The organism is Paenibacillus oryzisoli, assembly GCF_001653565.1.
Taxonomy (GTDB): domain Bacteria; phylum Bacillota; class Bacilli; order Paenibacillales; family NBRC-103111; genus Paenibacillus_E; species Paenibacillus_E oryzisoli.
The window spans coordinates 173,015-221,740 of the sequence record NZ_LYPB01000089.1 but is presented as its reverse complement, the minus strand read 5'-3'; the positions used below and the strand labels follow the sequence as shown (position 1 = coordinate 221,740).

At 46.9% G+C, this 48,726-nt stretch carries 47 protein-coding genes, 2 tRNA genes, 1 rRNA gene and 2 riboswitches (1 of these 52 running past the window's edge); of the genes, 40 read left to right on the top strand and 10 right to left on the bottom strand.

The annotated features are described in order from the left end of the window. From rrf to A8708_RS35675, 12 genes are all read left to right on the top strand, one after another. Positions 1 to 77: ribosomal RNA gene (gene rrf / locus A8708_RS37210) — 5S ribosomal RNA — on the top strand; the annotation flags it as partial. A 143-nt stretch (positions 78 to 220) separates the two neighbouring features. Further along, complete coding sequence (locus tag A8708_RS29340; protein WP_239696889.1) at positions 221 to 1,426, top strand: putative glycoside hydrolase; 1,206 nt, start codon at positions 221 to 223, stop codon at positions 1,424 to 1,426. Between the two features lie 162 nt (positions 1,427 to 1,588). Then, positions 1,589 to 3,046: an IMP dehydrogenase gene (gene guaB, locus A8708_RS29335; protein WP_068669669.1), complete on the top strand. Its 1,458-nt coding sequence runs from the start codon at positions 1,589 to 1,591 to the stop codon at positions 3,044 to 3,046. A gap of 201 nt (positions 3,047 to 3,247) precedes the next feature. Further along, on the top strand, positions 3,248 to 4,618 hold the full coding sequence (locus tag A8708_RS29330; RefSeq protein ID WP_068669668.1) for a D-alanyl-D-alanine carboxypeptidase family protein: 1,371 nt from the start codon (positions 3,248 to 3,250) through the stop codon (positions 4,616 to 4,618). A 119-nt stretch (positions 4,619 to 4,737) separates the two neighbouring features. Continuing rightward, positions 4,738 to 5,619 carry a pyridoxal 5'-phosphate synthase lyase subunit PdxS gene (gene pdxS, locus A8708_RS29325; protein ID WP_057314892.1) on the top strand — a complete coding sequence of 294 codons (882 nt, stop codon included), beginning with the start codon at positions 4,738 to 4,740 and terminating at the stop codon, positions 5,617 to 5,619. After that, positions 5,619 to 6,197, top strand: a complete 579-nt coding sequence (gene pdxT, locus A8708_RS29320; RefSeq protein ID WP_068669666.1) for a pyridoxal 5'-phosphate synthase glutaminase subunit PdxT — start codon at positions 5,619 to 5,621, stop codon at positions 6,195 to 6,197. The genes pdxS and pdxT overlap by 1 nt, the downstream gene beginning before the upstream one ends. 91 nt (positions 6,198 to 6,288) lie before the next feature. After that, positions 6,289 to 7,569: a serine--tRNA ligase gene (serS, locus tag A8708_RS29315; RefSeq protein ID WP_068669664.1), complete on the top strand. Its 1,281-nt coding sequence runs from the start codon at positions 6,289 to 6,291 to the stop codon at positions 7,567 to 7,569. 83 nt (positions 7,570 to 7,652) lie between these two features. Beyond that, a tRNA-Ser gene (locus A8708_RS29310) sits at positions 7,653 to 7,739 on the top strand. A gap of 154 nt (positions 7,740 to 7,893) precedes the next feature. After that, positions 7,894 to 12,060, top strand: coding sequence for a choice-of-anchor I family protein (locus A8708_RS29305; protein WP_068669662.1), 4,167 nt, complete (start codon positions 7,894 to 7,896; stop codon positions 12,058 to 12,060). A 119-nt stretch (positions 12,061 to 12,179) separates the two neighbouring features. After that, the gene (locus A8708_RS29300; protein ID WP_068669661.1) at positions 12,180 to 12,527 is read left to right on the top strand and encodes a hypothetical protein; all 348 of its coding nucleotides are present in this window, start codon (positions 12,180 to 12,182) and stop codon (positions 12,525 to 12,527) included. 20 nt (positions 12,528 to 12,547) lie between these two features. Next, positions 12,548 to 12,703, top strand: coding sequence for a hypothetical protein (locus A8708_RS35940; protein ID WP_204787667.1), 156 nt, complete (start codon positions 12,548 to 12,550; stop codon positions 12,701 to 12,703). 18 nt (positions 12,704 to 12,721) lie between these two features. Next, entirely contained in the window at positions 12,722 to 12,892 is a 171-nt protein-coding gene (locus tag A8708_RS35675; RefSeq protein ID WP_157265107.1) for a small acid-soluble spore protein P, read from the top strand. A gap of 294 nt (positions 12,893 to 13,186) precedes the next feature. Here A8708_RS35675 and A8708_RS29295 read toward each other — a convergent pair whose 3' ends face one another. The 4 genes from A8708_RS29295 to A8708_RS29280 are packed head-to-tail and all read right to left on the bottom strand — an operon-like array spanning position 13,187 to position 16,705. Beyond that, positions 13,187 to 14,371 carry a hypothetical protein gene (locus A8708_RS29295; protein WP_068669659.1) on the bottom strand — a complete coding sequence of 395 codons (1,185 nt, stop codon included), beginning with the start codon at positions 14,369 to 14,371 and terminating at the stop codon, positions 13,187 to 13,189. Next, positions 14,371 to 14,847, bottom strand: a complete 477-nt coding sequence (locus A8708_RS29290) for a hypothetical protein (protein ID WP_068669657.1) — start codon at positions 14,845 to 14,847, stop codon at positions 14,371 to 14,373. The genes A8708_RS29295 and A8708_RS29290 overlap by 1 nt, the downstream gene beginning before the upstream one ends. After that, positions 14,844 to 15,491, bottom strand: coding sequence for an RNA polymerase sigma factor (locus A8708_RS29285; RefSeq protein WP_239696888.1), 648 nt, complete (start codon positions 15,489 to 15,491; stop codon positions 14,844 to 14,846). Before A8708_RS29285 ends, A8708_RS29290 begins: the two co-directional genes overlap by 4 nt. A gap of 8 nt (positions 15,492 to 15,499) precedes the next feature. Then, on the bottom strand, positions 15,500 to 16,705 hold the full coding sequence (locus A8708_RS29280) for an MFS transporter (protein WP_068669655.1): 1,206 nt from the start codon (positions 16,703 to 16,705) through the stop codon (positions 15,500 to 15,502). A gap of 149 nt (positions 16,706 to 16,854) precedes the next feature. Here A8708_RS29280 and A8708_RS29275 point away from each other — a divergent pair, with 149 nt between their 5' ends. The 3 genes from A8708_RS29275 (at position 16,855) to A8708_RS29265 (ending at position 18,819) form a co-directional block, all read left to right on the top strand. Then, positions 16,855 to 17,187: a hypothetical protein gene (locus tag A8708_RS29275; RefSeq protein ID WP_157265105.1), complete on the top strand. Its 333-nt coding sequence runs from the start codon at positions 16,855 to 16,857 to the stop codon at positions 17,185 to 17,187. Between the two features lie 283 nt (positions 17,188 to 17,470). Then, the gene (locus A8708_RS29270; protein ID WP_068669690.1) at positions 17,471 to 18,040 is read left to right on the top strand and encodes a DUF4352 domain-containing protein; all 570 of its coding nucleotides are present in this window, start codon (positions 17,471 to 17,473) and stop codon (positions 18,038 to 18,040) included. A gap of 437 nt (positions 18,041 to 18,477) precedes the next feature. Continuing rightward, positions 18,478 to 18,819 carry a hypothetical protein gene (locus A8708_RS29265; RefSeq protein ID WP_068669654.1) on the top strand — a complete coding sequence of 114 codons (342 nt, stop codon included), beginning with the start codon at positions 18,478 to 18,480 and terminating at the stop codon, positions 18,817 to 18,819. 169 nt (positions 18,820 to 18,988) lie between these two features. On the opposite strand, the gene A8708_RS29260 is transcribed toward A8708_RS29265, so the two are convergent. The 5 genes from A8708_RS29260 to A8708_RS29235 form a co-directional block, all read right to left on the bottom strand. After that, positions 18,989 to 19,420 carry a type II toxin-antitoxin system HicB family antitoxin gene (locus A8708_RS29260; RefSeq protein WP_068669653.1) on the bottom strand — a complete coding sequence of 144 codons (432 nt, stop codon included), beginning with the start codon at positions 19,418 to 19,420 and terminating at the stop codon, positions 18,989 to 18,991. A gap of 67 nt (positions 19,421 to 19,487) precedes the next feature. Continuing rightward, positions 19,488 to 19,673: a type II toxin-antitoxin system HicA family toxin gene (locus A8708_RS29255; protein WP_068669651.1), complete on the bottom strand. Its 186-nt coding sequence runs from the start codon at positions 19,671 to 19,673 to the stop codon at positions 19,488 to 19,490. A 160-nt stretch (positions 19,674 to 19,833) separates the two neighbouring features. Beyond that, complete coding sequence (locus A8708_RS35670) at positions 19,834 to 20,394, bottom strand: hypothetical protein (protein WP_157265103.1); 561 nt, start codon at positions 20,392 to 20,394, stop codon at positions 19,834 to 19,836. Between the two features lie 876 nt (positions 20,395 to 21,270). Then, complete coding sequence (locus A8708_RS29245; protein WP_204787666.1) at positions 21,271 to 21,546, bottom strand: hypothetical protein; 276 nt, start codon at positions 21,544 to 21,546, stop codon at positions 21,271 to 21,273. Positions 21,547 to 21,987: 441 nt separating this feature from the next. After that, positions 21,988 to 22,061 (bottom strand) — tRNA-Arg (locus A8708_RS29235). A 161-nt stretch (positions 22,062 to 22,222) separates the two neighbouring features. On the opposite strand from A8708_RS29235, the gene A8708_RS29230 reads away from it, so the two are divergent. Further along, a complete protein-coding gene (locus A8708_RS29230; RefSeq protein WP_068669641.1) occupies positions 22,223 to 22,720 on the top strand; it encodes a DUF1648 domain-containing protein in 498 nt (165 codons plus the stop codon). Between the two features lie 16 nt (positions 22,721 to 22,736). Next, positions 22,737 to 23,288: a DUF1697 domain-containing protein gene (locus A8708_RS29225; RefSeq protein WP_068669640.1), complete on the top strand. Its 552-nt coding sequence runs from the start codon at positions 22,737 to 22,739 to the stop codon at positions 23,286 to 23,288. A 19-nt stretch (positions 23,289 to 23,307) separates the two neighbouring features. Here the strand turns inward: A8708_RS29225 and tadA are convergent, their stop codons facing one another. After that, positions 23,308 to 23,766 (bottom strand): tRNA adenosine(34) deaminase TadA, encoded by a 459-nt coding sequence (gene tadA, locus A8708_RS29220; protein ID WP_338044249.1) that lies wholly within the window; start codon positions 23,764 to 23,766, stop codon positions 23,308 to 23,310. A 301-nt stretch (positions 23,767 to 24,067) separates the two neighbouring features. Continuing rightward, positions 24,068 to 24,154, top strand: a riboswitch (cyclic di-GMP riboswitch). A 106-nt stretch (positions 24,155 to 24,260) separates the two neighbouring features. Here tadA and A8708_RS29215 point away from each other — a divergent pair. From A8708_RS29215 to atpB, 23 genes are all read left to right on the top strand, one after another. Beyond that, positions 24,261 to 24,995, top strand: coding sequence for a PilZ domain-containing protein (locus A8708_RS29215; protein ID WP_082927879.1), 735 nt, complete (start codon positions 24,261 to 24,263; stop codon positions 24,993 to 24,995). Positions 24,996 to 25,073: 78 nt separating this feature from the next. Next, positions 25,074 to 26,174 carry a redox-regulated ATPase YchF gene (ychF, locus tag A8708_RS29210; protein WP_068669636.1) on the top strand — a complete coding sequence of 367 codons (1,101 nt, stop codon included), beginning with the start codon at positions 25,074 to 25,076 and terminating at the stop codon, positions 26,172 to 26,174. A gap of 33 nt (positions 26,175 to 26,207) precedes the next feature. Beyond that, positions 26,208 to 27,272, top strand: coding sequence for a peptide chain release factor 1 (gene prfA / locus A8708_RS29205; RefSeq protein WP_068669634.1), 1,065 nt, complete (start codon positions 26,208 to 26,210; stop codon positions 27,270 to 27,272). A 14-nt stretch (positions 27,273 to 27,286) separates the two neighbouring features. Further along, entirely contained in the window at positions 27,287 to 28,162 is an 876-nt protein-coding gene (gene prmC / locus A8708_RS29200; RefSeq protein ID WP_239696887.1) for a peptide chain release factor N(5)-glutamine methyltransferase, read from the top strand. Positions 28,163 to 28,311: 149 nt separating this feature from the next. After that, positions 28,312 to 29,112, top strand: coding sequence for a stage II sporulation protein R (spoIIR, locus tag A8708_RS29195; RefSeq protein ID WP_068669630.1), 801 nt, complete (start codon positions 28,312 to 28,314; stop codon positions 29,110 to 29,112). 41 nt (positions 29,113 to 29,153) lie between these two features. Continuing rightward, positions 29,154 to 30,233, top strand: coding sequence for an L-threonylcarbamoyladenylate synthase (locus A8708_RS29190; protein ID WP_068669628.1), 1,080 nt, complete (start codon positions 29,154 to 29,156; stop codon positions 30,231 to 30,233). A gap of 65 nt (positions 30,234 to 30,298) precedes the next feature. Continuing rightward, positions 30,299 to 30,862 carry a manganese efflux pump MntP gene (locus A8708_RS29185; RefSeq protein ID WP_068669626.1) on the top strand — a complete coding sequence of 188 codons (564 nt, stop codon included), beginning with the start codon at positions 30,299 to 30,301 and terminating at the stop codon, positions 30,860 to 30,862. A 54-nt stretch (positions 30,863 to 30,916) separates the two neighbouring features. Continuing rightward, positions 30,917 to 31,489, top strand: a complete 573-nt coding sequence (locus tag A8708_RS29180; RefSeq protein WP_068669624.1) for a low molecular weight protein arginine phosphatase — start codon at positions 30,917 to 30,919, stop codon at positions 31,487 to 31,489. Between the two features lie 97 nt (positions 31,490 to 31,586). Beyond that, positions 31,587 to 31,667, top strand: a riboswitch (ZMP/ZTP riboswitch). A 104-nt stretch (positions 31,668 to 31,771) separates the two neighbouring features. Continuing rightward, positions 31,772 to 32,230, top strand: a complete 459-nt coding sequence (rpiB, locus tag A8708_RS29175; RefSeq protein ID WP_028556915.1) for a ribose 5-phosphate isomerase B — start codon at positions 31,772 to 31,774, stop codon at positions 32,228 to 32,230. A 15-nt stretch (positions 32,231 to 32,245) separates the two neighbouring features. After that, complete coding sequence (locus A8708_RS29170) at positions 32,246 to 32,851, top strand: TIGR01440 family protein (protein ID WP_068669622.1); 606 nt, start codon at positions 32,246 to 32,248, stop codon at positions 32,849 to 32,851. A 36-nt stretch (positions 32,852 to 32,887) separates the two neighbouring features. Next, complete coding sequence (locus tag A8708_RS29165; protein ID WP_068669620.1) at positions 32,888 to 34,138, top strand: serine hydroxymethyltransferase; 1,251 nt, start codon at positions 32,888 to 32,890, stop codon at positions 34,136 to 34,138. 260 nt (positions 34,139 to 34,398) lie between these two features. Further along, positions 34,399 to 35,409: a glycoside hydrolase family protein gene (locus A8708_RS29160; RefSeq protein WP_204787665.1), complete on the top strand. Its 1,011-nt coding sequence runs from the start codon at positions 34,399 to 34,401 to the stop codon at positions 35,407 to 35,409. A 143-nt stretch (positions 35,410 to 35,552) separates the two neighbouring features. Beyond that, positions 35,553 to 36,455: an ABC transporter permease gene (locus A8708_RS29155; protein ID WP_068669616.1), complete on the top strand. Its 903-nt coding sequence runs from the start codon at positions 35,553 to 35,555 to the stop codon at positions 36,453 to 36,455. A gap of 15 nt (positions 36,456 to 36,470) precedes the next feature. Then, positions 36,471 to 37,343, top strand: coding sequence for a carbohydrate ABC transporter permease (locus tag A8708_RS29150; RefSeq protein WP_082927878.1), 873 nt, complete (start codon positions 36,471 to 36,473; stop codon positions 37,341 to 37,343). A 79-nt stretch (positions 37,344 to 37,422) separates the two neighbouring features. Then, positions 37,423 to 39,036: a type 2 periplasmic-binding domain-containing protein gene (locus A8708_RS29145; RefSeq protein ID WP_068669613.1), complete on the top strand. Its 1,614-nt coding sequence runs from the start codon at positions 37,423 to 37,425 to the stop codon at positions 39,034 to 39,036. 74 nt (positions 39,037 to 39,110) lie between these two features. After that, complete coding sequence (locus A8708_RS29140; RefSeq protein ID WP_068669611.1) at positions 39,111 to 40,895, top strand: cache domain-containing sensor histidine kinase; 1,785 nt, start codon at positions 39,111 to 39,113, stop codon at positions 40,893 to 40,895. Then, entirely contained in the window at positions 40,892 to 42,490 is a 1,599-nt protein-coding gene (locus A8708_RS29135) for a response regulator transcription factor (protein ID WP_068669609.1), read from the top strand. Before A8708_RS29140 ends, A8708_RS29135 begins: the two co-directional genes overlap by 4 nt. Before the next feature lie 16 nt (positions 42,491 to 42,506). Next, a complete protein-coding gene (locus A8708_RS29130) occupies positions 42,507 to 45,692 on the top strand; it encodes a glycosyl hydrolase (protein WP_068669607.1) in 3,186 nt (1,061 codons plus the stop codon). 231 nt (positions 45,693 to 45,923) lie between these two features. Then, positions 45,924 to 46,553, top strand: coding sequence for a uracil phosphoribosyltransferase (gene upp / locus A8708_RS29125; protein ID WP_068669605.1), 630 nt, complete (start codon positions 45,924 to 45,926; stop codon positions 46,551 to 46,553). A gap of 110 nt (positions 46,554 to 46,663) precedes the next feature. Beyond that, the gene (gene wecB, locus A8708_RS29120; RefSeq protein WP_068669603.1) at positions 46,664 to 47,800 is read left to right on the top strand and encodes a non-hydrolyzing UDP-N-acetylglucosamine 2-epimerase; all 1,137 of its coding nucleotides are present in this window, start codon (positions 46,664 to 46,666) and stop codon (positions 47,798 to 47,800) included. A gap of 223 nt (positions 47,801 to 48,023) precedes the next feature. After that, a complete protein-coding gene (locus A8708_RS29115; RefSeq protein WP_056611689.1) occupies positions 48,024 to 48,245 on the top strand; it encodes an AtpZ/AtpI family protein in 222 nt (73 codons plus the stop codon). Continuing rightward, positions 48,245 to 48,625: an ATP synthase subunit I gene (locus A8708_RS29110; RefSeq protein ID WP_068669601.1), complete on the top strand. Its 381-nt coding sequence runs from the start codon at positions 48,245 to 48,247 to the stop codon at positions 48,623 to 48,625. The genes A8708_RS29115 and A8708_RS29110 overlap by 1 nt, the downstream gene beginning before the upstream one ends. A 37-nt stretch (positions 48,626 to 48,662) precedes the next feature. Then, positions 48,663 to 48,726 carry the 5' portion of a F0F1 ATP synthase subunit A gene (gene atpB / locus A8708_RS29105; protein WP_310501116.1) on the top strand. It continues 644 nt past the right edge of the window, so only the first 64 of its 708 coding nucleotides appear in the window; the start codon lies at positions 48,663 to 48,665; its stop codon lies off the right edge, out of view.

The window sequence follows — 48,726 nt, the reverse complement described above, 5'->3', positions numbered from 1 at the left end:
CGAACACGACCGTTAAGCCTTCCAGCGTCGATGGTACTTGAACCGCAGGGTTCTGGGAGAGTAGAACGTTGCCAAGCAAATTAGAATAGAGATCTTTTGGCGCAGCCAAGAGTCTCACATCTCTGTAAGAGTGTTTCTGGATTTTTTCCAGAAACACTCTTTTTTTTCATCTGTAAATATTGTTTTTTTAACCATACTAATCCTACGAGGAGGGATGACGATGAGAAAAACAAGCAGCATAAGATGGATGAGCAGGGTGTGTCTTTGTTCAATAGTAACGCTGATGATGAATGGTTGCTCAACCAAGATCGACGAAGTGAAGGAAGAGACCAACCCACTTCACTCTTTAAGTCATGTAGGAAGCATGGGGCTCGCGCCTAATCAAGAACCGAAGAAGATGCCGCAGTTTGTGGCTGTAAATCCTTCTTTTTCCATGTCTGCAAAACCAGTCGTGAAAGGTATTTATGTATCGGCCTGGTCCTCCGTAGGCAGCAAATTTGAGCAATTGATTGAGCTGGTGGAGCAGACAGATTTAAACGCGATGGTGATCGATGTGAAGAACGATTCGGGCCAAGTAACCTATCCCTCAACGGTTCCATTGGTCAATGAAATTGGGGCGAACAGCCACGTCATTATACAAGATATGAAAGCGAAGCTGCAGCGATTGAAGCAGAAGCATATTTATACGATAGCTAGGCTTGTTGTGTTTAAGGATCCTTATTTAAGTAAGAAGAAGAGTATGTATGCCATGAAAAACAGAGACGGAAGTGTTTGGAAGGATGCTAAGGGCGTTGCATGGGTAGACCCTTACAAGACAGACGTGTGGGATTATAACATTCAAATCGCTAATGAAGTGGCTAGCCTGGGTTTTGATGAGATTCAGTTTGATTATGTGAGATTTCCGGAGAATGGGCAGAAGGTGGACCGAGAAGTGCTATTCGATAACCCGAAGAAGCTCAGTAAGGCGGAGGATATTGCAAGCTTTTTGCATAGGGCGAAGGAACAGATCGGCAATAAGGCTTATATTTCAGCAGATGTGTTCGGATTGACAACATCTTTACCGAATGATATGGGTATTGGCCAAGATTGGGCGATGATTAGTAAGGAGGTCCACTTCATTTCGCCAATGCTGTACCCATCACACTATACGAGCGGCATCTATGGCATCAAAAGCCCGGATTTGCAGCCGTATGCGGTCATTCACCAAGCGGTTAACGACGCCAAATGGAAAAATCATCAGCTAGCGAGATCGACTAGCCAGGTTGCACAGATCAGGCCGTGGTATCAGGACTTTACGGCAACTTGGGTTAAACCTCATAAGAAGTACGGTGTGATTGATGTAAAGGAGCAGATTAAGGCAGCGAAGGAGCAAGGGATCGAGCAGTTCCTTCTCTGGAATCCAAGCAGTACGTACTCCTATCGTTAACGGAATTGACTTATTCGAGGTGAGGGGGAGCTGCAGGCTCGTCCTTTTCCTTGACACCAAAAATAGCTCTTTGTTAAGATTGCAATCATACGAAAGAATGAGCTGAAGCTTATGAATCAAGCTTTCTTCAGTTAGAGGGCTTTAAGGAGGATATGGTACGCTGTGAGAGAAGATAAGTTTGGCAAGGAAGGTTTAACGTTTGATGATGTGCTTTTAGTGCCGAGGAAGTCGGAAGTTTTCGGTAAGGAGATCGACGTTTCGACGCAACTGGCTCCTGGTGTGAAATTAAATATCCCTTTCATTAGCTCGGCTATGGATACGGTGACGGAGTCTGCGCTAGCGATTGCTATGGCCCGTGAAGGTGGCATCGGAATTATTCATAAGAATATGCCGATTGAGCTGCAGGCTGAGCATGTTGATCGTGTTAAAAGGTCAGAAAGTGGCGTTATCACAAACCCATTCTCCCTGACGCCTGAACATCATGTGTATGATGCAGAGGAGCTAATGGCGAAATACCGTATTTCGGGGGTACCTATTGTTAATGAGGACAACCGTTTGGTTGGTATTTTGACGAATCGCGACTTGCGCTTTGTACATGATTATTCTATTAAAATTAAAGAAGTGATGACGCAGGAGGGTCTTGTAACAGCACCAGTTGGTACAACCCTTGGGCAAGCAGAAGGCATCCTTCAGAAGCATAAAATTGAGAAACTGCCTTTGGTCGACGAGAATTTCGGTCTAAAAGGGTTAATTACGATTAAAGATATCGAGAAAGCCATTCAATTCCCTAACTCAGCTAAGGATGCTCAAGGGCGTTTACTCGTTGGTGCCGCAGTTGGCGTGTCCAAAGACGTTCTAGAAAGAGCGGCAGCGCTTGTTACAGCGGGAATTGACGTCATCGTCGTAGATTCTGCACATGGACATCATATTAACATCGCAGAGACTGTGAAGAAGTTGAGATCTCAGTATCCAGAACTACCAATTATCGCAGGTAATGTTGCGACAGGTGATGGTACACGTGATTTGATTAAAGCAGGAGCTTCCATGGTGAAAGTCGGAATTGGTCCTGGATCGATCTGTACAACTCGCATTATTGCAGGGATCGGTGTCCCACAAATTACAGCGATTTATGATTGTGCTCAAGCAGCTGCTGAATTTGGTGTACCGATTATCGCCGATGGTGGGATTAAGTACTCTGGTGATGTGGTCAAAGCCATTGCTGCGGGAGCTAGCGCGGTTATGATTGGCAGTCTTTTTGCAGGGACAGAAGAGAGTCCTGGTGAGTCTGAGATTTTCCAAGGTCGCAGATACAAGGTTTACCGTGGAATGGGCTCCTTAGGTGCGATGAAGGAAGGCAGCAAGGATCGGTACTTCCAAGAGAACGAGAGCAAGCTTGTTCCAGAGGGCATTGAGGGTCGTGTGGCTTACAAAGGGCCAATGGCGGATACGGTGTATCAACTGGTAGGCGGACTTCGCTCAGGCATGGGGTATTGTGGCGCGCGAAACATTCAAGAACTTATTCATGATACGCAATTTGTTCGTATTACGGGAGCAGGGTTGAAAGAAAGCCATCCGCATGATATTCAAATTACCAAAGAAGCCCCAAACTACTCGATGTAAGTTATCACAAATAGGATGAAATTGGAGGCGTGGGTGTCGAACCCACGTTTTCTTTTTTTTGATATCGATGATGAATATTATTTCTCGGGAAATGATCGTATTCTAGATGAACGGCGCAAACGTTTATTTCGTCTAATGGGGTGTGATACAATATTACGTGTCATATGTGTTAGTCAAACATTATTTAGGGAGAGTGAAGTTGTGAGATTTTTACGTTGGACAAAGAAAAAGGTTGCTTTGGTGTTAGGTATTAGCTTAATTGCTCAATCCTTACTTTTACATATACAGCCAACCTATGCGGCAGATGAGAAAAAGCCAGCGGCTTCCCCATCACCAGCAGCGGCGACAACGCCTGCTCCAAACGCAGGGACTACACCAGCTCCTGCTCTGAATGAACCTCAAGTAGCAGCCAAATCTGCGATTATTATGGAAGCTAGCACAGGAGCAGTTCTGTATCAAATGAATGCAGACGAAGCCTTTCCGCCGGCAAGTATGGCGAAAATGATGACTGAGTATTTGGCGATGGAGAGTATTAAAGAAGGTAAATTCAAATGGGACTCTCCCGTAACAGCTAGTAAGAATGCGGCTGATGTTATTGGATCTGGACAGTTGATTGCCGAGAATGAAACGCTGACGTTCAAAGATATGTTCAATGCGATGTCCATTTATTCCGCGAACGATGCATCTGTGGCTTTTGCTGAATTGCTTGGCGGAACGGAAGAAAACTTTGCCAAAATGATGAATGACAAAGCGAAACAGTTGGGCATGTCGGATAAGGCTCATTTTATTAGTGCGACAGGACTTTCACGTGCCGATCTAAAGAATCCACCCCCTTCTATTGAAGGTGAGACGAAGATGACAGCGCGCGATGCGGCGATTCTTGCTTATAATATTTTGAAGGACCATAAAGAAATTCTTGAGTTTACGAAAATCCCTTCCTTGAAGCTGAGAGCAACCGATAAAACAGCGATGATCAACTGGAACTGGATGCTTGAAGGGAATTCAACGAATACGAACTTTAAGAAGTATGCGTATGCAGGGTTGGACGGTTTGAAAACGGGCTCTACCGATGATGCTGGCTATTGCTTCACAGGAACAGCAGAACGCAATGGTATGCGTATGATTACAGTTGTTATGGGGACGAAGACGGAACCAGAACGTTTCAACGAAACACGTAAGCTGATGGACTATGCATTTAATAATTTTGAGATAAAACCATTCTTAAATGCGAAACAGACGATAGATTCTTTGAAAAGTGTGAACATTAAGAAGGGTGTACAGTTAGAAGTACCTCTTGTTACGAAAACGGGTTTAACGTTCGTTGCTAGAAAAGGCGCGAAAGATACAGATTTCACAGTAACTGCTGAGTCTGTTGAAGAAGCTAAGCTAGTAGCTCCAATCGCAAAAGGGGATGCGCTTGGCAAAGTTAAAGTGAGCTACAATGGCCAAGAAAAAACAGTAGATCTAATTGCAGACGGCGATGTTGAAAAAGGCAGCTGGATCCGATTGCTGTTCCGCTCCATTAAAAACTTCTTCAGCGATATGTTCAATGGGATTAAAGGCGGTTCTTAGGCCAGAAAATGGGTTGTATATTAACCCTCCTTCATGTAAAATTGTTGTTTAGAAGTTTATATCGAATCGTGTAGGGAACTACACCGAAATTGCATAGAAGCTATAGGAGGAAATCAAGAATGGAAACAGGAACTTCCCGCGTTAAAACAGGTATGGCCGAAATGCAAAAAGGCGGCGTGATCATGGATGTTATGAACGCTGAGCAAGCTAAAATCGCAGAAGCAGCTGGCGCGTCCGCTGTTATGGCACTTGAGCGCGTACCCGCTGATATTCGTGCAGCAGGTGGCGTATCCCGCATGGCAGATCCAACAATTGTTGAAGATGTTATGAAAGTTGTATCCATTCCAGTCATGGCGAAAGCAAGAATCGGACACTTCGTTGAAGCGAAAATTCTTGAATCCCTAGGCGTTGACTATATCGATGAGAGTGAAGTACTTACTCCTGCGGATGAAGTATTCCATATCAATAAGCGTGATTTCACAGTGCCTTTCGTATGTGGTTGCCGCGATCTTGGCGAAGCTTTGCGTCGTATCGGTGAAGGTGCATCCATGCTTCGTACGAAAGGTGAGCCAGGAACAGGTAACATTGTTGAAGCGGTTCGTCACATGCGTCAAATTCAAGGTCAAATCCGTAAAGTTCAAAGCATGTCTTTGGACGAATTGATGTTCGAAGCGAAAACACTAGGAGCTCCTTACGAGTTGATGCTTCAAGTTCACCAAACAGGTAAGTTGCCTGTTGTTAACTTCGCAGCTGGCGGTGTGTCTACGCCTGCTGATGCAGCGCTTATGATGCACCTTGGTTCTGACGGTGTATTCGTTGGTTCAGGGATTTTCAAATCCGATAACCCAGAGAAGTTCGCGAAAGCGATTGTAGAAGCTGTGACGCATTATACAGACTTCAAATTGATTGCTGAAATTTCCAAAAACCTAGGTGCCCCTATGAAGGGAATCGAAATTTCCAAGCTTCAAGCTTCTGAGCGTATGCAGGAGCGCGGCTGGTAATGACGAAGATTGGGGTTCTCGCGCTGCAAGGTGCGGTAGCAGAGCATATACGTGGTATTGAAAAAGCGGGCGCAGAAGGTGTCGTTGTTAAACGTACTGAGCAACTCGCTGAGCTAGATGGCATTATTCTCCCTGGCGGAGAGAGCACGACAATTGGTAAGCTTATGCGCACATATGGCTTCATCGATGCGCTGCGTGAGTTCTCCGCGGCAGGCAAGCCGGTTTTCGGCACCTGCGCGGGGTTGATTGTCATCGCGAAAGAGATCACCGGACAGCCGGAAGCTCACCTTGAACTGATGGATATTACGGTGGCTCGCAATGCGTTCGGTCGTCAACGCGAAAGCTTTGAGACGGACTTGCCGATCAAAGGCATTGACGAGAACGTTCGCGCGGTGTTCATTCGTGCCCCACTCATTGAGAAAGTGGGACCGGATGTGGACGTATTGGCCACGTATGACGGCCAGATCGTCGCTGCGCGGCAAGGCCATCTTCTTGCGGCATCGTTTCACCCAGAGCTGACGGATGATTTCCGTCTGCATAGTTATTTCTTAGACATGGTAAAGCAAAGCCAAGCATAACCAATGGTTCAAGCACCCCGAGTTAACCGGATTGCCGGTATGGGTGCTTGCTTCCATATACAAACCATTTTGCGCTAACGGAGGAATCTCCTTGTTTGATGTAAAGTTACTTCGAAGTGATTTAGCGGCTGTACAAGCTGCCATGCAAAACCGCGGCAAGCAGATCGAGGAGCTTAATGGTTTCACAGAGCTAGATGTGAAGCGCAGAGAGCTGCTGCAAGAAACGGAACAGCTCAAGAACCGTCGTAATACCGTTTCCCAAGAGGTAGCGGGGCGCAAGAGATCCGGTGAAAACGCGGATGAGCTGATTCAAGAAATGAAAGTAGTCGGAGATCGTATTAAAGAGCTTGATGATGAGATCCGCATCTTGGACGAGTCGTTACAACAAGTTCTGCTCTCCATCCCGAATATGCCGCATGCGAGCGTTCCTGTAGGCCGTACGGAGGAAGAGAACGTGGAATTGCGCCGTATTGGCGAAATTCCATCTTTCGATTTCGAAGTGAAGCCGCACTGGGAAGTAGCACAAGAATTAGGCATTCTGGATTTTGAAGCTGCTGCGAAGGTGACAGGCTCGCGTTTCGTGTTCTACAAAGGGCTTGGCGCACGCTTAGAGCGCGCATTGATCAACTTCATGATGGACCTGCACAGCGATGAGCATGGTTATGAAGAAATGCTGCCTCCTTATATCGTTAACCGTGATAGCTTAACGGGTACAGGCCAACTTCCGAAGTTTGAGGAAGATGTGTTCAAGGTTGAGAATTCGGAATATTTCTTGATTCCGACAGCAGAAGTACCGGTTACGAATTATCACCGTGAGGATATCCTTACAACAGAACAGCTCCCGGTTAATTTCGTGGCATTCAGCGCTTGTTTCCGTTCAGAAGCGGGATCCGCTGGTCGTGATACACGTGGTCTAATCAGACAGCACCAATTCAACAAAATTGAGCTTGTTAAGCTTGTGAAGCCCGAAGACTCCTACGAGGAGTTAGAGAAGCTTACAGGGCATGCTGAGCGCGTCCTACAGCTATTGAAGCTGCCTTACCGTGTGCTGTCACTCTGCACAGGTGATATTGGCTTCACGTCGGCGAAGACGTATGATCTGGAAGTATGGCTGCCGAACAGCGGTGCATACCGCGAGATTTCCAGCTGCTCGAATTTCGAAGACTTCCAAGCGCGCAGAGCGAACATTCGCTTCCGCCGCGATGCGAAGGCGAAGCCGGAGTTCGTGCATACGCTGAATGGATCAGGCTTAGCGCTTGGCCGAACAGTGGCTGCGATTCTTGAGAATTATCAGCAAGCGGATGGCTCGATTATCGTTCCAGACGTGCTTGTTCCTTACATGAACAACGTTAAAGTCATCACGAAAAAATAGCACTTGCATCGAGTAACAGTTATGTGCTACAATGCTTTTTGTCACTGCACAAGGTCGTCTCCCTAATCGGAGACGCCTATCGTGGAGAGGTGGTCGAGTGGTTTAAGGCAGCGGTCTTGAAAACCGCCGAGGTCGCAAGGTCTCCGTGGGTTCGAATCCCACCCTCTCCGTAGCCTGGTAATACCCAACCAAAAAGTCATGCGATTGTTAAAATCGTGTGGCTTTTTTTGTTTTTTATTTTCAAAGTAGTGAGCGATACCTTTACAAAATCTACATCATATTTTAACGAAAAGTGGGTATTTAGTAGCTGGAGCTTTTCTTATAATGGACGAGATCATCCAATATGAGGAGAGTGAAATCCCTGTGAAGAAGGTTGGAACCAAGGTAGTCTCGGTACTTTTATCCGTGGCCGTCACGATAAGTTCTTTGGCAGTAGCCACTCCAGCAAGTGCTGCAGCAATTACACTAGGAACGCCGTATCAATCCAATGGTGCTTACGATGTGACGGTACCGCATGTATTCATCAATCAGGTGTATGGCGGCGGTCTGGCAATAGATACGAAAAATACAGCGTCTTCCCATGGATTTATAGAGTTGTACAACCCAACTAGTAGCGATATCAGCTTAACGGGCTGGTCTTTGCAATATGCGGATCGTGGATCATCTGAGCTAATGGGGCCAACTGGCGATTGGGATAAACTTGATCTTGCTGGCACGATTAAAGCCAAGTCCTCGTTCCTCATTATTGGGAAAGCGACAGGGGCAACCGCACCGAAGCTAAATCTGACAACGACGTATGATCAATTATGGAGCGAGCGCTTTTTTAACAATAAAGGGATGAAGGTTGTGTTGATGAGCAACCAAACGAAGTTGGATGAGGCTAATAAAAATCCATTTGCCAATGATCCTAAACCGACCGGCTATGTCGATATGTTAGGCACAGGAAGCAATGATGGAGATAATATCGACATTAAAACGGACATTGATGGTTACGAGTTCGATTATCCAAAAGGTTCATCAGAAGGTACTTCTAAGAAAATATCCGTGCGTCGGAAAGCATTAACAGATACGGATAATAACAAACAGGATTTCGGACAATTCGCGCTTGCCGATTCAACTACGCAAGAATTAGCAGTTAAGGGACCTAAATCCGGTGCATTCGGCCAGTGGGACAATAATGTGTCTGTACTTGGCTACTCGAATGAAAAGTTGCCTACAGCCTATGAGCAAGAAGACTACTCGGTATTGATGAATGTGTATGGAGGGAGAGCGCCATATACCTTCTCAGCAACAGGGTTACCTGCTGGATTAACAATTAATTCTGTCACAGGTGAAGTCAACGGTAAGCCAACAGAAGTAGTTACATCCAACGTATACATTAAAGTAACGGATAGTTTGTTAGCGCAATATGGCCGTAATTTGACGATAAACGTTGAACCCGCTTCTAACTTATTCAAAGATACGTTGAGTATCACGAAGTTAACTGATTTTAAAGTGGGAATTACGAATAAAGACGGCGGTGTCGCCGAGATTGTTAAATACAACAAAGATAATAATAAGTTCTACCTGGTCAATGGCTCGGGGAATCCGCCTAGTCTAGATATCGTTCGGTTAGATCTTGTCCAAGGTCCAGTTAAAGAGAAAACGATTAAAGTTAAAGATTTGGTTGAAAATAACGGCTTCCTCTACGGCGATCTGACGAGTGTGGATGTGAATACGACCACGAAGAAAGTATCCGTATCCGTGCAAGAGGCAGATTCCAAAAAAGCTGGTAAAATCGTCGTTCTCGACTATGATGGCAACGTCGTGAAAATGTATGACACGGGTGTTCAACCCGATATGATTAAATCCACAACAGACGGCAGATACATTTTAACTGCGAATGAAGGTGAGCCTCGTACGGCTGGTATCGATCCTGAAGGAAGTATAACCATCGTTGATACTACTATGGATAGTGTGACGCAGCTACGATTTGCCGATCCTTCCATCATCGATAATAAGGTTCATATTCGTGGGGCTTCTACACCAGTAACGGGTCAAATTACGGGTGAAGGTACGAAGCAAGATGCGGTTTTTGATTTGGAGCCTGAATATATCGCACTTTCGGAAGATAACAGTAAGGCCTATGTATCTTTCCAAGAGAATAACGCGATTGGAACGATTGATTTAGCAATGAAAAAGGTCCTTTCGATTAATGGGTTAGGATTGAAGGACTTGAGTCTTCCACGTAATGCACTGGATCTAGTAAAAGATAGTGCGATCAAGTTTGAAAATGTCCCGTTCTATGGGATGTACATGCCAGATGGCATTGCTAGCCAAACGATTAATGGTATCCCTTATGTATTTAGTGCGAATGAGGGAGATGTTACCGAATGGCCGGGTGTGAGAGGCAATGGCAGCACGATTGGCGCGATGAAGGGCAGTTTAACGCCTAACTCACCTGCAGCTCAATTCCTAGCTGGTAAGACCACTTATGATGGCGTAGAGGTAGCTAGTGATATGGGGTCGGATAGCATTTACATGTATGGGGGTCGTTCTTTCTCGATCTGGCAAGCGAATACGATGATGCAAGTCTATGACAGCGGCAATGAATTTGAGAAAGTTACTGCACAGCGCGTACCGAACAATTTCAATGCGAGTAACAGTAAAACTGCTTTAGACGATCGCAGCTCGAAGAAAGGTCCAGAGCCTGAAGATGTGAAAGTAGGGAAAGTGGGCAGTAAAACGCTTGCTTTCGTAGGACTTGAGCGTGTTGGCGGTATTATGACCTATGATGTATCAGATCCCGTGAATGCCAAGTTCGTGAACTATACCAATTCACGTGTGTTTACGCCGAAGGACAATTTGAATACAGATACGGGGCCAGAGGGAATCGATTTCATACCTGCCGCGATGAGCCCAAATGGGAATCCACTGCTTTTAGTTGCTAATGAGGTAGGAGGAACGGTTGCTGTCTATCAGCTTAATGTCCAACGGATCAGCGTGGATAGATCCACACTTTCTGTTACCAAGGGAGACGCTGCAAGCAAGCTCACAGCAACGGTGACGACGGCTGCTGGAGACGCTGTTGGCTCAGGCACGGCTACTTGGAAATCTTCAAATGCAGCAGTTGCTACGGTGAGTACAGAAGGTCTAGTATCAGCCGTGGATACGGGTACCGCGGTAATTACAGCTATTAGCCCTGACGGGTATGCGGCAGCGGATGTAACCGTAACAGTTTCGTCTGCCGGCAGCTCGTCTTCCGCTGGTCCAGTAACGGGAACGCAACCTAGCGCACCAACGACGAATGGAGAAATGACCACAATTACGGCACCAGCTGTCAAAGACAGCAAAGGTACTTCAACGGCTAACCTTACGGTTGCGCAAGTAACAGATGCTTTAAAACAAATGACTGAATCAGCAGGGAAATCATCTATTCTTGAAATTAAGGCAACGGTTGATGCGACTTCGAAGGAAGCGGTTGTCAAATTGCCTGCGGAATCACTCGTTAAGGTTGCCGCGAGCTCCACGGCAGCAGTAAAGCTAGATTTAGGTATTGGTTCCGTGAATTTGGATAAAAATGCGTTGGCTGCTATCGCTTCTGCCGTGACGACGGGTGAAGTATCCCTGTCTATCGCTAAAGCAGATTTAACTGCGGTTACCCAACATATGACTACAAAAGATAGCGATGCAGTTAAAGCGGCTGTTGGCGACCGCCCTGTCTTCGATTTCACCATTACTGCAGGGGGCAAAACGGTTTCCACCTTCAACGGAGGTTCCGTGGAGGTTCAAGTTCCTTACAAACCGACAGCTAATGAAGATACGAATGCTATTGTCGCCTATTACATTGCGGATAATGGTGAGCTCGTTAAAGTCACGAATAGCTACTATGACGCGGTTACAGGTACGCTGGTGTTCAAAGTAAGCCACTTCTCGCAGTATGCGGTGGGTTATTCCCCAATTACGTTTAGTGATACATCGGCAAGCTTCGCTAAGAGCTATATTACGTACCTAGCGGCACGTAACATTATTAATGGAACAGCAGAGGGGCAGTTCTCCCCGAATGCTCAAATTAGTCGTGCTGATTTCACCTTGATGCTGGCTCGTATGGCTGGTGTGAACCTTAGCAGCTACAAATCGTCTATTTTCCGCGATGTAAAGGCAGACAGCTATTATGCCCAGTCTGTCCAATGGGCAGCTGAGAACGGCCTTACAAGCGGTGTGAGCGAGGGTGTATTCGCACCTGCAGCCAACATCTCGCGCGAGCAAATCGTTACGATGATCGCAAGGTTCGCTGCGCATCAGAAGTTTAGCTTGCCACAAGCAGTGGCCGCAGCACCTTTTGCAGACGGTGCAGAGATTCCTGCCTTCGCTGTAGACGCAGCGAAAGCGATGCAGCAAGCGGGCATTATTTCCGGGAAAACGGGAAATACTTTCGCACCGAAGGACTTGGCTTCGCGTGAAGAAGCCGCGAAGATGCTGGGTATGCTCCTGCAGCAAATCGTCAAATAAACCTGTAGTGGATAGCACCTACTCCCTAACACGAATCGATTCGTGCCGGGAGTAGGTGTTTTTTTACATGGATAAAACTCGGGTGGCTTCCGCATTTTAATCATGTGGAGGTGTTACCTATGAGCAAATCAGATAAGCCTAGCGTGGATCAAGTTGAAATTGTGAGTGAATGGATGCGTGTTATGCCAACTATTCTGCAACCTGCCGATCAAACAAGGGTATGGGCAGATGAGGGCGATGCGGATGCAATCCGCGTGCACATCATGACGGCGGGACATACCGGCTATTCATTTGATTTTAAAGTGACGTATGTGGATGCCAGAGAAGTGAAAGTTGAACTGACCGACGTGCAGCAAGGTACAACGCATATTGACGAACGCAGCGATGTTGTGCAGACGTTGATCGATGATTATGTGCGGCATATTCATGAATGTGCGCAGGCTTTGCAGAAGGTCACCAACGCTTAAGTGAGAAGGAGGACACCATGATGACGAAGCAAAAGAGTCCCGACAAGAATTTGCAGAATGTGGCCAAAGATTTGGATAACAATCCAGTTAACGCCCATCATGCGCAGCAGGTTCAGCAGAAGGTCAACGACCATCGCCATCAAGATGCTCTAAATCACGAAGGAACAAACTCGTAACAGAGAGGATGAGGAGAAATGTCTAAACCTAAGAATTATTCCGCAGGCGACAATCTTGTCAATAATGGCAATGTAAAGAATCGCAATAATCAGGGCGGAAACCAAGAGCCATTGTCTGGATCTAAGAAAGTGAAGAATCAGAATCATCACGGCGGACACGCTGCTGAAGGCCATGGGCACGGCGGATAACAGGCAATGAAATTTTTTTATAAAACATGATTAAAAAAACATAACCCGGACATACTATATTTGTCGGCAAGCAGAGAGGTGTGGTTCCGTTGGAGCAATTAGCGAAAGGGAAACAACCGTTGCAAAGAGGACTTTTCTACCTGTTATAATCAGGCTGGAGGGCGATGTGCTAAAGACACTTACCGTGTTTTATACGCAGATTTAACTTAAGTTTTATGTGTAACAAGGTTCAAAGAAATATCATCAATGCCGACAGAAAAAAGAACCCTTAGGGGTTCTTTTTTTGTATGTCTATCAAATTTCTCGGTTTTCAGTATCCTTTTCAGAAAATGGTGATGGTAACTTCTGCTTTCGATTCATGAGTAAACGAATGCCGCCTCCAATGAGGAGAAGGGCTACGATCAGCGTCTGACTGAAGTTGTTAAGCAGATACATGTAATTCCGCGAAGCGGGTAGAGCTTGATAGATGAATTGGACAAAGAACTCACTGAAGATATAGTAGCCGCCTAAAACGATTAAAACGACGCCAATTAGGCGTTGATAGGCTGTCCAATTTTCGACAAGTGGCTTGTCAATCAGTGTGCCATTTTCATACTTCGAAATGCTCTGCAGGGCATCAAAAAAGCTAAAGAACCAAAGAATGGGGATCAAAAAAAAGAAAAGGGACAACCGCAGCACATCCAGCACGTAAATGGAGAAAAGGAACACAGCCATCAGTTGGATCCCGCGTTTGGTCATTGATAAGTACAGGTGCGCTGCACCAGGGAAAATGGCGATAATCGTGGCAAGTGTCCGATTTTTGCGGCCATGCTCATCACGCTGGAAATCTTCAAACATACTACGATCCACGAGTTCATATCCGGCTTGTTTGCGATCTAACTGCTTCAGCGCATCGAACATCGTATAAAACCAGAGCACAGGTAACGTCAGTAGGAACACGATAAAACCTTCGTTATGCGTCAGAATGGTGATGAAGAATACGAGAATGGCAATGCCGAAGAAGGAGATCATCGCGGTAAGGCCTCTCTGCATTAACCCAAGCCAGAAATGGCCAACGCCTGGAACGAAGGAGAGCATGAGTACTTTAGATCTTTCATGTCTTCCTGCCAGGTGAGCATAGTACGCGTCGGCATTCCAAGACGGCACCTCTTGTTCAGGCGGATAAGGGCCATAATGGGGCTGTTGCATCGGGTGATGATACATTGATGGGTTTGGCAACGGCATTGGCATTGGAACTGGTGTGTTCAATAAATAGATAAGCATATCGATCATATTAATGATCCACGTGAGCACGATAGGAATAAGCAGAAAGGCGAGTTCATCAGCATCATGGGACACAATGCCTAAGAAAAGGATGAAAGAAAGTCCGAAGAATAAGAAACCGTATAATAAACCGCGGATTGTGCGATTGATATACAGATGACCGACTCCGGGTATGAAAGATAACAGGAATGCAACAAGATTACTTTTCGTAGGCATTAAGGCGTTAAGCCTCCTTTTTTATGTTCATTTTGTAAAGTGTCCAACCATGTTAGTGTGCGATTAACGAGATGATCAGATATTGAAATGGGTGTCTCAAGAGAGGCAGGGGCTTCTAGAGGAGGAGCGGGCTTGAAGGCACCATACGTTCCTATCTCCTGAGATATGCCATGGAAAAAGCCAGTGGCTACAAGCACCAGCGTCGCGGCAGCCGCGATCCCATAGTGGAACAACGTGGAGCGATACCAAGCAGGCCTCTTTCCAACTGTCCTGATTAGAATGCGATTCATATAGGCTGATTGATCTTCGACCTCTAGGATCTGCTGTAGGGCTAGTTGATCTATACCTATCATGTAGCTCGCTAAGCAGGCCTCGCAACGGTAGAGATGATCCTCCATTTCGTCCCTTACTTCTGACGGTAGATGATCCTCTATATACTGCATCCATTCCTGTTGGCTATAATGGGTAACCTTCATCGAAACTCCTCCTCCTTCCAATGATTTCGCAGCCACGTCTTGGCTCTGTATAGCTTTGATTCGACGGTTTTGATCGTAATGCCTTGGGCATCCGCGATATCTTGATACGATTGTTGATGAATATAATAGGCCAATAACACGTCTTGGTAGTTTGTTGGGATCTGGTCGAGCTTGTGACGAACGAATTCCGTCGTTTCTCTGATCATAATCTCTTGTTCCACACTCTGCTCTGGAGGCGCTGGCCCAGCTGAAGACAGGGCTTCCTCCAATTCGGCAACGCTGTCTTCCTTACGCCGACTAGTAGCGCGCTTGAAATCAATAGCCCGATTCACTGCGATGCGCGTCATCCAGGTTTTCAGGCCTTTCCTTTCATACCGAGGGAGGGAGAAGTAAATGCGGGTCCAAACCTCTTGGGACAAGTCTTCGGTATCCTTCTGATGACGAACAATCGCAAAGATCGTCTGCAAAATATACGAACGATACCTTGCGATCAATTCACGGAATGCCGCTTCATCCCCTTGTAGAATACGATCAATTAGTACGTGCTCCTCAATATGCTTCTCCTCCTCTCCGCATGTATAGACGAGGCCTACTGGACTTACCCCTGCACTTTGATGAAAAAAAGAGCGAATCGTGAGATTCACTCTTCCAATTATTGTGCCATCGTAGATTTGTTGGTTCCCAGTGGTTGTTTCTTAGCGGAACTTTGAACGAACAGATAGGCGAGTAATGCACTGCCGGCACCGAGGACGCCAAGTACAATAAAGCCCTCATTCAGAGAGAAATAGTCGCCAATGATGCCCATGAGGACAGGTCCTACGAACATGCCAAGACCATATATCGCTTGGAAAAAGCCCATTGCCGTCGCCCGCTTATCCGCAGGCATATGCTTAATGCTCATCCCCATGAGCAAGGTAAACGAAAGTCCGCGGCCAAACCCAGCGATGGCCTGAGTAATCATGAGCAGCCAGAGATGATGAGTGAACGGCACCGTAAAGGTGAAGATCCCCATGAGCAGGAAACCAGCTACAACCATGCGCTTCTCCCCATATTTCATCGCCCAACGTCTTCCGCCGAATAGAGAGGCCAGCGCAACAGGTACGTTAGCGAATAAGGACAGCAAGGAGAGCGAGAATTTGTCTGCGCCAAGCTGCATCGCATAAACCGGCGTGAAGCCGAACACCGTAGCGAAGATCAGCACCTGCGATAAGATAGCGAGCAGGGAAACAAAGAGGAGCGTGCGATCTGTCGCTACGTTTCCGATTCCGCGCATGGTGATTTTGGGCGCGTCTTTCTCTACTTTTTCGATGAGGAAGAAAGAACCGATCATCCCTAGTAGGCCAAGCGCCGCGCCGAGAATGAAGACAGATTCCCAACCTAGCTTGTCTGCTGCCCAGCCAGCACTAAGTATGCCCAGCACCTGACCGAGTGAGTTGAAAAAGGAGATCGTCCCGATCGCTTTCGTAGACTCTTCATGTTTGTAATAGCTTGTGAATAGCACCGTAAAATCAACCCAAGTAGCTGCGGCTGCCCCTGCCAGTGCTCGAAGGATCAAGATCCATGTAAAATCATGCGTGAACCACAGCCCGAGTCCCGTAATGGCAGTGAAGAGGAGACCGAAGGTGATGAATAGCCTTCTTTTATGAAAACGATCCGACATAATGCCAACGGGTATGCGGAGGAGCATCTGCGAAATGCCGTACATACCGACAATCCAGCCAGCCAATTGGTGGCTTCCCCCGAGGAATTCCACGTAAGGCGCCATGATTGGAACGCTGGTGTACATTGACATCCAGAAGAGCATCGTGACCGCACAGAAGAGCGGGATGCGATAAGACGTAATAGGGCGAGTTGTCATCGGAGTGAGGACTCCTTTCTAATCAGTGATACCTCTATTATCCTTCTTTTGCTAACTGGGCGTCAAAAGGATTATGCAAAATTAAATAAGCAGTAACCATTTTTCAGTGGGCGAATATCCTATGGATAGTTAAAGAAGGAGGGATAGGCGTGTCCGCAATGAATCCTATTCAAGCTGGTCAAATAAGTGGTGACGTAAAGGCACATTGTAACAAATATATGAATTACCATGTTATTGCACATATGAAAGATGGGTCACAAATCGAGGGAATTATTGATGGTATGGATAATGAAGGCGTCACGATGTTAGTTCCAGAAGATGTCGGTGGTGAGGGAAGGGAAACGGACCCCTACAGACAACCGTTTGGTTACGGATATCGCCGATTTCGTCGGCAGCTACTTCCGTTTTCTCTTTTTGCATTTCCGTTCTTTAGACCTTACCCATACTACCGCCCATTTTATCCTTACTATCCTTGGTATTAGTAGATAAGGGCAATACGGCTGCACCAAGCAAGCTGAATTTACACCTATATCATCGTAAAACAAAAGACGATCGCAGTCGGATTATCCGATTAGCTATCGTCTTTTTAATGTGAATTAATGTTGTAACAAGCGAATCCTAATAAATATTAGGAACGTTTATAGATTTAAAAACGACTTTGTTATATCTATAAATTTCCAAAATATATGTAGTACGATACTAACGTTATATGTATAATGAAAAAAAGGGTATTTTTACTAAAAAATAGGGGGATTTTGTTTGAAAATGTACAAATTTGTAATTCCAGCTTCATTGGGAGTATTAATATTATTGTCAGCTTGCGGGCAAAAGGATCAAGCCGCAACGGCAGTTTCCAAAAATACGCCGATTGCTACACAAGGTACTACAGATAAAGTAAAAGCGGAGGCAACTCCCTCGACCAAGCCAGTTGAAACAACGGCAGTGCTTCAGAAAGAGGGTACTTCTTCCGATGTTAAGATTACTGTCGATAGCGTCGAAAGCAAAGAAGTGGCAGGCACGAATGATTTTCTCAAGGCTACGGCAAAAGGGGTATTTAAAATCATCAAGCTAACTCTTGTCAACAATCAAAAGAGTGTGGTAATTGCAGATGGAGCTAGTTATAAACTGGTTGACGATCAGAATCGAGAGTACTCAACTTCATCGGATGCGATGACGGCAGTCGGTATGGATAAATCATTTTTCTTAAAAAAGATCGATCCAGGGCAAACTTTGACGGGGTATATAGCGTTTGATGTTCCTAAAGATGCAAAAGGTTTTTATTTAAAGGCACAAGGCGGTATGTCGGGGAAAGAAATTAAACTAAAAGTAGAATAACGAGGAGGAGCCGACTTGCTTAAGTGGCTCCTCTTTTTTATCTCAAAAGACTGTTGCTCAAACGGTATGCTTATGATCCTGAGGAAAAAGAAAAAACCTTGATATATCAAGGTTTTTTTGTCAACTAAACGCGCCCGATACGATTCGAACGTACGACCTACAGTTTAGGAAACTGTGTAATTATTCGCAAGGACACGTAAAAGCCGCGAAGCCTTAAGGTGCCTGTATTCGTTTCTTCACCGATAGCACACAGTTTATGCGATGCCTCACGGTTATTGTTATTACGGTTACAATTTTACCGCATTATACGCGTAACGACAAGCGGAAGCTAAACCCGTTGGCTAAAAGCCTTATCTACGTTTATAACGAAACTATTGGCGTATGTGGACATGGATAGTATAATTATGGAAACTATACGAAAAAGGGGAACGCGATAAATGCGTACTGCAACGGGAGTTCCTGCGCTGTTCCTGGCGCTTTTATTAGGGATGTATGCATATAGTCGTTACACGTTGGGGCAGGAGTTGAATAGTTTATCGTATACACTCGCGGGGATTGCTAGTGCTATCGTCATGTTACTTTATATATTCGGCGGGGCACTATCATTTAAAGAGCCAATGAGAGCAGGACTCATGTTTGTAATCGCGCTTGTAATATCGCTGCTAACTGGCGCATTTCTTAGCTGGATTATGTTAATATTTGCGGTACTATCCTTCGTATTATTTCGGATGTCCGGAAAAGCAGTTAGTGAAGTACAAGATGTCACAGTAACACGTTAAACGCGGAACACAATAAGCGCAGCTCCTTCGCGGATGACTGCGCTTTTTTACGTCAAATTAGCGCGATAAAGGCGCCGTAGGGTGTTTAGTCGTCCAACGTCGTAATCGCGCTAATTTCCGCGCTAGAAACGCTAAAAACCTACCGCGATTAAACGGTAGGTTCTTCGTTTTACTTTATATTTTTCCGATCGCTTACGCCAAGATGTGTTTTTAATGCGTCTTGGAGAACGTGTGAATAGTTTACGTTATTTTCTGCCGCAATGTCGTCCAGCCACTTCGGTATAGTCAGCGTTTTCTTGACGGCTCTATTAGCCATTTCATCGCGAAAAGGTGGCATCCATACTTCGATAAGTACGGCGACTTGATTCGGATTGTTTGCGATGTTACGTAGCTTTTTGGCCGGCGTTGGTTCCGGAATATCATCGTTATCGCGTTCCATGCCGTAGAGATGCAGCGCCAGGCACTCCTTCGCCATACGTAAGGCTTCGCTGTCTGTATCACCGCAAGTGATGGCGCCAGGTAAATCAGGAAACTCAACGCTAATACCGTCGTCTGCATAGTCAAAGATCGCGGGGAATACGTAACGGTCTTTTTTTAACATGTTTAATAGTACCTCCTTACGTAATATAGTAAATAATTTTATATACAAATTCCCAAAGGGGATGGGGCTACTTAAGCCCCGCCTGCTTTAGGATGCTATGTACCGTTTTAATTGGAAAATCCTTATTCGGATGGGGGATAGTGACGCGTCCCTTTTTAGTCGGATGCTTGTATTGCTTGTGACTTCCGACTTGATTTACTTCAAACCATCCATCGCGTTCGATCAGTGCTATTAATTCTCTGCTACTCGCCATCGCATCAACTTCCTTTCTATGTTTTAATTATAACACGTATAATAGTACGTGTCAATATTAAAATACGTGTTATTATACGTACTTTTTATCGCAATGGAACGAACAACAAAATAGCGCAAGCGCATCGGAATCATTCCGGTACACTGGCGCTATTCTTTATTTAATTCTGATTATACTCGTTAACTTCGAACGTTTCGATTTTGCTGAACGCGATGTAATCTTTGCGGCTGACAAACTTCGCGAGGTTGTACGTTTTGTTAAACGTGTAAACTTCTAGGCCGGTTCCATCAGCGCGACCATTATACCAGTTGATGAACGCGTTAACATCTGTCATAGGCAAATCGTATTCTTTTTCGAGTCCGTTTACTAACGTGATGACGAGTAGAGCACGACCACTAACGGTAGGTGCTGTCGGAGTTGCGGATGCTTCGTTTGAGTTGGCGCTTTCGCTACCAGCATTTAAAGCGGTGACTACGTAATAGTATGTAGTTCCATTTGTGACTGCGTTATCCACGTACGTAGTTCCAGTAAGGCCCGTTGCGATAGTAGTGTACGGACCGCCAGCGGTTGTAGCGCGTTTAACGTTGTACGATGTAGCGTCGGTGGCTGCGGACCAAGACAGAGGGACAGTTGCGTTTCCATATGTTGCAGTAAGATTAGTTGGAATACTTGGTAAAGTTACTGGACTGTTGTTGAAGAAATCGATTTCCCATACTGTCATATTAATTTTGGGTACAAGGACAATCTTACTAACATTAGCTAAAGTTTGATTTAGAGTCTTTTCTACGCTACTAGTTGCATTATTCCAAACGTAACTATCCGTGTAAATTAGAGTTTGACTTGAGTTGTAAAAGTTAATGTCAATGTCATAATTTGCTTTTATTTTGTAAGAAGTTATAGTTTGAGGCGTACTAAATTGATACCATGCTTTTTCGTAAGACCATAGACCATAGACCATAGCTAGTAGCTTCGTTTCCGTCAGTAAATAGTAAAGTGTTCGCGGTAGTGCTGTTTTGTGGGTTATCGACTTGAAAAGGATTGGACTGCAATAGACCTCCAGTATATGCATAGGAATTCCCAGGTAAGGAAGTAAGAAAAATAAATAAAATAGCACAAAACAATATTAACTTTTTCAAAATAATTACCACCTTTTACTAAAATTAAGTTACTCGGTGAATGTTACATTATTCGACATAATTTGTCTAAACATTTCCAGTAAAATAATGTAATATAAGTATTTCCTTTGTTGATTTTACGAAAAAAACGCCAAGCCTAGCGGAATCTAATCCGTTAAACTTGGCGCTATATTATCGTGTGATTATATGAAACTTGTATCAGCTATGTGCGAACCACGTATCGTTAATTATTGCGCAATTCTCGAAGTATTCGCGTATGCCAAATAGTATCATTTAATAGAGGATGGAACAATACATTATTGGTATAATTTAGGTATAAAGGGTGGTGGACAATATTTATAAATTAAATAATAATTCTTCTCAAGAAACAAATTTATTCACAGAAATACTAAGTGAACTTGAGTATTTGGGTTATTTTTGCATGATTTCAGATAACGGAATGATAGAACATGATAGTTACTTCAGCGATGATACTCTAGTGCCAAATCAGCGAAAGTTCCGGTATTTGGTGCCTCAAGTAGCCGTTTAACATGATCGTCGCTAAAGGTTTCCTTATCCTCGTTATCGAACCGCGGCTGCTTGATGTTCTCAACTGGATTGGCCTTTACTAGTTCCTCGCTCGCGAGAAAGTTAAACATTGTACGCAAATCACGTAATCTAAACGCAATTGTATATGGGGATAACCCTTCCTCTTTTTCTCTGTTTGTAACGCCGGCATATTTCATTTTTGTGCTCATGTGAATAACGTATTCACGGATCATAATCGGAGTTATCCGACCAATTTCATTCACATGTGGATACGCGAAATCGAATTATTCACGGAAATACCGCCAATGAGATTTGTAACTCCCCAATGTCCTCTCACGCATTCCCTCCGACTTCTTCGCGCTATAAAATAACCCGAATGCCTCCTCTAGTCCGTACCCCTTTGCGATCGCCGTCGCTTTGCCGAGAATTACCCTTAACAACGGATTTACCTTTCCGCGGATCATTACTCATAACGAAAAAACCTCCTACGTATACCATAAGAGGTCGCATAAATTCAGTATGATCGCGGTGAATTTAAGACATACAGTCTCGTCCATTTTCGCTTATATACTGTGTGCCTTGCGAAGGCCTGTCCGTAATATTCAACGTTAGCTAAATGTTGATATACCGCGGGTTTTAAGTCAATTGTACGCGCCCGATACGATTCGAACGTACGACCTACAGTTTAGGAAACTGTTGCTCTATCCTGCTGAGCTACGGGCGCATAGTATCGTCATTCTAACATGAGATGTTTTAGAGGTGCAACCATTTTAGACTACAGCTAAGGAAGATATTGTTTATTTAAGCAAGGAATGTACATAGTGAGTAAAGAATACTAAGAACATTCACGATTACTCGTTCGTAACCACTAGAAAGAGGTGCCCTATGGAGAATCGCCCTGTCATTCAACTTGCCAAATCTAGAATTGAAACCGTACTTGATGTTATTTCCCTGCTAGCATTCCTAGGTATGATCGCATATGTCGCCTACGAATGGCACGATATGCCTGAGCGAATTCCGATGCATTTTAACGGTAAAGGGGAGATCGATGGGTGGGGGAACAAAATGAGTCTAATTGCCGTGCCATGCATAGGCGTTATCATTTATGTTGGCTTGACGCTCCTAAGCAAGGTCCCTCATGTGTATAATTATCCATCCCAAATCACATCTCAGAATGCCCGCGGACAATATCAGAATGCGCGTTTGCTCATCAATAGTATGAAGACGATAATCCTCATTTTGTTTGCGTTTATTGAGTGGTCTATTATTCAGAGTGCAAAAGAAGGCACCGCGGAGCTTAATTTATGGGTGTTAGGCTTTATCCTGCTGATACTGTTTGGCACGATCATCTTCTTCATTATTCGTTCTAAACAATTAAAGTAGGGGAGGGAGAAGTCACATGACAGTATATGTAGGTTTTCTGCGCGGGATTAATGTAGGAGGCAAAAATAAAATCAAAATGGCCGACTTGAAAAAGACAGTAGAAGGCTTAGATTTAGCGCAAGTTCAGACCTATTTGCAAAGCGGCAATGTGCTATTCCAATCAGAGGAGTCTGCAGAAATCTTACGCCCGCGTATTGAAAAAGCAATCAGCGATGCAGTAGGCGTAGCGCCGACTGTTATTTTGCGTACTGCAGCGGAGCTAGCTGAAATTGTAGGGAATAGCCCCTATGATGCAGAGGCGCTATCCGAAGGGGAGAGCATTCAAATTTCTGTGCTTACAGAAGAAGCCCCGCAGGCATTCACCGACATCTTATCCAAGGGACAGAGTGAAGTAGATGAATTTCAGATACGGGGCTGCACAATATATTATCTGTTTTGGCAAAGTGTGTTGGATTCGAAGCTGGCGAACAACATTCAGAAACTTGGCGATCGCGCGACGACGCGTAATTGGAATACGATGAGCAAACTGGTAGAGCTGGCAGGCGATTTAGAGCTAGCAAGCAAATAATCCGAACGACTGCCAGCTCCTAAGCTTTCCCACGTAATTTTCGGAAAAACTGCGTTAACATCGTGGAACATTCCTCTTGCAAAACACCGCTGACGACATCGACCCGGTGATTGAATCGGTCTTCCTGCAGCAAGTTCATTAATGTTCCTGCACAGCCCGCTTTCGGATCAACGGTACCATAAATAACTTGAGGCACACGTGCTTGCACGATGGCACCAGCACACATTGGACAAGGCTCTAATGTCACATAGAGCTGGCAATCTAGAAGGCGCCAAGCCTGTAAATGCTCGCTCGCTTGTTTAATGGCAATCAGTTCTGCATGGGCAAGCGGATCTAGGGTTGTTTCGCGTAAATTGTGGCCGCGGCCAATGATTTGACCTTGATGGACGACGACCGCGCCGATCGGAACTTCACGGATGGCTTCCGCTTTCAGCGCCTCGGCAATCGCTTCTTTCATCCAAGGGATATGTTGATCCACAGGGGGACACCTCGCAATAATAGTTTATCCACATGTGTATAATAAATCCGAACAAATATTCGTTGTTAACAAGCTGTGGATAACAATGTGGATAAGTTATAAACCTGTGGATATTCAATTCCACTACACATTCATACAATAAAAACATTGCCTATGCAAGGATTTTAGTTGAAAGAAGTGCATGAGCTACGTATAATAATGTTAGAAGTGGGTCTTTTAGACCATTTCGGACAAAAGGTAGAACATTTAGACTAGTAACGATTTAACCAGTAAGGATATAACTATATAAATGAATAGCAGGGTTCGACAATGGCAAACTTGCTGAAAGGCAAGGACGCAAAGCTGAGGGTCTACGGTTCTTCTGAACTATGGCAGCCTGGTTACCGAAAATCGATGCTTTATTGATTGCGGTGATAGGCTGTCCCTGTGTGGGAGCAGTCTATTTTGCATGGAACAATACTGTGAAATTCAGCATTAGGGAGGGTGAAGAGAGCATGGCGATGAAGCACGGTGCTTTGAAGCGATATGGGAGTAAAGAAGGATATGATGCGGAGGTATTGATCAATTGCCGAGCGGTAATTGCGAAGGATGATTTCGTTTCAACAGGTATTCTTACCTATGCACAAGGCGACATCATGGAGATCGAACTGCCGGAGTATGAAGTATTCCAACTTGGAGACAAGATCAAAATGACGTTATATACGAAATCGGGTCTATTCGTTTTTCATTCGACAGTCGTAGCTAGAGAGCCTGGTTCACTGATCGTGATCAATCCACCTGAGAATCGAAAGAAGTTTTCGGAGAAACGGGAGTTCCCGCGGATCGATGTGAAGAATGTAGGTTACATAGCAGGCTTTCAAAATACAACCCAAAAAGAGCAGCATCACTTGGAAAATCCAATTAACATATCGATAAAAAACATTTCTATGAGCGGAATCGGGTTTGTCATTAATGATAATTCGATGATCGATGGGATTCTTTATAAAAAATGTATATTGCAAGTTGAGCTGGATTTAGGGTTTGACATGCGCTGTAGGTTGGAAATTATAAGGAAGGAAAAGAAAGAAGACGGCTACTACTATGGAGCCAGCTTTGAAAGCGTTCCTGCGGAACAAAGCAATGCCCTGCGCGTGTTTGTTCTACGGAATCAGATCCAAACTTACTTCGAACAGAAGCGGGATGAAGAGTTCAAAAAAGCAATGGAAAAAAAGTCTGCAGCTAATCAATAGCTTGCAGGCTTTTTTTTGCCCGCTAAGTACTATATAATAAGAAGGATGATTTTCGAAAATTAAGGAGTTGTAACCACAATGGCTTTGAAAGCAGGTATCGTCGGTCTACCGAATGTAGGAAAATCGACATTGTTTAATGCAATTACACAGGCGGGGGCAGAATCTGCGAATTATCCGTTCTGTACGATTGATCCGAATGTTGGGGTAGTTGAAGTACCAGACGAGAGATTGCAGAAGCTGGTAGAAATCGTAGTGCCTAAGAGCATCGTGCCGACGGCCTTCGAATTCGTTGACATTGCGGGTTTGGTTAAGGGTGCGAGCAAAGGCGAGGGCCTTGGAAATAAATTTCTAGCACACATCCGTGAAGTCGATGCGATTGTGCATGTTGTGCGTTGTTTTGAGGATGATAATATTACTCACGTTTCTGGGAAAGTCGATCCGATTGGCGACATCGAGACGATTAATCTTGAATTGATTTTGGCAGACATTGAGTCGGTTGATAAAAAGATCGAGCGTTCACGCAAAAACCTCAAAGGCGGCGACAAGAAAGTGGTTGCTGAAGTGGAGTGTTTGGAACGGATCAAAGAAGCCTTATATAATGATATGCCAGCACGCAGCTTAGATTTGACGGACGACGAGCGTCTGCTAGTTCGCGACCTGCATTTGCTGACGATGAAGCCAGTGCTCTACGCGGCAAACGTGAGTGAAGATGAAGTTTCAACTGCGGATGACAATGCATATGTTAAAATTGTGAAAGAATTCGCGGAAAAAGAAAACAACGAGGTTGTTTCTATTAGCGCGAAGGTTGAATCCGAGATTGCTGAGCTGGAAGACGAAGAAAAAGCGATGTTCCTGGAAGAGTTGGGACTTCAAGAGTCCGGCTTGAATAGATTGATTAAAGCAGCTTACCGCAAGCTCGGCTTGTACACGTATTTCACAGCTGGGGTTCAAGAAGTTAGAGCATGGACGATTCGTAAAGGAACGAAGGCTCCGCAAGCAGCTGGCGTCATTCATACGGATTTCGAACGTGGATTTATTCGTGCAGAGGTTGTTTCTTATAACGATTTGGCTGCTGCTGGATCCATGGCTGGTGCGAAAGAAAAAGGCCAAGTACGCCTTGAAGGTAAAGAGTACGTAGTAAATGACGGCGACGTTATGCATTTCCGTTTCAACGTTTAATTAACAATAAAAACAAGAAAGGAGTGATCCCCTATGTTGGATCGACTTCAGTCCATTGTGGACCGCTATGACAAACTAAGCGAGTTATTGTGTGACCCGGATGTTACGAGTGATACGAAGAAACTAAGAGAGTATTCCAAAGAGCAATCTGATCTTCAAGAGTCTTACGATGCTTATAATGAGTATAAGAGCGTGAGCGAACAGCTAGCAGATGCGAAAGTGATGCAGAATGAGAAGCTGGACGATGAGATGCGTGAAATGGTCAAAATGGAGATCGAGGAGCTAACCGAGCAATCGGCTAAGCTAGAAGAACATCTTCGCATTCTGATGATGCCGAAGGACCCTAATGATGACAAGAACGTCATCGTAGAAATTCGCGGTGCGGCAGGCGGCGATGAAGCTGCCTTGTTCGCAGGCGATCTTTACCGGATGTATACACGTTACGCAGATGGTCAAGGATGGAGAACGGAAATTCTCGATGCGTCCGTGAATGATTTGGGCGGATTCAAAGAAATAATTTTCATGATTACAGGTAAAGGTGCTTACAGCAAGCTCAAGTTTGAGAGCGGAGCACACCGTGTTCAACGTATTCCAGTAACAGAATCTGGTGGACGGATTCATACTTCAACGTCAACAGTTGTCGTTATGCCAGAAGCGGAAGATGTGGAAATCGTGATTCATGATGCCGATATTCGCGTCGATACGTTCTGTTCCAGTGGAGCGGGCGGTCAGTCCGTTAATACAACGAAATCCGCTGTACGTGTAACTCACGTACCAACGGGTATCGTCGCGACGTGTCAGGATGGTAAATCGCAGAACTCCAATAAAGAATCAGCGCTTCGCGTACTTCGTACGCGGATTTCAGATAAAATGCGTGAGGAAGAAGAAGCGAAATATGCCGGCGAGCGTAAAAGCAAAGTCGGAACGGGCGACCGTTCAGAGCGTATTCGTACCTACAACTTCCCGCAAAGCCGGATTACCGACCACCGTATCGGGTTGACGCTTCACCGTTTAGAGACGGTTCTTAACGGCGATATGGCGGAAATTGTGTCAGCGTTAACGATTGCTGCACAATCCGATGCCTTAGAGGCGATGTAATGACGACTGCAAACATGAGTGTGAGAGAAGCCTTTGTGAAGGCTTCTTCTTTTTTAGCGGAGCAAGGCGTCGCAGAAGCTTCGTCTTGCACGGAATTGTTGCTGCAGCACCTCTTAGGAGGCTGCACGCGCACGGAGCTGCTGTTCCGCTGGTGGCAGGAACAGATGCCGGAAGAGCTGGTCGCTACGTGGGACCAGCTCGTTGCCAGGAAGGCCGCGGGCGAGCCGGTGCAGTACATCACCGGCGAGCAGGATTTCTTCGGCCTTCCGTTTGAGGTGAGCCCGGCCGTGCTGATCCCGCGGCCGGAGACCGAGCTGCTCGTGGAGGCGATGCTCCACGAGGGCTCGCGTCTGTTCCCGCAAGGCGCTCCGCTGCTTGCGGATGTGGGCACCGGGAGTGGCATCATCCCGGTGACAATCGCGCACGCGCGCCCTGCGTGGCGCGTGGCGGCCAGCGACATCTCCGCGGCAGCGCTGGAGATGGCCCGCAAGAACGCGCAGCGCCACGAAGTGGCTGCGCGGATTGAGTGGCTCGAGGGCGACCTCCTCGAGCCTTATATTGAGCGCGGGCTCGCGCCGGACATGGTGGTGTCGAACCCACCATACATTCCGGACGGCGACCTGCCAGCGCTGATGCCCGAGGTGCGGCTATTCGAGCCGCACACAGCCCTGTTCGGCGGTATCGAGGGACTCGACCTCTACCGCCGCATGATCTCGCAGCTGCGCCGGCTGCCGCGAATCCCGACCGTGGTCGGGTTCGAGGTGGGCATCGGGCAGGCGGAGGCCGTGGCGGCGTTGCTGCGCGCCGCCGCTGATTGGACGGAGATCCGCTTCGTGCAGGATCTCCAGGGAATCGATCGCCACGTGATCGCGATCCGCTCTCCCGAGTAGCCGATTGTCTGAGATCGGCTACTTTCTCTTTCCCTCGGAGGACCAACTCTATCATTTTTTTGAAAAAATCATAGATTCATAGGTTTAGCTCCACCCACTCTTGTCCATACTGGTTATTATTATAAGAGTTGGGAAAGGGGCTACTCTCCATGGTTAAGAGAACGGAGCGCCACTCAGTTAAGAGCTTATCATTCATTGTTTTTGCACTTATACTTATGATTATGTGTTGGGAATCCAATCGTACGAATGCGGCGGTCATTTCGCCTACTATACCTGAGGAATCGATTCGTTTGCGCATTCTAGCAAACTCAGATTCTGCGCAGGATCAAGCTTTGAAACGCGAGATTCGCGATGCGATTATTGCCCGTATGGCGGAGTGGGTCGTTGGCCCCCATTCACTGGACGAGGCTAGAGCAGTTGTGAATGCGCATTTGCCAGAATTCGATCAACTTGTCGGCGAGATGATTGCATCTCGTGGCTACAACTATTCGCATACAGTAGAGCTAGGGGTTGTTCCTTTTCCAACCAAAATGTATGGAAATGACGTCTACCCAGCTGGAGATTACGAAGCTTTGCGTGTTGTGATCGGATCTGGTGAAGGGCAAAATTGGTGGTGCGTCTTGTTTCCACCGTTATGCTTTGTAGACTCAATTTCAGGTGAAGCAGTTGCTTCGGCAGCTGTTGTTGTGGCCAAAACGACGGATGAGAATGGCAAAGAAAAACAGCCAACGAAAGAAGCTAAGGTTAGTGAAACACCGTCTGCCAAGAAGAAAGACGGTGTTGCTGGCAAGGATAAAGCTCCTTCCACAGAGAAAGTTGCAAAGAAAGATGCTAAAGTTGAAGTTGCAGCAGCTTCTGCTTCTGTTTCTACAACCGAAGAGCCAGTTCAACCGAAAGTAAAATTCTTTATCTGGGAAATGTTCAAAGCGATCTTCTCGTGGTTTAGCTAATCGCAATAGATATAGATACATTTTATTTCATATAAGTAAGGATGAGAGTGATTGTGACAACCTATTGGCATGTGGAGCAAAGCGAACAGAGTGAATCAGCTCAGGCTATAGCAGAGGCAGCAAGTCTCTTACGACAAGGAGAAACAGTCGCTTTTCCGACTGAAACGGTCTATGGTCTTGGTGCCGATGCGACGAATACCGAAGCCGTACTACAGATTTTTGCCGCAAAAGGGAGACCCTCCGACAATCCTCTGATCGTGCATATCGCAGATACGACGCAGCTTTCGGGCCTTGTTCAACCCGATAGTATCACAGCTCATCATCAGGCGCTTATGAAGGCTTTCTGGCCGGGGCCATTAACGATTGTGCTACCTGTTCTTGCAGGTAGCCTTTCGCCGTTCGTAACGGCTGGACTGCAAACGGTCGGTATCCGAATACCTGATCATCCCGTGGCCTTGCAGTTGCTGCGAGAAGCTGGGCTTCCAATTGCAGCTCCAAGCGCGAATAGCTCGGGGAGACCAAGCCCGACTTGGGCATCGCACGTACGTGAGGATTTGGATGGCCAAATCGGTGGAATTGTAGACGGCGGAGCAACGGGTGTCGGTGTAGAATCAACAGTAATTCAACTTGTAGAAGGTGAATTATATGTGCTGCGCCCAGGTGGTGTGACAGCGGAGCAGCTGCAGGGTGTATTGCCAGAGATGCGTATTCATGTAGCTGAACCGACAGAGGTTGCAGCTGCGGATACGCCTCGTGCGCCAGGTATGAAATATACGCACTATGCGCCGAAAGGCCATATGCATATCGTTCAAGGGGACGACTACAGGGAAGTCTCGGCATGGATTCAACGCGATATCGATGCCGCGAAGGCACGGGGAGAGTCGACGGGGATTCTCACTTTTGAAGAAAGAATAAGCGGATATCGAGCAGATCTTGTTGTCGCTTGCGGCTCCTTATCACAACCAGAAACGATAGCCCGAGAGCTTTATGCCGCTCTGCGGACTTTTGATCATAAAGGCATTAGCTATATTGTTGCAGAAGGTGTATCTGATGCAGGGATTGGCAGCGCCATAATGAATCGACTGCTCAAAGCAGCAGGTCATGAACGCATCCGTCTCTAAACTAGCATGATTCCCAGTTTGTCCGCATATCTTGAGAAAGAATCGTGGACAAGGGGGATCATGCTATGCTCGTCGCATCTGGTGTACAAGTTGGGCAACTCATGACAATTGGAATAATGGCGGTTGCTTTGGGCCTAGATGCTTTTTCATTGGGAATTGGCATAGGGATGAAGGGCATTCGTCTGATGGATATTTTGAAAATCAGCATTGTTATCGGTCTTTTCCATGTGCTAATGCCGTTAATGGGAATGTTTATGGGGCAATACGTGTCTCTCCTTCTAGGTAATGTCGCTACGGCGGCAGGAGGATGTTTGCTTATTTTGCTTGGCGCACATATGGTCTATAGCTCAATACGCGGGGAAGAGGCGTCGGCCTTCGATCATCGAACGTTATGGGGGCTTATTATTTTTGCCCTCAGTGTTAGTATAGATTCGTTCTCAGTGGGCGTTTCGCTGGGGATGTTTGCTACAGACATTGTGCTTACAGTACTGATCTTCGGCTTATTCGGCGGGTTGCTTTCGATAGCGGGCCTAATGCTAGGAAGACGGGTCAGTGGTTGGGTCGGGGAATATGGCGAAGCATTCGGCGGGCTTATTCTATTAGGGTTTGGGATCAAGTTTTTACTATGATACAATACGGGTAATTACAGACGGTGTTAAGCCGTTTATTTCAAGGAGGATTTCATGTTGCGAATTCTATTTGTCTGTACAGGAAATACGTGCCGCAGTCCGTTAGCTGAAGGTTTGCTCCGTATGAGGGTGCATCAAGAGGGGCTTGCGGCGGAGGTTCGTTCGGCAGGTGTATCTGCGATGACGGGTGGTCCGATATCGAGAAACAGTCAGTCTCTTCTTGATGAAGCGGGTTTCAAGGAGTCTATTAGTTCACTAGCAATAGGTGCTGCGGATGTCGAGTGGGCAGATGTGATCTTAACGATGACAACGGGGCACAAACGCTCAGTTATCGGGCGATTTCCTTATGCGGTAGAGAAGACGCATACGCTCAAAGAGTATGTTGAGGATGACGCGCGCATTCTCCAGGCGATTGAAGAGCGAGAGCAGCTTGCGACAGAGCTTCAGCTCAAACAGGCACTATCTCAGACGATATCTGTGGAAGAGAGAAGCCGTTTGTATGCATTGGACAACACGATTCCCGATTATGATATTTCGGATCCCTACGGCGGGTCACTAGCTGATTATCGGCATACAGCCGAGGAGATCAATCGGAGCTTAGATAAATTGGTGAAAAAAATACGCTAGCATCCCGTGATTGGCTTTTTCCATAAGGGTCCTTATTGGGGTAGGCCAATAGAGCTTTACACAACGCTGGGAATGCGATAAAATACAAGTAACAAGCAAGACTCAATGTAACTGGCGACGAGTGGGAGTAACCACAATGGAGCATTGAGCTATACGGCCGGTCGCCTGGGCACAAGAGCAACGCGCGTTTTTTAGCGTGTGCGCTCTTTTTTTCGTTTTTGATGAGCTTTGGGATATAATAGGATGGTCGAATTCGAACAGTCAAAAAGGAGCGTTTTATTCATGAAAATTGCTTTAGGTGCAGATCATGCAGGCTATCGTTTGAAAGATGTTATCATTCCTTTTATTGAATCATTAGGTCATCAAGTCATCGATTTCGGATGCAGCTGCGGCGACTCCGTCGATTATCCGGATTATGCACTTCAAGTTTGCGAAAAAGTTGTTGCAGGCGAAGCAGATAAAGGTATTCTGCTTTGTGGAACTGGCATTGGGATGTCCATTGCTGCTAATAAAGTTCCAGGGATCCGCTGTGCACTTGTACACGACCTCTTCTCGGCAAAAGCGACGCGTGAACATAATGATACGAACGTGCTAGCGATGGGTGAGCGAGTTGTTGGACCTGGGGTTGCTGAAGAAATCGTCAAAATCTGGTTGGAAACCGAGTTTTCGGAAGGTGTCCGCCATAAGAATCGAATCAACAAAGTGCAGAGCATTGAAGATCGTTTCACGGTTCACCCCTAGAAATGAGGTTGCACAATGACAGACTCTATGTATGAACCTATCGCAGAAGCTTTGGAAGCGAATCTGCGTGAGTTGGTTACTGTCGGAAGCTTGCGTCCCGGCCAGATCTTGGTGATCGGTACGAGCACAAGTGAAATTCTTGGGCATCGTATTGGAACATCGGGTACGCTGAACGCAGCGAAGCCGATTTTCGAGACGGTTGCGCGCATTTGCGGCGAGTTCGGGCTGTTTGCGGCCTATCAGTGCTGCGAGCATTTGAACCGTGCGCTGATCGTGGAAGAAGCGTTGCTAGCGCAGGCGCCGCAGCTTGAACCTGTATCTGTCATTCCCGTGCCGAAGGCTGGGGGTGCGATGGCTTCTTATGCGTACAGACACTTCACCAAGCCGGTCGTGGTTGAAACGATTCAGGCGCATGCGGGCATCGATATTGGCTCAACGCTGATTGGGATGCATTTGCGCAGAGTCGCTGTTCCTGTAAGGCCGCCGGTTCGTCATATTGGCCAGGCTTATGTCACGATGGCCTTCGCAAGGCCGAAGCTCATCGGGGGTACTAGAGCTGTATACTCCGCTGAACAAGCGGATCAACTTTATCAACAAGCTGCACCTGATGCAGATTGCTAATTGATTTGTAACGACTATCCTTAGGAGGAATATGAGATGACTAACTTTTTGAACAAGCAAGATCCGAAAATCGTAGAAGCGATGAACCTTGAGCTAGGCCGTCAACGTGACAAAATTGAGCTAATTGCTTCCGAAAACATCGTAAGCCAAGCTGTTCTTGAGGCTATGGGCACTGTTTTGACGAACAAATACGCTGAAGGTTACCCAGGCAAAAGATACTATGGCGGCTGTGAGTACGTTGACATCGTAGAAGACATCGCTCGTGACCGCGCGAAAGAACTTTTCGGTGCTGAACATGCGAACGTTCAACCACATTCCGGTGCACAAGCGAACATGGCTGTTTACCTAGCTGCTCTAAACCCTGGCGATACAGTTCTTGGTATGAATCTTGCGCATGGTGGTCACTTAACACATGGTAGCCCAGTTAATGCTTCCGGTATTCTTTACAACTTCGTAGCTTACGGCGTAAGCGAAAAAGATTTCCGCATCGACTACGACGATGTTCGTAAAGCGGCTTTCAAACATAAACCTCGCATGTTAGTTGCTGGTGCAAGTGCGTACCCGCGTACGATTGATTTCGAAGCTCTGGCATCGATCGCTAACGATGTAGGCGCATTGTTCTTCGTGGATATGGCGCATATCGCTGGTCTAGTTGCAGCTGGTTTGCACCCGAACCCAGTGCCACACGCACATTTCGTAACAACTACAACACACAAAACGCTTCGCGGTCCTCGCGGCGGTATGATTCTTACGAAGAAAGCTTGGGCTGCAGCCATCGATAAAGCGGTATTCCCTGGTTCCCAAGGTGGACCTTTGATGCACACGATCGCAGCTAAAGCTGTTTCCTTCGGTGAAGCTCTTCAACCAGATTTCAAAGTATACGGTCAAAATGTTATCAACAATGCTCAAGCATTGGCGACTGCTCTTACAGCTGAAGGCATTAACCTTGTTTCCGGCGGTACGGACAATCACTTGATGTTGATTGACTTGCGCAACCTGAATATCTCTGGTAAAGACGCAGAGCACGTTTTGGATGAAATCGGGATTACAGCGAACAAAAACGCGATTCCTTTCGACCCAACTAGCCCGTTCGTAACAAGTGGTATCCGTTTGGGGACACCAGCTGTTACTTCCCGCGGTATGGACGAAGAAGCAATGAAAACAATTGCGAAAGTTATCGCGCTTACGCTGAAAAACCCGAAAGACGAGGCTACACTTGAGAAAGCTCGCGGCATGGTGTCCGATCTAACGGCACAATTCCCACTTTACCCAGGTTTGACTTACTAATAGCTATTAGGGAGGCCCAGCTCATTGGAGCTGGTTCTTTTTTTTTTCCAAAATCCACCTTTAGTTACCCCCCACTTCCCACCCTCTAGTTATCGCTGCTAACTCCCCAAGCAATCTCCCCCAAGCCGCCTTGTCTCCAATCTCACACACATCCCAAAACTTCAAACCATCTGACGAAAATATGAAACCTTTCAGCCAGTCGCACGCCTTACACTGATTCTGTACGAATGTTAATCCTTAAACAGCTAGGAGAGATGTGCATGAATTTCCAGGAGATGCTTCGGCCTGTGCCGGTTGAGGCGAAGTTCGAGCTAGCAGGATGGCATGTTTGGTGTGGTTCGATGACACGAGATGCGGAGGGGAGGTATTACTTGTTCTATTCGCGATGGCCTGAGAGCGCTGGTTTTGAGGCTTGGGTCACGCATTCTGAAATTGCCTATGCCGTTGCGGATCATCCGTTAGGTCCGTTCCATCACGTGGATACAATTTGGACCAACAGAGACCGCGCAGCGGGCTGGGACAGGGACGTGACACATAATCCAGCCATTTTGCGTCATGATAATCGTTATTACCTGTATTACATGGGGACGCATGGACCTGAATTTGATCTCGACCAGCCTGCCGATGAGGCAACATGGTGGGCGTACCGCAACCATCAGCGTATCGGCGTTGCGGTGGCTGATCATCCTGCAGGTCCATGGACCCGCGGGGCATCACCAGTGCTCGATGTTTCTCCAGGAGAGTGGGATGGGCTCCTGACGAGCAACCCAACGGTGTGCGAGACTCCTGACGGCCGGATCCTGATGATGTACAAAGGTGTGGCCGAAGGACCTCCGCCTAAGGGCGGGGCAGTTAATGCCGGTATAGCCTTCGCCGATCATCCGCTCGGTCCGTTTCGCAAGTTGCCAGACCCCACGGTATCGAACCCGACAAACGATTGGGCGGTAGAGGACCCTTACGTATGGTGTCAGGGTAATCATTATTATGCCTTGATGAAAGATTTCCAAGGTTATTTTACACAATCAGAACGCGGCTCTGTAGCTCTATTTGAATCATCAGACGGTATTTCGTGGTTACCTTCGCGGCATGTGCTGGCTTTCGATTTACGAATTCATTGGGCGCATCAGGAACCACAGTCCGTTTTCAGACTGGAACGCCCCCAATTGTTGTTTGACGATAGTGGCAGCCCTGCTGTCCTGCTGTGTGCCGTTCTTGAACGAGCAGGGAGCCGATCGTACAACATTCGAATTCCATTAGTAGAAGATTTATGATGCCATTAAAGTCGTCTTCCAAGTAGGAGGCGGCTTTTTGTATTTCCGAAGATTTTAGACCATATGCCAAAGATATGAAAAGGATCGCCTCTTTCGCGGCGCTACAATAGGGATATAACAACAGAGAGAGAGGAGAGGCAGCCATGCATCGAACGATGAACCTACTGCGAAGATACGGCGTCATGTATGCCCTATTAATTCCGGGCTTGCTGTACTTTGCGGTATTCAAATATGTGCCGATGGTGTACATCGCCGCTGCATTTAAGAACTACAATATCCTGCAAGGACTCTGGGAGAGTCCATGGGTCGGTTGGCAGAACTTTCAGCTATTTTTCGATGGCGTATACTTCAAACAAATTATTGGAAATACCATTCTGATTTCGTTTTACAAACTCGTTTTTTCATTTCCGGCACCTATTATTCTAGCGTTAATGCTTAATGCAGTCACTTCCACGGGGTTCAAGAGAACCATTCAAACCCTAACCTACCTGCCTCATTTTCTATCATGGGTCATTATTTATGGGTTGCTGGTGGCGTTCCTCGCACCTGGAACAGGGTTAGTTAATCAGTTATTAACTACTTTCCACTTGGACCGCATATCCTTCCTGACGGAGTCAGGCTTGATCCGAACGCTTATTGTCACAACGGACATTTGGCAATCAGTCGGCTGGGGAGCCATCATTTACTTGGCAGCGCTCACGGGTATCGATCCAAGCCTTTACGAGGCAGCGACGATGGATGGCGCATCCCAGTCTCGTCAGCTATGGCATATTACACTACCAGGTATTCGTAATGTCATTATCCTTATGCTTGTCTTAAGGCTTAGCGCCATCCTTGATGTTGGTTTTGACCAAATCTTCATCATGCTGAATCCCCTTAATCAAGAGAAGGCCGATGTTATCGAGACGTGGGTATATCGGGTGGGTTTACAAGAGGGACGTATTGGACTTGCTACCGCTGTCGGTTTATTTAAATCAATCATCGGTTTCGTGCTTGTATTGGGTGCGAATCGGATTGCCAAAAAATTCGACGGACAAATCTGGTAGAAGGAGGAATCATCCATGCGTCACATGACCACCAGCGACAAAATCGCGCAAGGCGTTAACTATTTGCTGCTTTCACTGCTTGCCGCTTCTTGCGTACTGCCGTTCTTGTATGTTATCAGCGTTTCACTGACCCCGATCTCCGAGTTTATTAAGAAAGATGGGCTAGTTATTATCCCGACACACACAACGCTGACTGCGTACCGAGAGATTATGCAGGGGGGACGCTTACTCGACGCTTATCAAGTGACCCTCTTTCGTGTCATTGTCGGTACGTTGCTGAACTTAGTGTTCACCGTCATTACTGCACTTCCGCTCTCACGCAAGGCGCTGCCTGGTAGAAGTCCATTCCTGATGTTCATTGTGTTTACTATGCTGTTCAACGGCGGTATTATTCCGAGCTACTTACTCGTGAAAAATATAGGACTCCTCGATTCCGAATGGTCACTCATCATTCCTGGTTTGATTAATGCGTTCTATCTCATGATTGTGAAAAGCTTCTTTGAACAACTGCCAGAAGCAATTGACGAGGCTGCTCGTATTGATGGAGCGGGCGAGATCTCCATCCTGGTACGCATTGTAATCCCGCTGTCCGTACCGATTATCGCGACGATTGGTCTTTTCTACGCCGTGTGGCACTGGAACAGCTATTTCGATGCCCTGCTCTACATCAGCTCCCCAGAGAATCAGCCTGTTCAGCTATTCCTAAGGCAAATCTTGCTCGCCTCTGTCGCAATTAGCGGGGATGCAGCAGAAGCTGCTAACTCGGTAAACCCAATTTCGGTCCAAATGGCGTCCGTCGCCATTACAACGTTGCCGATCCTGGTTGTGTATCCGTTCATCCAGAAGCATTTTACCCGAGGTGTGCTGCTTGGCTCTGTGAAAGGATAATGCGGGGCCGAAATCACGATGATATCTAGAGGCAACTCTCGATATAGCATGTATAATAGACTAAAGGGAGAGGTTCAAGATGAAAAAGAAACACGCAAGTGCATTACTTAGTGCTACTGTGCTCCTAGGGGTTGTTGCTGCTGGCTGCAGCAAGGCTGAGAATACGACTTCACCAAGCGCAAGCGTTGCTCCTTCTACGGGTGCGGCTCAGTCGGCAAAGCCGGTGGATGCTGACAAGAAGTATAAAGTTAGCTTTTATAATACAGTCGGTTATCGGCTAACAACGCCAATGCCAGCCAAAGAGCAGGATCCGATTCGCCAAATGATTGAGAAAGACAACAATATGGATCTCGATATGATCATGGGCGGCGAGAACTGGAAGGATAAGCTTAACCTGCTGATCTCTTCCAATCAAATTCCGGATATCGTTTCTTTCCCTGACCGTGCTTCTGCCATTAAATATTACGATCAAGGCTTGCTAGCTGATCTGGATGATTTATTGAAGGAGTTTCCAGAACTTCCGAAAGCATTCGATCCTTCACGCCTTGAGCCTATGAAATATAAAGGTCATACAATTGGTTTACCAGCTTCCGAAGCCGTTGGCGGCGTCAATGGTTGGTGGATTAACAACACATGGCTCAAAAAGTTGAACCTGTCGGTTCCAACGAATCCACAAGAATTGCTTAACGTTATGAAAGCATTTACGTTCAATGATCCTGATGGCAATGGCAAGAACGATACGTATGGTTATGTCGCCATGCTGCCAAAGGACGGCTCACTGGGTTACAGCACGAGTGGTGCACAAGGTTTTCAGCAAATTTTCTGGATGTACGGCGTGCAACCTAACTTTGTCGATGTCAAAGATGGTAAAGTTGTTGTTTACAACACCGATCCGAAAACGAAGGAAGCGCTGACGTTCATTAAAGAAATGATCGATGCGAAAGTTGTTGACCCTGACTGGGTAACGATCGACGATGGACTCAAACGTGATAATAAAATGTACCAAGGCAAGGTTGGTATTATGATCGAAGATTGGCGCCGTCTAGAGCCTGCGGAAACGAAAAAAATGCAGGATGCCGGAGGCAGTGTGCCAGATTGGAAGCAAATTGCACCTCCAAAGGGGCCATATGGAGATCAAATTCTTGACATGAAGCCATTCCAACAGTCACTTATTGGACTTTCGAAGGAAGCGTTGAAGGATCCTGGTAAAGCTAAGCGTGCCATGCAGTTCATTCAATATCTATACACCAATAAAGATGCGTATCCGTTCCTTGCTTATGGGATCAAAGATAAGTCCTTTACCGTGACGAATGGCACACCGAAATTAATTGATAGATCGACGTACAACGAGAAGGAAATTGAATGGCGCTATAACTATGCTTTTGTTCGCAAAGCGACGGACGGCGTGTATTTCGACTTCCAAAAGCCTGACATTACAAACGCGAATCAGAAAATTAATACGAGTTACTTGAAGGATAATAACGTAAATCCACGAGTTTTTGATGATCCAGCTGACCCGATCTCGCAAGACCGTCTCAAATATGCGAATGAAATGATGCTCAAATTCGTGACAGGCAAGGAGCCTTTAGCAAACTGGGATACGTTCGTGAAGACGCTGCAGGATAAATTCAAGTTGAACGATGCGATTGCGAATTATACGAAGCAGCTGCAAAGTGACGGTGTTATCAAATAAACGAGCGAGAAGAAGGGGAGATACCTCCTCTTTTTCCACATTTCTATAGTTGAGCTGCGAGGGGTGCGAACATCATGAGAGATTGGATCAAGAAATGGTTCCACAACATATCATTCCGACTATTTCTGGTCTGTTTCGTCTTCGTGCTCAGCTCGGAGGCTATTCTAAGCGGTCTATCCTACCGATACATTAAAAATGAAATTACCTCGAGTCAGCTCAACCAAGCGACACAGTTACTGCATAAGGAAGAGGAATATATCGACCTATACTTTCTTCTTGTGCAAAATACGATCGGCCAACTCTCCACCTCAGCGGCTTCGTGGCGCAATGATCTGACGGCTGCGCAAGCCGCCTTAGAGAATGCCTATCGGGAGAACGCTATCATGCTGACAGACGTGTACGTGATTCGCAAGGATTTGTCCATTCTAGGGGGAAATCCTGTAACGAAGGTCATTAACGACCCTAGGGATGATCGGGATCCTCTTTATAAAATGGCTTATAGTAACGCCTACGGGGCCGTGACGGTTAGTCAGCCGTACCAGAACTTCTTCTCTGGTTGGACGGTTACCTTCACCAAAGCGATTACGATTGCCGGTGAACCGATGGCGGTTGCCGTAGATTTGAATCTAACTGCGATGCAGGAGCGATTGCAGAAGATTGGCGGTGGCAGCAACGATTTGCAGCTAGGCATTATGGACAAAGAGGGACGTGTCATTCTAGAGCCTGCGGGCAGTCGCCTGTTCAGTATCGTCGATCATCGTTTGCGCTTTGACGACCGTGATGGTCGGGAGCTCGTGGAATCCAAGGATGATGTGTTTACTGAGCATATGAACGGAACTGCCGTGACGATTATGAAGAGTATTAATCCGCGCACCAAATGGATTGTATTTGCTTTCTATGACGGAACGACGCTGCAAACTTCGCTCAAGCGAATGGAGACATTTTTCATAGGCCTGCTGCTGCTTGGCTTCTTGCTTAGTGTGCTGACGGCTGGCTTCGTGGCCCGCATGATTCGAACACCTGTGTATTATCTTATCCGCAAAATAAATCAAGTCGGTCACGGAGATCTGAACGTTAACATATCGAGCGCTCGCCGTGATGAGTTCGGCAAGCTAGCACAAACATTCGACGACATGCTAGGTCAGATTCGTACCTTAATCGAGCATGTGAACCGTGGCGAGCGCAAGAAGAAAGAGTTAGAGATTCAAGTGCTGCAGTCTCAAATTAATCCGCATTTTCTATACAACACGCTAGGTTCCATCTCCAATGTAGTGGCATTTGAGCGCTATCATGAGGTAGATAACATTATTGAAGCACTGATTTCGATTCTAGAATACGGGATTACCGAGTTCTCAGACCGTGTTAACTTGGAGCAGGAACTAGGGAATGTGAAAGATTATTTGTATATCCAGAAGATCCGCTATGACTGTGAATTTGAGCTTATAGAGGAGATCGATCCCGTTACTTTAGAGCTGCCAGTACTACGAATGGCGCTGCAGCCGATTGTAGAAAACAGTATTTTCCATGGCTATGCAGGTGGACGTAAATCGGGGGCTATACGATTGTCTGCCGTCCGTCGTGAGGGCAAACTCATTATTGAGGTTGAGGATCAAGGGATCGGTATGACCCCTGATAAGACAACGGAGCTGTTGGTAGAGGACCCTGTGGGGAGAAATTTGGATCACCGTAAACGTATAGGCCTGTACAACATTCATCAACGCATACGTTTGAATTACGGGGAACCTTATGGGCTTAGCGTATGGAGTGAACCCGGTCGTGGAACATGTGTAACACTCACATTCCCAGATGATACAGCACAAGATCAACAAGATGAGCGCGGAGGGGGGGAGGCCCAATGAGAGAGGTGACTTGCCTCATTGTGGATGATGAGCCGCCTATGGTTCAGCGGCTAGAGACATACTTCGGGCGGTGGGCGGAGCGGCGGATGCCATTTCGACTTGTAGGTCGTGCTTATTCGGGCGTTGAAGCACTGGAGAAGGCTGCGGAGCTGCGTCCCGATCTTATTATCACGGATATCGTGATGCCTGGCATGGACGGTATTGAGCTCGTTCGTCAGCTGCGGGAACGATTGCCTGGTGTGGAAGTCATCATCCTGAGTGCCTACTCCGACTTTGCTTATGCCAAACAAGCGATCGCCATGGGTGTGTTTGAATATTTGGTGAAGGTGCCACTGCGCGAAGAAGATGTACGCACAGCCTTGTCCAAAGCGCGCGATAACGTGATTGCGCGCGAGGAGAAAGAGAAGCGCCTGCAAAGTCTTAGTGGATCTGTGAAAGAGAATTCCTACCGTCTGCGCAAGCATCTGTTGGAAGAATTGCTCCGCGGTGAAGTATCGGGTACGGTCATGGAACGACGAAGCGCGGAACTAGTACCAGGATTTGAGCCGCGCCAGTTTGGGTGCTTTGCTGTGCGATTCGACAATTACGATGTATTTTGCACGGAATATTCACCAGCGGACCGTAACATGCTCAAGTACGGCATGTTAAATATTATTGAGGAAGTTCTCCGCGAGAATGGAAGCTGCTTCGCTTGTGAATTGCAGCAGGGCGTCATCGTTGCCCTTGCTACGATTCGGGCAGGCAGCGAACAGTCGTTCGACCGGACCTGCTACGAACTTGGAGAACGTATACGTGACGCGATTAAAACCTATCTGCGGATTTCGATTTCGATAGGCGTAAGCCGTATGTACAACGGTTGGAGTTCCGCCGCAGCGGCGTACGAGGAAGCCAAGGGTGCGCTTGAAGATTCCTTCTATGCCAGCTTTGGCACAGTCATTACGCCAAACCGCAGGTTGAGCTACAGCGAAAGTGATTGGCGGGAATTCACAGAACGTTTCGAGCAGGCGCTCGAGCGCACAAGTTCAAAGTCAGGGAGCGAAGCGCTTGCGCCATTGCTGCATGTGCTGCACAGCCACCGAATTATTCCTGGCAAACTGCTGGGTTACATGGAGAGCTGGTGTGTGCGTCTTCGTCAACGGCTATTATCGGCAGATCATGATTTGACAACCGATGTGGTTATATTTGCTGATTGTACGCATCTGCATCAATTAGTAGAGCGGCTGCGCATAGAGTGGGAGAAACTTCATGCACGTGCAGAGGGCAGCGGTTTGCGCCTTGAGATGGTGAAGGCGATGCGTTTTGTTGAAGATCACCTCAAGGAATCCATTTCCCTCGGCGTTGTAGCCGAGCATATTCACTTGAATCCGACCTATGTGAGCGAGCTTTTCAAGAAAGAATTAGGGGTCAACTTCACCGATTACGTCTCCAAGCGCAGGATTGAGCGGGCTATCGAGCTGCTCCGTAAGCGTGATTATTCGAATCTAGAACTGGCTGAGGCTGTTGGTGTTCACAACGAGAAGTATTTCTGTACCTTGTTCAAAAAAATAACCGGAACCTCTCCACAGAAATTTGTAGCAGCAAACTGGAGGGGTTGACGAGGAGAGAGTCGCTTTGTTATCAAAGGAAGCTCGAGATCAAGTAGATGAGTCGATTTTGCATAATCCACCTGCTACGTATAGAAGCACACCATTCTGGTCATGGAACGATAAGTTGGAACCCACAGAGCTTCGCAGGCAAATTGGCGAAATGAAACGGGCAGGATTAGGCGGATTCTTCATGCATACGAGACAGGGACTTCTTACCCCTTATATGGGTGAAGAATTTCTGGATGCGGTTGAAATAGCAGCAGAAGAAGCGAAGGCTCAAGGGCTTGAAGCCTGGTGTTACGATGAGAACGGTTGGCCTAGTGGAACGGCGAATGGCGTTGTGCCCGCACTGGGGGCTTCTTATCAGCAGAAGTCGCTAGAGGGTGTCCGAGTAGTAAGAATGAATAGTAGCCAACAGGAGGTTGAAGCGCTTAGGCAGGATCCGGATTATATGTACCTGCTCGTACGTCGAGAGGGAGATGAGCATTGGCGGGTGCACGAGGTGACTGCGCCGCTTTCGGGTGAGACTTCTGACGATAATGATTGGGATTTAGGCCTGGCTGTTATGTGCCGTGTGAATCCTTACTATATCGATATTCTGTCTGAGAAAGCGATGGGGGCTTTCCTGCAAGCATGTCACGATGTTTATTATCAGCGCTTGGGAGAGCGTTTCGGCGAGGGAGGGATGCCGGGCATTTTCACCGATGAATTTAAGTTCTCGGGCGTGCCATGGTCGGCTGATATCGAACAGGCATACGAGGAGCGTTACGGAGAAGACATTGTTAATGTGATCGGTTGGCTGCTAACAGAAGCTGATGAGTCTATGAAGGATGCGGCATACCGAGCGCGTTATCGGTTCTGGCATCTAGTAAGCGAACGATTCCAAACGTCCGTTCGTTTTGTGGCAGACTGGTGCGAGTCCCACGGATGGCAGCTGACGGGGCATTTCATGGGCGAGGACACCCTTATGGAGCAAATGCAGTATACGGCAGGAGTGATGCCGCTATATGAGCGAATGCACATGCCGGGCATTGATATGCTAGGGCGGACGCCGCGCAGTACATTGTTGCCTAAGCAGGCTGCCTCGGTAGCGCGGCAGCTGGGTAAGCCATTCGTGATCACAGAAACCTTCGGTTGCTGTGGTTGGAATTTGAGCTTCCGCGAGATGAAAAGGATCGCCGAGTGGCAATTTGTTCTGGGCGTAAATCGTCTATGCCAGCATCTGCAAGCCTACTCGATTCGCGGGGTTAGGAAGCGGGATTATCCGCCTTCCCTATATGTTCAGCAACCTTGGTGGGACGTGTATGGCCAGTTTAATGATTACTTTGCAAGGCTTACGTATTTGTTGACCCTTGGGAAGGCAGTGCCAGGAGTTCTTGTGCTGCATCCGATACGTTCAGCTTGGCTGCTGCAAAGTGTGAAAGATGCTAGTGCTGTGGAGCACATGCAGGATCGTATGGATGAGTTAGCCCATGAATTATTAGCCCGTCAGCGTGATTTCGATTACGGGGACGAGGCGTTGATGGAGCGGTACGGCAGTGTGCTGGGTGGCGTATTGCAGATTGGGGAGCAAGAATACGACACGGTGATCGTAAGCGATGTGCTGACATTGGAGGCATCAACCTTAGCCTTGCTGCAATCATTCGCAGAAGTCGGAGGAAAGGTCATTCTGGTGGGCGATGCGCCTCGTTACTTGAAGGCCGAGCGGTGTGAAGAACTGACATCATGGTTCTTGAACGAAGGTGGTGTGGTTCGTGTTGCGGAATTAAAAAGCCTACGCGAGCATGTGCAAGTGCGACAAGATTGGATACCTGTGGAAGGCACATCGCAGGAAGCCTTACGAAAACTCTATGTACAGGAACGGCGATTACCAGGTGTGACGCTAATGTATGCTGTGCATACAGGTGACAACGGGATGATTGAGTTGCAGATTCCCGAGTCCGATTCACGTGTATGGATAGAGATGGATTTGGAAAAAGGGGAGAGAGCACAAGCGGATACACGTATATTGTCAGTGAGTATTAAGCTGGCTCCAGGTGATTCTAAGCTCTTCGCCATTTGGGACGGCGAGGCTGCAGCGGAAACAGCTCAACCAACCTCCGGACAACCACACCCTGTAGCAGCACCTTTATCGAGTGAGAAAGCATTCTCAACAGTTGAAACGAGCTTAGATGCAGCATGGGACTACCAGTTGTCAGGGCCTAATGCGCTCACACTGGACTATGCCGCCTATCGAATAGATGGTGGGGAGTGGTCATCTCCTACCTACGTGCTGAACATTCAAGAGTATTGTATCGCTATGAAGCGACCCCTGCATGTGGAGTTAGCATTTACTTTCGAGACAGATGCTGAGCTCATGCGGCTTACGGACCGCTCATTGTGGAAGCTCGCTGTTGAGCGTCCGGAGCATTGGGAGATAGCGATCAATGAACAGCCTGTCCATGCGGAGAATGCTGACGGCTGGTTTGGCGGTGACCGCAGCTTCCCAACGCTGAGCATAGGCGAATTTGTGCGGGAAGGACATAATCATGTCCGCATGTCAGGACGCTTTTACTGTAACGAGGATGTCTATCGGTTCTTCGGTGTGGGGGGCGCCAATGTGGCCCCGATTCGCAACAAGCTCCTATTTGATGTTGAAATCGAAAGTATTTACGTACTCGGACCATTCGCAGTGAAACCACATGGCGGCTGGGAGCAGGCGGAGCGAGAGGCATTGTGGACGGAGGGCCCGTTCACGTTGACCCTACTTCCAAAGCAAATGCACTTGATGGATGTTACGAAGCAGGGATTGGTATTCTACTCAGGACGAGTAATTGCGGGCCAATCGCTTACCTTACCTGAAACTGTGCGGAAACATATGCAGGATAACGGCAGCAGGCTCGTCTTACAGTGGGACGCGATGCGTTGTCCGGCTATGAATATTACGGTGAATGGCGGAATCACCCGTACGATTCTCTGGGGAGCTCAGCAGCTAGATGTAACAGATCAGATCATGAGCGAGCAGATTCTGATTCAAATCGAGTTGTTGAGCAGCGGACGTAATACATTTGGACCCCATCATCACCTAAAAGGGGAAGTCACTTTTGTCGGACCCACAAGTTTCACCGATAAAATCGGATGGGTCGATGCAGGGGCCGATAAAATATGGACGGATCGCTACTGCTTGGTCAGCTGTGGGCTGACTGGCTTGCAATTAAGGCTTGTGGAATAATGGAAAACTTCGCTTCCCCCTCGGATCTAGAGCGGTGGTTGGCGAAGTTTTTTTGCAAATATAGACGCCCTGTCTAAGTAGGACGCTGCTCGTCCCAGCCTCGCTTGCAATTCCCCTCTGATCTTGTATCTGAACAGTTCATATTGTTCGGTTCTACAGCAGATAAGTTGGATAACATATGATATAATGGACGAGGTTTGCCTGACCTATAAGCATAATTAGGAGGAACATATGGGTAAAGTACATATTTGCGATCATCCGCTTATCCAGCATAAGCTTACTTATATTCGGGATGAGAACACGACAACGAAGGATTTCAGAGCGCTTGTCGATGAAGTTGCTACATTAATGGTGTATGAAATTACAAGAGATTTACCTCTGCAGCAAGTACAGGTGAAAACGCCGGTTACAATGGCAGATTGCCAAGTTATCTCAGGTAGAATGTTAGGGCTGATTCCTATTTTACGAGCAGGTTTAGGTATGGTTGACGGTGTGTTGAAGCTGATGCCGGCTGCCAAAGTAGGACATGTTGGTCTCTACCGTGATCCAGATACGCTTCAACCTGTTGAATACTATGTGAAGTTGCCAACCGATGTGTTGGAGCGGGATCTACTCGTTATTGATCCTATGCTTGCTACAGGCGGTTCTGCCAATGCGGCGATTGATGTGCTGAAACGCAGGGGTTGCTCGCGTATTAAGCTCATGTGTCTCATTGCAGCACCTGAGGGCGTAGCTTCTGTACAAAAAGAACATCCAGACGTCGATATTTACGTCGCAGCAGTAGATGATCATTTGAATGATCATGGCTACATTGTGCCAGGCCTCGGCGATGCTGGGGATCGTTTGTACGGCACGGATTAATTTTTTGAACAAAAATAAAGCTTGCGAAGTCAGTTTTCCTGTAAGAAAACGTAAGCTCATGCTTATGAAGCAGTTTTCCTGACGGAAGACTATAGGGGGAGAAGAAACCGATGAAACGTTTAAAAGTGATTACGATCTTCGGAACAAGACCTGAAGCTATCAAAATGGCTCCGCTCATTCTCGAGTTGGAGAAGCATCCTGAGCAGATTGAGTCTCTGGTATGCGTAACCGCACAGCATCGTCAGATGTTGGACCAAGTGCTTGATATTTTCAAAATCACACCGAACTTTGATCTTAACGTTATGAAGGATCGCCAAACGTTGAATGAGATTACGATGCGCGTGCTGCAAGGCTTGGAGCCTGTATTCCAAGAAGCGAAGCCGGATCTGATTCTCGTGCATGGAGATACGCTGACAACGTTCCTTGCCAGCTATGCAGCCTTCATGCAGCAGATCCAAGTAGGACACGTGGAAGCGGGTCTTCGGACGTGGAACAAATTGTCGCCATATCCAGAGGAAATGAACCGTCAGTTAACAGGCGTTCTCGCTGATCTTCACTTTGCACCTACAGGGCAATCCGCAGATAACCTGCGCAAAGAAAATAAATCCGAATCCCAGATTTATGTGACGGGGAATACAGCGATCGACGTATTCAAGTACACTGTGCAGGAGAAATTCAATCACCCCGTACTGGAATGGGCCGCAGGCCGCAAATTGATCTTAATGACAGCGCATCGCCGTGAAGCTCAAGGTGAGCCGCATCGCCAAATCTTCCGTGCTGTAAAACGCATTGCCGATGAGTTTGAAGATATTGCCATCGTGTACCCGGTACATCCGAATCCGGTAGTACTAGAGCCTGCACATGAGATCCTGGGCAATCACCCACGAATCAAATTGATCGACCCGCTTGACGTTTTTGAGCTTCACAACTTTTATCCTTACACGTACATGATTCTGACCGACTCTGGCGGCCTTCAAGAAGAAGCGCCAACCTTCGGAGTTCCAGCTCTTGTTCTTCGTGATACAACAGAGCGCCCAGAAGGTATTCAAGCAGGCACATTAGAGCTGGTTGGGACGGATGAGGAAGTGGTCTATACGCGTGCTAAAGCGCTGCTTACAGACCCTGAGCAGTACAACAAAATGAGCCAAGCTGCGAACCCTTACGGAGACGGAAAAGCGTCAGAACGTATTGTTCAAGCAATTCTTCATCACTTCGGTAGGACGACTGAACGCCCGGAATCTTTCTAACCGTGACAAAATCATGACAAACGCTACAGCGTACAGTTGAACTGTTCGGTTTAAAAAAGCGCAAACCCTAGAGCCGCAAGGCTCTAAGGACTTTTGTGAGATGTGACAAATGAAGTTCCGTCAATTGACAAAGTTAGCATGGCTTCGATACAATGAATGAGGATTCGTAGCAGATGAGCTGCGAGACGCGTTTTCCCATGTGGAAAACACGCAGGAGGGTGCAATGAAACGGCCAAATTCCAATGATAATCCTTGGCGGGCAGTAGCGTTAACTAGTGCAATTGGCATAGACCTTGTCGTATGTTTGGCAGCCGGATATTTCTTCGGCGATTGGTTAAGTGGCGCACTAGGCGGACAGATCTGGTTGCTAGTCGGATTTTTACTTGGGCTTGTAACCGGCATCATGAGCATTTACTTCATGATTAAGCGGTACGGAGGGCTATGATGGACGACTTTTCAGCCACTCTGAAAACGGTTCAAAACGTATTTCTTTTCTTTTTATCCTTTTGTTTGGCTGCATGGGCGCTTCTTGTCGATTACCGGATTTACATTGCTGGGATAATGCTTGGGGCTTGTGCGAGTATGATCAATGCAAGGTTCTTAGCCTGGAAGATTAACAAGCTGGCAGCAGCTGCGATAGAGCAGTCAGGGCGCAAGGTAACCCTTGGCTTTCTGACAAGGGCAGCAATCGCGGGGTTCGTAGGTTTGATTGCCGTCAGGTATCCCGAACATGTTGCATTAACCACGACGATTGTTGGATACTTTTTTGCGCAATTGGCAACACTCGTACTGGGTATTCTTTCTATTAAGAAGTCGAAGAAGTAATTCCACGATGTAACTTCAACGGATGAAAGGGGTGAAAATGGAAAATATGGAACATCACGCGCCAATATATAATTGGTTTGGTATTGATTTCGATGCATCAG

Excerpts from the sequence above, each read along its gene's own strand:
- spoIIR (WP_068669630.1), top strand. The coding sequence starts at position 28,312 with ATGGTTAAGAGAACGGAGCGCCACTCAGTTAAGAGCTTATCATTCATT.
- rpiB (WP_028556915.1), top strand. The coding sequence starts at position 31,772 with ATGAAAATTGCTTTAGGTGCAGATCATGCAGGCTATCGTTTGAAAGAT.
- upp (WP_068669605.1), top strand. The coding sequence starts at position 45,924 with ATGGGTAAAGTACATATTTGCGATCATCCGCTTATCCAGCATAAGCTT.
- A8708_RS29135 (WP_068669609.1), top strand. The coding sequence starts at position 40,892 with ATGAGAGAGGTGACTTGCCTCATTGTGGATGATGAGCCGCCTATGGTT.
- A8708_RS29185 (WP_068669626.1), top strand. The coding sequence starts at position 30,299 with ATGCTCGTCGCATCTGGTGTACAAGTTGGGCAACTCATGACAATTGGA.
- prmC (WP_239696887.1), top strand. The coding sequence starts at position 27,287 with ATGAGTGTGAGAGAAGCCTTTGTGAAGGCTTCTTCTTTTTTAGCGGAG.
- A8708_RS29340 (WP_239696889.1), top strand. The coding sequence starts at position 221 with ATGAGAAAAACAAGCAGCATAAGATGGATGAGCAGGGTGTGTCTTTGT.
- A8708_RS29260 (WP_068669653.1), bottom strand. The coding sequence starts at position 19,420 with ATGTTAAAAAAAGACCGTTACGTATTCCCCGCGATCTTTGACTATGCA.
- pdxS (WP_057314892.1), top strand. The coding sequence starts at position 4,738 with ATGGAAACAGGAACTTCCCGCGTTAAAACAGGTATGGCCGAAATGCAA.
- A8708_RS35940 (WP_204787667.1), top strand. The coding sequence starts at position 12,548 with ATGACGAAGCAAAAGAGTCCCGACAAGAATTTGCAGAATGTGGCCAAA.
- A8708_RS35670 (WP_157265103.1), bottom strand. The coding sequence starts at position 20,394 with ATGACAGTATGGGAAATCGATTTCTTCAACAACAGTCCAGTAACTTTA.
- A8708_RS29215 (WP_082927879.1), top strand. The coding sequence starts at position 24,261 with ATGGCGATGAAGCACGGTGCTTTGAAGCGATATGGGAGTAAAGAAGGA.
- A8708_RS29145 (WP_068669613.1), top strand. The coding sequence starts at position 37,423 with ATGAAAAAGAAACACGCAAGTGCATTACTTAGTGCTACTGTGCTCCTA.
- A8708_RS29245 (WP_204787666.1), bottom strand. The coding sequence starts at position 21,546 with ATGAGCACAAAAATGAAATATGCCGGCGTTACAAACAGAGAAAAAGAG.
- A8708_RS29305 (WP_068669662.1), top strand. The coding sequence starts at position 7,894 with ATGGACGAGATCATCCAATATGAGGAGAGTGAAATCCCTGTGAAGAAG.
- ychF (WP_068669636.1), top strand. The coding sequence starts at position 25,074 with ATGGCTTTGAAAGCAGGTATCGTCGGTCTACCGAATGTAGGAAAATCG.
- A8708_RS29270 (WP_068669690.1), top strand. The coding sequence starts at position 17,471 with ATGTACAAATTTGTAATTCCAGCTTCATTGGGAGTATTAATATTATTG.
- A8708_RS29110 (WP_068669601.1), top strand. The coding sequence starts at position 48,245 with ATGGACGACTTTTCAGCCACTCTGAAAACGGTTCAAAACGTATTTCTT.
- A8708_RS29225 (WP_068669640.1), top strand. The coding sequence starts at position 22,737 with ATGACAGTATATGTAGGTTTTCTGCGCGGGATTAATGTAGGAGGCAAA.
- A8708_RS29230 (WP_068669641.1), top strand. The coding sequence starts at position 22,223 with ATGGAGAATCGCCCTGTCATTCAACTTGCCAAATCTAGAATTGAAACC.
- A8708_RS29165 (WP_068669620.1), top strand. The coding sequence starts at position 32,888 with ATGACTAACTTTTTGAACAAGCAAGATCCGAAAATCGTAGAAGCGATG.
- A8708_RS29115 (WP_056611689.1), top strand. The coding sequence starts at position 48,024 with ATGAAACGGCCAAATTCCAATGATAATCCTTGGCGGGCAGTAGCGTTA.
- prfA (WP_068669634.1), top strand. The coding sequence starts at position 26,208 with ATGTTGGATCGACTTCAGTCCATTGTGGACCGCTATGACAAACTAAGC.
- A8708_RS29265 (WP_068669654.1), top strand. The coding sequence starts at position 18,478 with ATGCGTACTGCAACGGGAGTTCCTGCGCTGTTCCTGGCGCTTTTATTA.
- A8708_RS29290 (WP_068669657.1), bottom strand. The coding sequence starts at position 14,847 with ATGAAGGTTACCCATTATAGCCAACAGGAATGGATGCAGTATATAGAG.
- wecB (WP_068669603.1), top strand. The coding sequence starts at position 46,664 with ATGAAACGTTTAAAAGTGATTACGATCTTCGGAACAAGACCTGAAGCT.
- A8708_RS29280 (WP_068669655.1), bottom strand. The coding sequence starts at position 16,705 with ATGACAACTCGCCCTATTACGTCTTATCGCATCCCGCTCTTCTGTGCG.
- A8708_RS29170 (WP_068669622.1), top strand. The coding sequence starts at position 32,246 with ATGACAGACTCTATGTATGAACCTATCGCAGAAGCTTTGGAAGCGAAT.
- A8708_RS29150 (WP_082927878.1), top strand. The coding sequence starts at position 36,471 with ATGCGTCACATGACCACCAGCGACAAAATCGCGCAAGGCGTTAACTAT.
- A8708_RS29255 (WP_068669651.1), bottom strand. The coding sequence starts at position 19,673 with ATGGCGAGTAGCAGAGAATTAATAGCACTGATCGAACGCGATGGATGG.
- A8708_RS29160 (WP_204787665.1), top strand. The coding sequence starts at position 34,399 with ATGAATTTCCAGGAGATGCTTCGGCCTGTGCCGGTTGAGGCGAAGTTC.
- pdxT (WP_068669666.1), top strand. The coding sequence starts at position 5,619 with ATGACGAAGATTGGGGTTCTCGCGCTGCAAGGTGCGGTAGCAGAGCAT.
- A8708_RS29155 (WP_068669616.1), top strand. The coding sequence starts at position 35,553 with ATGCATCGAACGATGAACCTACTGCGAAGATACGGCGTCATGTATGCC.
- A8708_RS29295 (WP_068669659.1), bottom strand. The coding sequence starts at position 14,371 with ATGCCTACGAAAAGTAATCTTGTTGCATTCCTGTTATCTTTCATACCC.
- A8708_RS29190 (WP_068669628.1), top strand. The coding sequence starts at position 29,154 with ATGAGAGTGATTGTGACAACCTATTGGCATGTGGAGCAAAGCGAACAG.
- A8708_RS29140 (WP_068669611.1), top strand. The coding sequence starts at position 39,111 with ATGAGAGATTGGATCAAGAAATGGTTCCACAACATATCATTCCGACTA.
- A8708_RS29300 (WP_068669661.1), top strand. The coding sequence starts at position 12,180 with ATGAGCAAATCAGATAAGCCTAGCGTGGATCAAGTTGAAATTGTGAGT.
- A8708_RS29180 (WP_068669624.1), top strand. The coding sequence starts at position 30,917 with ATGTTGCGAATTCTATTTGTCTGTACAGGAAATACGTGCCGCAGTCCG.
- A8708_RS35675 (WP_157265107.1), top strand. The coding sequence starts at position 12,722 with ATGTCTAAACCTAAGAATTATTCCGCAGGCGACAATCTTGTCAATAAT.